At 65.2% G+C, this 57,671-nt stretch carries 49 protein-coding genes and 2 tRNA genes (1 of these 51 running past the window's edge); 38 read left to right on the top strand and 13 right to left on the bottom strand.

All coding sequences use genetic code 11. The features are described from left to right. Positions 1-103, top strand: partial view of a hypothetical protein gene (locus HTA01S_RS00255; RefSeq protein WP_068167081.1) — the end only. 260 nt of this gene lie to the left of the window's left edge; 103 of the gene's 363 nt are visible here — the last part of the coding sequence; the start codon falls outside the window, past its left edge; the stop codon is at positions 101-103. Position 104: 1 nt separating this feature from the next. Here the strand turns inward: HTA01S_RS00255 and serB are convergent, their stop codons facing one another. The 3 genes from serB to mfd all read right to left on the bottom strand — a co-directional run bounded on the left by serB (position 105) and on the right by mfd (position 5,006). After that, positions 105-830 (bottom strand): phosphoserine phosphatase SerB, encoded by a 726-nt coding sequence (gene serB, locus HTA01S_RS00250; RefSeq protein WP_068166134.1) that lies wholly within the window; start codon positions 828-830, stop codon positions 105-107. Between the two features lie 37 nt (positions 831-867). Continuing rightward, a complete protein-coding gene (locus tag HTA01S_RS00245; RefSeq protein ID WP_068166132.1) occupies positions 868-1,374 on the bottom strand; it encodes a DUF4405 domain-containing protein in 507 nt (168 codons plus the stop codon). Positions 1,375-1,514: 140 nt separating this feature from the next. After that, on the bottom strand, positions 1,515-5,006 hold the full coding sequence (mfd, locus tag HTA01S_RS00240; RefSeq protein ID WP_068166131.1) for a transcription-repair coupling factor: 3,492 nt from the start codon (positions 5,004-5,006) through the stop codon (positions 1,515-1,517). 119 nt (positions 5,007-5,125) lie between these two features. On the opposite strand from mfd, the gene ispD reads away from it, so the two are divergent. Next, complete coding sequence (ispD, locus tag HTA01S_RS00235; RefSeq protein ID WP_068166129.1) at positions 5,126-5,848, top strand: 2-C-methyl-D-erythritol 4-phosphate cytidylyltransferase; 723 nt, start codon at positions 5,126-5,128, stop codon at positions 5,846-5,848. A gap of 13 nt (positions 5,849-5,861) precedes the next feature. Continuing rightward, positions 5,862-6,359, top strand: a complete 498-nt coding sequence (ispF, locus tag HTA01S_RS00230; RefSeq protein WP_068166125.1) for a 2-C-methyl-D-erythritol 2,4-cyclodiphosphate synthase — start codon at positions 5,862-5,864, stop codon at positions 6,357-6,359. A 78-nt stretch (positions 6,360-6,437) separates the two neighbouring features. Here ispF and HTA01S_RS00225 read toward each other — a convergent pair whose 3' ends face one another. Then, a complete protein-coding gene (locus HTA01S_RS00225; RefSeq protein WP_068166123.1) occupies positions 6,438-7,853 on the bottom strand; it encodes a sensor histidine kinase in 1,416 nt (471 codons plus the stop codon). Between the two features lie 61 nt (positions 7,854-7,914). Further along, complete coding sequence (gene ompR / locus HTA01S_RS00220; protein WP_068166120.1) at positions 7,915-8,646, bottom strand: osmolarity response regulator transcription factor OmpR; 732 nt, start codon at positions 8,644-8,646, stop codon at positions 7,915-7,917. Positions 8,647-8,814: 168 nt separating this feature from the next. Here ompR and HTA01S_RS00215 point away from each other — a divergent pair, with 168 nt between their 5' ends. Further along, a complete protein-coding gene (locus tag HTA01S_RS00215; protein ID WP_157571915.1) occupies positions 8,815-9,105 on the top strand; it encodes a hypothetical protein in 291 nt (96 codons plus the stop codon). Positions 9,106-9,108: 3 nt separating this feature from the next. Next, complete coding sequence (locus tag HTA01S_RS00210; RefSeq protein WP_084235738.1) at positions 9,109-9,858, top strand: SIMPL domain-containing protein; 750 nt, start codon at positions 9,109-9,111, stop codon at positions 9,856-9,858. 72 nt (positions 9,859-9,930) lie between these two features. Here the strand turns inward: HTA01S_RS00210 and HTA01S_RS00205 are convergent, their stop codons facing one another. Next, positions 9,931-10,701, bottom strand: a complete 771-nt coding sequence (locus HTA01S_RS00205; RefSeq protein WP_068166113.1) for a 3-hydroxybutyrate dehydrogenase — start codon at positions 10,699-10,701, stop codon at positions 9,931-9,933. 79 nt (positions 10,702-10,780) lie between these two features. Between HTA01S_RS00205 and HTA01S_RS00200 the strand changes: the two genes are divergently transcribed. From HTA01S_RS00200 to rimO, 5 genes are all read left to right on the top strand, one after another. Next, positions 10,781-11,698 (top strand): alpha/beta fold hydrolase, encoded by a 918-nt coding sequence (locus HTA01S_RS00200; protein ID WP_068166111.1) that lies wholly within the window; start codon positions 10,781-10,783, stop codon positions 11,696-11,698. A gap of 18 nt (positions 11,699-11,716) precedes the next feature. Next, entirely contained in the window at positions 11,717-14,050 is a 2,334-nt protein-coding gene (locus HTA01S_RS00195; protein WP_084235737.1) for a RelA/SpoT family protein, read from the top strand. Between the two features lie 63 nt (positions 14,051-14,113). Then, positions 14,114-14,190 (top strand) — tRNA-Val (locus tag HTA01S_RS00190). 198 nt (positions 14,191-14,388) lie between these two features. After that, positions 14,389-14,931 (top strand): polyhydroxyalkanoate synthesis repressor PhaR, encoded by a 543-nt coding sequence (gene phaR / locus HTA01S_RS00185; protein ID WP_068166105.1) that lies wholly within the window; start codon positions 14,389-14,391, stop codon positions 14,929-14,931. 62 nt (positions 14,932-14,993) lie between these two features. Beyond that, a complete protein-coding gene (gene rimO / locus HTA01S_RS00180; RefSeq protein ID WP_068166103.1) occupies positions 14,994-16,379 on the top strand; it encodes a 30S ribosomal protein S12 methylthiotransferase RimO in 1,386 nt (461 codons plus the stop codon). Between the two features lie 172 nt (positions 16,380-16,551). Here the strand turns inward: rimO and HTA01S_RS00175 are convergent. Beyond that, positions 16,552-16,636 (bottom strand) — tRNA-Leu (locus HTA01S_RS00175). Positions 16,637-16,682: 46 nt separating this feature from the next. On the opposite strand from HTA01S_RS00175, the gene rnr reads away from it, so the two are divergent. Together rnr and HTA01S_RS00165 are read left to right on the top strand one after the other, a co-directional pair. Next, positions 16,683-18,974, top strand: a complete 2,292-nt coding sequence (rnr, locus tag HTA01S_RS00170) for a ribonuclease R (RefSeq protein ID WP_068166100.1) — start codon at positions 16,683-16,685, stop codon at positions 18,972-18,974. Positions 18,975-19,133: 159 nt separating this feature from the next. Continuing rightward, on the top strand, positions 19,134-19,685 hold the full coding sequence (locus HTA01S_RS00165) for a YggT family protein (protein WP_068166099.1): 552 nt from the start codon (positions 19,134-19,136) through the stop codon (positions 19,683-19,685). On the opposite strand, the gene HTA01S_RS00160 is transcribed toward HTA01S_RS00165, so the two are convergent. Together HTA01S_RS00160 and HTA01S_RS00155 are read right to left on the bottom strand one after the other, a co-directional pair. Then, complete coding sequence (locus HTA01S_RS00160) at positions 19,686-21,296, bottom strand: bifunctional ADP-dependent NAD(P)H-hydrate dehydratase/NAD(P)H-hydrate epimerase (RefSeq protein ID WP_068166096.1); 1,611 nt, start codon at positions 21,294-21,296, stop codon at positions 19,686-19,688. Positions 21,297-21,541: 245 nt separating this feature from the next. After that, a complete protein-coding gene (locus tag HTA01S_RS00155; RefSeq protein WP_068166094.1) occupies positions 21,542-22,828 on the bottom strand; it encodes an FAD-dependent oxidoreductase in 1,287 nt (428 codons plus the stop codon). Between the two features lie 341 nt (positions 22,829-23,169). On the opposite strand from HTA01S_RS00155, the gene rpsB reads away from it, so the two are divergent. The 21 genes from rpsB to HTA01S_RS00050 all read left to right on the top strand — a co-directional run bounded on the left by rpsB (position 23,170) and on the right by HTA01S_RS00050 (position 45,410). Next, positions 23,170-23,925, top strand: coding sequence for a 30S ribosomal protein S2 (rpsB, locus tag HTA01S_RS00150; RefSeq protein WP_068166092.1), 756 nt, complete (start codon positions 23,170-23,172; stop codon positions 23,923-23,925). 115 nt (positions 23,926-24,040) lie between these two features. Beyond that, positions 24,041-24,958 carry a translation elongation factor Ts gene (gene tsf, locus HTA01S_RS00145; protein WP_068166090.1) on the top strand — a complete coding sequence of 306 codons (918 nt, stop codon included), beginning with the start codon at positions 24,041-24,043 and terminating at the stop codon, positions 24,956-24,958. Positions 24,959-25,142: 184 nt separating this feature from the next. Further along, positions 25,143-25,853: a UMP kinase gene (pyrH, locus tag HTA01S_RS00140; protein WP_068166087.1), complete on the top strand. Its 711-nt coding sequence runs from the start codon at positions 25,143-25,145 to the stop codon at positions 25,851-25,853. 42 nt (positions 25,854-25,895) lie between these two features. Further along, positions 25,896-26,456, top strand: coding sequence for a ribosome recycling factor (frr, locus tag HTA01S_RS00135; protein ID WP_068166085.1), 561 nt, complete (start codon positions 25,896-25,898; stop codon positions 26,454-26,456). 55 nt (positions 26,457-26,511) lie between these two features. Continuing rightward, positions 26,512-27,285, top strand: a complete 774-nt coding sequence (gene uppS / locus HTA01S_RS00130) for a polyprenyl diphosphate synthase (protein ID WP_068166080.1) — start codon at positions 26,512-26,514, stop codon at positions 27,283-27,285. After that, on the top strand, positions 27,278-28,111 hold the full coding sequence (locus tag HTA01S_RS00125) for a phosphatidate cytidylyltransferase (RefSeq protein WP_068166078.1): 834 nt from the start codon (positions 27,278-27,280) through the stop codon (positions 28,109-28,111). The genes uppS and HTA01S_RS00125 overlap by 8 nt, the downstream gene beginning before the upstream one ends. 4 nt (positions 28,112-28,115) lie before the next feature. Beyond that, positions 28,116-29,303 carry a 1-deoxy-D-xylulose-5-phosphate reductoisomerase gene (ispC, locus tag HTA01S_RS00120; protein ID WP_068166075.1) on the top strand — a complete coding sequence of 396 codons (1,188 nt, stop codon included), beginning with the start codon at positions 28,116-28,118 and terminating at the stop codon, positions 29,301-29,303. Between the two features lie 75 nt (positions 29,304-29,378). Next, a complete protein-coding gene (gene rseP, locus HTA01S_RS00115; RefSeq protein ID WP_068166073.1) occupies positions 29,379-30,743 on the top strand; it encodes an RIP metalloprotease RseP in 1,365 nt (454 codons plus the stop codon). A gap of 13 nt (positions 30,744-30,756) precedes the next feature. After that, positions 30,757-33,057: an outer membrane protein assembly factor BamA gene (bamA, locus tag HTA01S_RS00110; protein ID WP_068166071.1), complete on the top strand. Its 2,301-nt coding sequence runs from the start codon at positions 30,757-30,759 to the stop codon at positions 33,055-33,057. Next, on the top strand, positions 33,057-33,575 hold the full coding sequence (locus HTA01S_RS00105) for an OmpH family outer membrane protein (RefSeq protein WP_084235736.1): 519 nt from the start codon (positions 33,057-33,059) through the stop codon (positions 33,573-33,575). Before bamA ends, HTA01S_RS00105 begins: the two co-directional genes overlap by 1 nt. Positions 33,576-33,590: 15 nt before the next feature. Further along, positions 33,591-34,643 carry a UDP-3-O-(3-hydroxymyristoyl)glucosamine N-acyltransferase gene (lpxD, locus tag HTA01S_RS00100; RefSeq protein ID WP_068166069.1) on the top strand — a complete coding sequence of 351 codons (1,053 nt, stop codon included), beginning with the start codon at positions 33,591-33,593 and terminating at the stop codon, positions 34,641-34,643. After that, positions 34,640-35,080: a 3-hydroxyacyl-ACP dehydratase FabZ gene (fabZ, locus tag HTA01S_RS00095; RefSeq protein WP_068166067.1), complete on the top strand. Its 441-nt coding sequence runs from the start codon at positions 34,640-34,642 to the stop codon at positions 35,078-35,080. The genes lpxD and fabZ overlap by 4 nt, the downstream gene beginning before the upstream one ends. An 18-nt stretch (positions 35,081-35,098) precedes the next feature. Next, positions 35,099-35,893, top strand: coding sequence for an acyl-ACP--UDP-N-acetylglucosamine O-acyltransferase (gene lpxA, locus HTA01S_RS00090; RefSeq protein ID WP_068166065.1), 795 nt, complete (start codon positions 35,099-35,101; stop codon positions 35,891-35,893). After that, positions 35,894-37,039 (top strand): lipid-A-disaccharide synthase, encoded by a 1,146-nt coding sequence (gene lpxB, locus HTA01S_RS00085; RefSeq protein ID WP_174545169.1) that lies wholly within the window; start codon positions 35,894-35,896, stop codon positions 37,037-37,039. Continuing rightward, the gene (gene rnhB, locus HTA01S_RS00080) at positions 37,011-37,670 is read left to right on the top strand and encodes a ribonuclease HII (RefSeq protein WP_068166063.1); all 660 of its coding nucleotides are present in this window, start codon (positions 37,011-37,013) and stop codon (positions 37,668-37,670) included. The genes lpxB and rnhB overlap by 29 nt, the downstream gene beginning before the upstream one ends. Then, positions 37,667-38,434: a TrmH family RNA methyltransferase gene (locus tag HTA01S_RS00075; RefSeq protein WP_068166061.1), complete on the top strand. Its 768-nt coding sequence runs from the start codon at positions 37,667-37,669 to the stop codon at positions 38,432-38,434. The genes rnhB and HTA01S_RS00075 overlap by 4 nt, the downstream gene beginning before the upstream one ends. A gap of 250 nt (positions 38,435-38,684) precedes the next feature. Then, entirely contained in the window at positions 38,685-39,845 is a 1,161-nt protein-coding gene (carA, locus tag HTA01S_RS00070) for a glutamine-hydrolyzing carbamoyl-phosphate synthase small subunit (protein WP_068166058.1), read from the top strand. A 30-nt stretch (positions 39,846-39,875) separates the two neighbouring features. Beyond that, complete coding sequence (locus HTA01S_RS00065; protein ID WP_068166056.1) at positions 39,876-40,238, top strand: hypothetical protein; 363 nt, start codon at positions 39,876-39,878, stop codon at positions 40,236-40,238. Between the two features lie 25 nt (positions 40,239-40,263). Further along, positions 40,264-43,515: a carbamoyl-phosphate synthase large subunit gene (gene carB / locus HTA01S_RS00060; RefSeq protein WP_068166051.1), complete on the top strand. Its 3,252-nt coding sequence runs from the start codon at positions 40,264-40,266 to the stop codon at positions 43,513-43,515. A gap of 65 nt (positions 43,516-43,580) precedes the next feature. Then, a complete protein-coding gene (locus tag HTA01S_RS00055) occupies positions 43,581-44,555 on the top strand; it encodes a helix-turn-helix domain-containing protein (protein WP_068166049.1) in 975 nt (324 codons plus the stop codon). A gap of 126 nt (positions 44,556-44,681) precedes the next feature. Further along, the gene (locus tag HTA01S_RS00050) at positions 44,682-45,410 is read left to right on the top strand and encodes an alpha/beta fold hydrolase (protein WP_068166045.1); all 729 of its coding nucleotides are present in this window, start codon (positions 44,682-44,684) and stop codon (positions 45,408-45,410) included. A 2-nt stretch (positions 45,411-45,412) separates the two neighbouring features. Here the strand turns inward: HTA01S_RS00050 and HTA01S_RS00045 are convergent, their stop codons facing one another. Next, positions 45,413-46,120 (bottom strand): carbonic anhydrase, encoded by a 708-nt coding sequence (locus HTA01S_RS00045; protein ID WP_068166044.1) that lies wholly within the window; start codon positions 46,118-46,120, stop codon positions 45,413-45,415. Between the two features lie 191 nt (positions 46,121-46,311). Here HTA01S_RS00045 and greA point away from each other — a divergent pair, with 191 nt between their 5' ends. Next, positions 46,312-46,788 carry a transcription elongation factor GreA gene (gene greA, locus HTA01S_RS00040; RefSeq protein WP_068166041.1) on the top strand — a complete coding sequence of 159 codons (477 nt, stop codon included), beginning with the start codon at positions 46,312-46,314 and terminating at the stop codon, positions 46,786-46,788. A 10-nt stretch (positions 46,789-46,798) separates the two neighbouring features. Further along, positions 46,799-47,257, top strand: coding sequence for a DUF4149 domain-containing protein (locus HTA01S_RS00035; RefSeq protein ID WP_068166039.1), 459 nt, complete (start codon positions 46,799-46,801; stop codon positions 47,255-47,257). A 108-nt stretch (positions 47,258-47,365) separates the two neighbouring features. Here the strand turns inward: HTA01S_RS00035 and folD are convergent, their stop codons facing one another. The 3 genes from folD to HTA01S_RS00020 form a co-directional block, all read right to left on the bottom strand. Further along, positions 47,366-48,214: a bifunctional methylenetetrahydrofolate dehydrogenase/methenyltetrahydrofolate cyclohydrolase FolD gene (folD, locus tag HTA01S_RS00030; protein WP_068166037.1), complete on the bottom strand. Its 849-nt coding sequence runs from the start codon at positions 48,212-48,214 to the stop codon at positions 47,366-47,368. Positions 48,215-48,288: 74 nt separating this feature from the next. Continuing rightward, positions 48,289-48,915 (bottom strand): response regulator transcription factor, encoded by a 627-nt coding sequence (locus tag HTA01S_RS00025; protein WP_068166034.1) that lies wholly within the window; start codon positions 48,913-48,915, stop codon positions 48,289-48,291. Then, entirely contained in the window at positions 48,912-51,470 is a 2,559-nt protein-coding gene (locus tag HTA01S_RS00020; protein ID WP_068166000.1) for a PAS domain-containing sensor histidine kinase, read from the bottom strand. The genes HTA01S_RS00025 and HTA01S_RS00020 overlap by 4 nt, the downstream gene beginning before the upstream one ends. Before the next feature lie 217 nt (positions 51,471-51,687). On the opposite strand from HTA01S_RS00020, the gene aceE reads away from it, so the two are divergent. From aceE to HTA01S_RS00005, 3 genes are all read left to right on the top strand, one after another. Next, on the top strand, positions 51,688-54,402 hold the full coding sequence (gene aceE, locus HTA01S_RS00015; RefSeq protein WP_068165998.1) for a pyruvate dehydrogenase (acetyl-transferring), homodimeric type: 2,715 nt from the start codon (positions 51,688-51,690) through the stop codon (positions 54,400-54,402). 137 nt (positions 54,403-54,539) lie between these two features. After that, entirely contained in the window at positions 54,540-56,198 is a 1,659-nt protein-coding gene (gene aceF / locus HTA01S_RS00010) for a dihydrolipoyllysine-residue acetyltransferase (protein ID WP_068165994.1), read from the top strand. Positions 56,199-56,207: 9 nt separating this feature from the next. Next, a partial coding sequence (locus tag HTA01S_RS00005; protein ID WP_068165991.1) for a dihydrolipoyl dehydrogenase family protein occupies positions 56,208-57,671 on the top strand: 1,464 nt, incomplete at its 3' end.

Here is a 57,671-nt window from a genome sequence, read left to right as displayed (position 1 = left end):
AAAAGTGACGGCCCGGGAGGCCGTGCGCATTGAAAAGGCCCAGGACCGCTCCAGCCGCAAGATCCGCCACGCCAGGCACGACCGCCAGCGGCGCGGCCAGTGAATCAGCGCAGCACTTCGAGCAGGCGGTCCAGTCCGCCTTCGTTGATGGCGACCATGGCCTGCTCGCGCACCTTCGGCTTCGCGTGGTAGGCCACTGAGAGGCCCGCCTCGCCCATCATGGGCAGGTCGTTGGCGCCGTCGCCCATGGCAATCGCCTGCTGGGGGCTGATGCCCAGCAGCGCGCAGGTCTCCAGCAGCATCTTGCGTTTCTCGGCGCCGTCGCAGATGTCGCCCCAGGGCTGGTCCACCATACGGCCTGTCAGCTGGCCGCAGTTGGGGCCGCTCTCAATCTCCAGCACGTTCGAGCGCGTGAAGTCGATGCCCAGCCGGTCGCGGACGCGGTCGGTGAAATAGGTGAAACCGCCCGAGACCAGCAGCACTTTCATGCCCACGGCCTTGCAGGCTTGCACCAGCGCCTCGGCCCCGGGATTCAGCTGCAGGCGCTCGGCCAGCACCTGTTCCATGTGGGCCACGGTCACACCGCGCAGCAACCGCACGCGCTGGCGCAGGCTCTCCTTGAAGTCGGCGATCTCGCCGCGCATGGTGGCTTCGGTGATGGCTGCCACCTCGGCCTTGAGCCCAGCCGCGTCGGCGATCTCGTCCACGCACTCGATGTTGATGAGCGTGGAATCCATATCGAATGCGATGAGCTTGAAGTCCTTCAGGTTCAGCGGCGGCGTGAAGCCCTGGACGGCGAGGCCGGGGGCGAATTCGGTGGGGGAAGTCATCCCGGAATTATCGCGGGAGCCGGGAACACCGTTCCGCTCAGGACTTGGGTTGCGCCAGCACCTTGCTCATCGTGCCGATCTGCGCCCTCAGATCGCCGCCCACCAGATCGGCCACCGATTGCTGGTCGCTGGTGACGGTGAAGCCGGCGGCCTGCAGCCGGGTCTTGACGTCGTCGGTGCTGGTGCCGGCCACCTGGGCCAGCACGGTGATCGGGGCCTTGGCCAGGGCACGCACCGGCGGGGCAAAGCCGGGTTCGCTGCCCCCGCTGCTTCCCAAGGGCAGGAAGCTGAGCCCCAGCACCGCGAACGACGCGATCACCACCCAGCGCCCGGTGGTGTTCTGCAGGTGCCGTTTCACGGCAGGCAGGTTGAGCAGCGCATGCAGCACCACGGCGCCCAGCATCAGCCAGCCCAGCCACTCGTGCGCCGTCTTGTTCAGGCCGGTGTCGAGGTGGAAGAACATCAGGACGCCCGTCACGGCGGACAGGGCAAAGCTGCCCATCACCAGCGGGGTGATCCAGGGGCGTTGATTGGCAAGGTTCATGGTCGTTTACTCCGTCAAATGATCGAGCCGCGATGGTGCGGCCGGCATTTGAAGTTTGATTTCGGGCGCATGAACGCCAGGTGAACGGGGCCCCTGCGGGCACCCCGGCGCACCTCAGAAGGGTGTTCCCTTGATCTGGGTCAAACCGCGCCGGCGGCGGGCGCGGTGCTCATCGGCTGGCCCAAGGCCCTGAGCACGTCGCGTACCAGCTGCACCCGGTCTTTCACTTCCGGCAGCGCGCGCTCGATGCGCAGTTTTTCGTTGCCCGCGAGCTTGATGTGCCGGTTTTTCTGGATCAGTTCGATGATGCGCATCGGCTCCACCGGCGGGTTGGCCTTGAAGGTGATGTTGGTGACGCCGGGCGCCGCATCGACCTTCACCACGCCATAGGGCGCGCTGATGCAGCGCAGGCGGTGCACGTCGATCAGCGTCTGCGCCTGGGCGGGCAGCTTGCCGAAGCGGTCCACGATCTCTTCGAGCAGACCGTCCACCTGATCGGTGGTCTTGGCGGTGGCGAGCTTCTTGTAGAACGACAGCCGCAGGTGCACGTCGCCGCAGTAGTCGTTGGGCAGCAGGGCCGGGGCGTGCAGGTTGATGTCGGTGGTCACGCTCAGCGGGCTGAGCAGGTCGGGTTCACGCCCGGCCTTCAGGGAACGCACCGCTTCGTTGAGCATCTCGTTGTAAAGCTGGAAGCCCACCTCCAGCATGTTGCCGCTCTGGTTCTCGCCCAGCACCTCGCCGGCGCCGCGGATCTCCAGGTCGTGCATGGCGAGGTAGAAGCCGCTGCCCAGCTCTTCCATCTGCTGGATTGCGTCGAGCCGCTGCGAGGCCTGTTTGGTCAGGCCTTCGATCTCGGGCACCAGCAGGTAGGCGTAGGCCTGGTGGTGGCTGCGGCCCACGCGGCCGCGCAGCTGGTGCAGCTGGGCCAGGCCGAACTTGTCGGCACGGCTGATGACGATGGTGTTGGCCGTGGGCACGTCGATGCCGGTCTCGATGATGGTCGAGCACAGCAGCAGGTTGTAGCGCTGTGCCACGAAGTCGCGCATGACGCGCTCCAGGTCGCGTTCCGGCATCTGGCCGTGGGCGATGGCGATGCGCGCCTCGGGCAAGATCTCTTCGAGCTTCTGCTTGCGGTTTTCGATCGTCTCGACCTCGTTGTGCAGGAAGTAGACCTGGCCGCCGCGCTTCAATTCGCGCAGCACGGCCTCGCGGATCACGCCGTTGCCTTCGTTGCGCACGAAGGTCTTGATGGCCAGGCGGCGCTGCGGCGCGGTTGCGATGACCGACAGGTCGCGCAGGCCTTCGAGCGCCATGCCCAGCGTGCGCGGGATCGGTGTGGCGGTGAGCGTGAGCACGTCCACCTCGGCCCGCATCGCCTTCATGGCTTCCTTGTGGCGCACGCCGAAGCGGTGTTCCTCGTCGATGATGAGCAGGCCCAGGTCGTGGAACTTGGTCGATTCGCTCAACAGCTTGTGCGTGCCCACCACGATGTCCACCGTGCCGTCGGCGATGCCCTTGATGGCGGCCGTGATTTCCTTGCCGGAGCGAAAGCGCGACACCTCGGCCACCTTCACCGGCCACTTGGCGAAGCGGTCCACCAGGGTCTGGTAGTGCTGCTCGGCCAGCAGCGTGGTCGGCGCGAGAAAGGCCACCTGGCGCCCGCCGGTCACGGCCACGAAGGCGGCGCGCAGGGCCACCTCGGTTTTGCCGAAGCCCACGTCGCCGCAGACCAGCCGGTCCATGGGGCGCGGGCTGATCATGTCCTGGATCACGGCGTGGATCGCGCCGCGCTGGTCAGCGGTTTCTTCAAAGCCGAAGTCGTTGGCGAAGATTTCGTAGTCCTGCGCCGAGAAACGGAAGGCATGGCCCTGGCGCGCGGCACGGCGGGCGTAGATGTTGAGCAGCTCGGCCGCGGCGTCGCGCACCTGCTCGGCGGCCTTGCGTTTGGCCTTTTCCCACTGGCCGCTGCCCAGGCGGTGCAGCGGTGCCTCGTCGGCGCTCACGCCGGTATAGCGGCCGATCAGCTGCAACTGGCTCACCGGCACGTAGAGCACCGCCTTGTCGGCGTATTCGAGGTGCAGGAACTCCATCAGCGCGGGCGTGCCGTCGGGATTCTTTTCGCCCATGTCCATGTGGATCAGGCCGCGGTAGCGACCGATGCCGTGGGCGTTGTGCACCACCGGGTCGCCCACGTTGAGCTCGGACAGGTCCTTGATCAGCGCATCGACGTCGCTGACCTGTTCCTGCTTCTTGCGCCGGCGCGTGGTGGGGCCGGTGGCGAAGAGTTCGGTTTCGGTGACGAAGTCGATGCCGCCTTCGAGCCAGGAGAAACCGACCGTCAAGGCTGCGGTGGCAATGCCGGTGGGTTCGTCGCTGCCCTGGAATTCGGCCAGCGAATCGAAGGCCGGTGGGTTCAGGCCGCTGGCGCGCAAAAAGTCCAGCAGGCTCTCGCGCCGGCCATCGCTTTCGGCCAGCAGCAGCACGCGGTGCGCGGTGTTGCGCATGTGGCCCTGCAGGCGGGCGAGCGGGTCTTCGGCGCCACGCAGCACCGACAGATCGCCCAGCTTCTGTGCGAAGGCGTTGTCGGCCACGTCTTCCACCGCCGGCCGGATCGCGAGCTGGGCGTGGGCGTTGGCCCCGGTGTAGAACTGCTCGGCCGAGAGGAACAGGCTCTCGGGTGGCAGGGTGGGGCGCTCGGGATCGCCCTTGACGAGGCGGTAGCGGTCCTGCGTGTCCTGCCAGAAGCGCTGGAAGGCGGGCTCAAGGTCGCCGTGCAGCACAACCGTCGCCTTCTCCCCGAGGTAGTCAAAGACGGTGGCGGTCTGCTCGAAGAACAGCGGCAGGTAGTACTCGATGCCGGCGGTGGCAACCCCATTGCCCATGTCTTTGTAGATGCGGCTCTTGGTCGGGTCGCCGTCGAGCAGTTCGCGCCAGCGGCTGCGGAATTTGGCGCGCGCCGCGTCGTCCATCGGAAATTCGCGCCCGGGCAGCAGCCGCACTTCGGGCACCGGGTACAGGCTGCGCTGGCTGTCGGGGTCGAAGGTGCGGATGCTGTCGATCTCGTCGTCGAACAGGTCCACGCGGTAGGGCACGGGTGAGCCCATGGGGAAGAGGTCGATCAGGCCGCCGCGCACCGCGTATTCGCCCGGGCTCACGACCTGGGTCACGTGCTGGTAGCCGGCCAGCGTGAGCTGGCTCTTGAGCTTGGCCTCGTCGAGCTTCTGCTTGACCTTGAAGTGAAAGGTGTAGCCCGCCAGAAAGGCGGGCGGCGCCAGCCGGTACAGCGCGGTGGTGGCGGGCACCAGCACCACGTCGGCGCCGGTGTCCTTGTCGTGCTGCTGGATGCGCCAGAGCGTGGCCAGGCGCTCGGAGATCAGGTCCTGATGCGGCGAAAACGTGTCGTAGGGCAGGGTTTCCCAGTCCGGGAACAGTGCACAGCGCAGGCCGGGCGCGAAGAACGCCATCTCGTCGATCAGGCGCTGCGCGTCGGTGGCATCGGCGGTGACGACGGCGGTGACCCGACCGGCGGCCTTCTCACGTTCACCCAGCCGGGCCAGCAGCAGAGCGTCGGCCGCGCCGCTGGGGCGCGGCAGCGTGAAGCGTTTGCCGGGAGTGAGTTTGGGCAGGTCCATGCGGGGGTGTGAATGAGGGCGATGGGCGCAGCGGGCCATACCGGACCCGCCATGACGAACACCCCCCGTCCAACTGGGCGGGGGGTGTGAAAGCGCTGATTTTAGAATGCGCACAAGCCATGACCGATACCGCCCGCCCCATTCCCCCCGCGTTTCCTCCCCGTTGCCACGTGCTGCTGCCCTGTGCGGGAACCGGGTCGCGCGCGGGCACCGCGGGCCCCAAGCAGTACGAGCGCGTGGCTGGCTTGCCCATGGTGTTGCACACCCTGGCCGCGTTTCAGGCCGTGCCACGCATCACCCAGTGCCTGATCGTCATCGCGCCGGGGGACCGGTTTCTCAGCGTGGACCACCCGAGCGTGGTGCTGGCGCGCTGCGGTGGCCGGTCCCGTGCGGAAAGCGTGTTCAACGGCCTGCACGAGCTGCTGGCCCAGGGGGCGGCGCCGGACGACTGGGTACTGGTGCACGATGCGGCGCGCTGCCTGGTCACCCCGGCCCAGATCAACGCCTTGCTCGACGCCTGCGAGAACGACCCCGTGGGTGGACTGCTGGCGCTCAAACTGCCCGATACCCTCAAGACCGAGGCCGGCGGCCGCGTGGCGGCCACGGTGGATCGCTCCGACAAATGGCTGGCCCAGACGCCACAGATGTTCCGCCTTGGCGCGCTGCGCGACGCGCTCTCTGCGCAGGCGGACAGCGGTTTCGCCGGGGTGACCGACGAGGCCAGCGCCATGGAGCTGGCGGGCCACCGCCCGCTGCTGGTGCCCGGCAGCGCGCAGAATTTCAAGGTCACCTACCCGGAAGACTTTGCCCTGGCCGAGGCCATTCTGAACAACCGAACCTGACCAGGAACCCCACATGAACCCCACTGCATTCGGTCTGCGCATCGGTGAAGGCTGGGATGTGCACGCGCTGGTGCCCGGGCGCCCGCTCATCATCGGCGGGGTGCGCATCCCGCACACGCTGGGCCTGCTCGGACACTCGGACGCCGACGTGCTGCTGCACGCGATCACCGACGCCTTGTTGGGAGCGGCCGCACTGGGCGACATCGGCCGCCACTTCCCCGACACCGACGAGCACTTCAAAGGGGCCGATTCCAGTGTGCTGCTGGCCGAAGCGGCGCGGCGGGTGCGCGATGCGGGCTTTGAGATCGTCAACATCGACAGCACCGTGATCGCCCAGGCGCCCAAGCTGGCGCCGCACATCGGCGCCATGTGCGAGAGCATTGCGCGCGCCTTGGGGGTGGCGGTTGGCCAGGTGAACGTGAAAGCCAAGACGGCCGAGAAGCTCGGCCCGGTGGGGCAGGGCCTGTCGATGGAGGCGCGTGCCGTGGTCCTGCTGAACGCGCAGGCTTAGCGCCGGGCCGCTCCAAGACGGATCAGCTCCCTCAGGGGGCAGCGACCCGCGCAGCGGCGGAGCGTGGGGGCAGGAGAGTCAGTCCGGCGCCTTGGGCAGCTTGATGTGGGCGGACAGGCCACCCGTGCTGCTGTTGGACACCGCAAAACGGCCACCCATGCGGGCAATGGCCCGCTCAACGATCGCCAGCCCCAGCCCGGTACCGGTGGCCGAGGTGCGCGAGGCGTTGCCCCGGTAAAACGGTTGCGTGAGATGCTCCAGCTGGTCGGGGCTGACCCCGGGGCCGTGGTCGCGCAGCTTGATCAGCACCGAGTCGTCCCGCACCTTGGCGGCGATTCCCACCTCGGCCATGCCCGTCTCCGGGGTGCGACCGTAACGCTGGGTGTTTTCCAGCAGGTTGGCAAACACCCGCTGCAGCTCCACCGCGTCGCCCAGCACGATGGTGTCGGGGGGGATCTGGGTCTCGATACGCATCGTGGGGTCGTTGCCCAGCGAAAAGATCGCTGCATCGACCACCTGGTTGAGGTTGACCCGATCGGGTTTCAGTTGGTCGGGTCGGGCGTAGTCCAGGAACTTGTCGATGATGGCGTTGACCTGTTCGATGTCGGCCGTCATGTGTTCGCGGGCCTGCGGGTCGGCCACGCTCATCTCGGTTTCGAGCCGCAGTCGTGCCAGTGGCGTGCGCAGGTCGTGCGAGATGCCGGCCAGCATGAGCGCGCGGTCCTGTTCGACCTTGGACAGGCGCTGGGCCATGCGGTTGAAGCCGATGTTGACTTCACGGATCTCGCTGGTGGCCACCATTTCATTGAGTTGGCTGGCGTTGAAGTCCCCTTCGCGCACCCGGCTGGCGGCAAACGAGAGCTTCTTCAAGGGGTGGTTGATCAGGCGCGCGATCAGCGCCGCTCCGGCCAGGGACAATGCGGCCGCTGTGGCCAGCCAGATCAGCCAGGTGGCACCGGTCACCGGTCCGACGCGCGAGGGGTCGGTCAGCAGCCAATAGGGGTCGTCATCGATATTGAACCCCACCCACAACCCGGGAGAGCCATTGACTTCCCGGGCCACCACGGTGCCCGGGCCCAGCCGCGCGCTCAGGCGCTCGCTGATGTTCTGGCTGAGGGAGTCGGTGTTGTAGAGCTTGTAGGTGTCGTTGGGCTCGCGCGGCGCGATGCGTACGCCTTCTTCGTCGGCCAGTGTCTTGACCAGCGACACCCGGGCAATGGAATCCGAGTGCACCAGCGCGGCGCGGCTGAGGTTGACCAGCGAGGCCAGTTGCTGCGCGCTTTGCAGCGCGCGTGGCTCAAACTCCAGCGCACGAAAGGTTTGCAGCCAGGCAACGATGCAGCCCACGAGTAGCAGGGAGAGGAAGAAAAAAGTGCGCCAGAAAAGGCTCACGCCCCGCTGTGGGCGCATCTCCAGCGGGGCCGGCGCGGTCTCCAGCACTGCCGGCTGCGTTTCAAACGGGACGCGCGAGTCGCGCGCCGGTACTGCGCTCATTGGAAAACCTCCGCCCTGCAGGCCACGGTGCGGCTCGTTTGGGAACGGCCCGGCGCTGCGTTCACGAGTTGCCGTCTGGAACGAAGACATAGCCCACGCCCCACACGGTCTGCAGGTAGCGCGGCGAAGCGGCGTCTTCTTCGATCAGTTTGCGCAGGCGCGAGACCTGCACGTCCAGGCTGCGGTCGAACGGCTCAAATTCGCGGCCACGCGCCAACTGCGCGAGCTTTTCGCGTGAAAGCGGCTGGCGGGGATGACGCACCAGGGCCTTGAGCATGGCGAACTCGCCGGTGGTCAGCGGCAGGTCTTCGCCCTGCTTGCGCAGCGTGCGCAGGCTCAGGTCGAATTCGAACGGGCCGAAGTTGACCACCTCGGCTTCCTGCGACGGAGCACCGGGCACCTCGGTGGGCGGGCGGCGGCGCAGCACGGCATGGATGCGGGCCAGCAGTTCACGCGGGTTGAACGGCTTGCCCAGGTAGTCGTCGGCACCGACCTCCAGGCCGACAATGCGGTCCACGTCCTCGCTCTTGGCGGTCAGCATGATGATGGGGGTCCGGTCGCCGTTGGCGCGCAGGCGCCTGCAGATGGACAGGCCATCTTCGCCGGGCATCATCAGGTCCAGCACGATCAGGTCCACCGACTCGCGCTGGAGCACCCGGTTCAATGCCTTGCCATCTTCGGCCAGCATGACTTCAAAGCCTTCCTGCATCAGGTAGCGGCGCAGCAGATCGCGGATGCGGACATCGTCGTCCACGACCAGGATCTTGTTGGGGCGGGCGTTGGTTTGCGACATGACAGTAGCCTCCGGAAAATGTAACAAACGCGATTGTGGCAGCGGTAAACCCCTGTCAGCACTGGTTTTTTGTTTTCCTGACCGGCTGTTACAAATGTTGCCTCAGATGGCATCAGCTTCACAGGGCGCACATCCGACAATCGGCAGAACGTGGATACTTGGTAGATCATGAAGACGTATTTGTCATCCCTGACGTTGTTGTCCCTGCTCGGTTCGGCGTTTGCCCAGACCTCGGATGGTCGTGGCGACGCCTTGATGAGCGCGGCTGTGGTGGTCGTGCCCGCCGAGACCGGCGAAGAGCCCGATGCGCGCAACCATGCCCGGCTGCGAGACAGCCTGCGCCTGCTGCAGGACGAACAGGCCGACGCCAGCGGCAAGCCGTACCGGTTGACGCTGGAAGAGCGCCACCTCCTGCGAGAGCAGCTTCGCAGCCAGACCAACAACCTCCATAAAAAGTAATCCATGTCGCATTTTTCCGGACGTTCAGCCCTTTTTGACCGATTCCATCGCTACCTTGTCATTCCCATCCTGCTGATCGCCGGCAGTGCCGGTGCATGGGCCCAGACGCCCCAGGAAGGCAAGGAGCCGGCCAACATCGTGAACATTGCAGCCAGCGGGTTTCTGGAAGTACAGCAGGACTGGCTCAGCATGAGCCTGAACACCACCCGCGACGGACCCGACGCCGCCACCGTGCAGAACCAGCTCAAGGTGGCGCTGGATGCCGCGCTCGCAGTGGCCAAATCGGCGGCCCAGCCCCAACAAATGGAGGTGCGCACGGGGCAGTTTTCCCTATATCCGCGCTACGGCAGCAACGGCAAGATCAACGGTTGGCAGGGCAGTACCGAACTGGTGATCGAAGGGCGCGATTTCGCGCGCATCAGCACCACGGCCGGAAAGATCCAGACCCTGACCATGGGCCATGTGGGCTTTTCGCTCTCGCGCGAGGCCCGGCAAAAGCTGGAGGCCGATGTGCAGGCGCTGGCCATTGATCGTTTCAAGGCCCGGGCCAGTGACGTGGCCAAGGGGTTTGGCTTCACCGGCTACAGCCTGCGCGAGGTCTCGATCAGCTCTGCCGATCAGGAGAACGCTCCCATACCCATGCGCATGCTGGCCCAGTCGGCCAAGTCGGTGGCGGACACCTCTCCGGTCGCTGCGGAAGCGGGCAAGAGCATGGTCAATGTGACCGTGTCGGGTTCCATCCAGTTGCGCTGAAACCGGCTGGTGCTTCGCACAGAAAAAAGGCCCGCTCTGCGGGCCTTTCCATCGATGACGGGATCCGCCGCGTTATTGCGCCACCCAGCCACCGTCCATGTTCCAGGCCACGCCGCGCACATTGTTGCCCGCCGGCGAGCAGAAGAACACCGCCAGTTCGCCCAGTTCTTCGGGCGTGGTGAACTGCATGGACGGCTCCTTTTCGCCGAGCAGCACCTTCTTGGCGTCTTCGTTGGAGATGCCCAGGGCGCCCGCCTTGGCGTCCACCTGCTTTTGCACCAGCGGGGTAAGCACCCAGCCCGGGCAGATCGCGTTGCAGGTCACGCCAGAGGTGGCGTTTTCCAGTGCGGTGACCTTGGTCAGACCGATCACACCGTGCTTGGCTGCGACGTAGGCCGATTTTTCGGCCGATCCCACCAGACCGTGGACCGATGCCACGTTGATGATGCGGCCCCAGTTGGCCGCTCGCATCGCTGGCAGCGCCAGGCGCGTGGCATGGAAGGCACTGGTGAGGTTGATGGCGATGATGGCGTCCCAGCGTTCCACCGGGAAGTCTTCCACCCGAGCCACGTGCTGGATGCCCGCGTTGTTGACGAGGATGTCCACCTGGCCAAACTGGGCTGCGGCAAATGCCATCATGTCCTCGATCTCGGCGGGTTTGCTCATGTCGGCGCCGTGGTAGGCCACCTTCGCACCCAGCGCCGTGATCTCGGCCTTGGGGCCTTCGGCGTCACCAAAGCCATTGAGCACGATGTTGGCGCCCTGGCGCGCCAGAGCCTTGGCAATACCCAGTCCGATGCCGCTGGTGGAGCCGGTGACAAGGGCGGTTTTGTTTGCAAGCATGGATAAGCTCCAGTTCCATTACGATTCGTTGAGAGACGCTGAAAACATTATCACGGACGCCCCAGGGAACAAGACCCGCATGCAGGAACCCACGCTCAACTTTCTGCCCGTCAACGGTCCCACGGCCCTGGGTGGTGAACCCAGGCGCATGGCCTATTGGGACTGGCCCGCGGCGAACGCCGGCACGGCGCATGTGGTGGTCTGTGTGCACGGCCTGTCACGGCAGGGGCGTGACTTCGATGCACTGGCGCGCAGCCTGACCAGTCGCTGCCGTGTGATTGCGGTGGATGTGGCGGGCCGGGGCCACAGCGACTGGCTGCAGGACCCCATGACCTATCAACTTGGCACCTATGCCGCCGACCTCGCCACGTTGTTGATGCAATTGCGCGCGCAGACACCCGGCGTGCGGATCGACTGGGTCGGCACCAGCATGGGGGGGCTGATCGGCATGGCGCTGGCGTCGCAACCCGCTCTGGCGCCCCACAGGCTGGTGCTCAACGATGTGGGGCCCGTGATCCAGTGGGAGGCCTTGCAGCGCATCGGCAACTATCTGGGGTTGAACCCTTCGTTTGTAAGTGAACAGGCGGCGATGGACTATCTGGCGTCGATTTCGCCGGGGTTCGGTCCCCACAGCCCGGACCAGTGGCGGGCGCTGTCCTTGCCCATGCTGCGTGAGCGCGATGGTCGATGGTGGCTGCACTACGACCCGGCGATTGCGTTGCCCTTCAAGGCCTTGATGGCCGGTGACGAATCCGTTTCGCGACAGGCCGTGCGGGACGGCGAAACAGCCCTGTGGGGCCTGTACGACGCCATCACCGCCCAGACCTTGCTGCTGCGTGGTGCCGAGTCGGATCTGCTCACATCGGAGACGGCGGAGTTGATGACCCGGCGTGGTCCTGGCGCGCGTTGCGTGTCGTTCGAGGGTGTGGGCCACGCGCCCACGCTGGTGACCGCCGATCAGCAGACCGCGGTTCGGGATTTTTTATGGGCGACGTGAGTGCGTCCCGGGATTGACATGAAGCGTTCGACGTCACTTGCATCAAACGGCGCACCGCAGGTGGCCTCCACGGTGGAGGCCAACCCGTTGGGTGCGGTGGTGCCCTCGGCCATTGTCGCGGCGACCTCCGACAGTCTGCCCCATCAGGCTCAGGCGCTGGCCCGCGCCCGCGCGTTTGCCGAGCCGCTGCTCGCCTGTGAACAACTGGACACGGGCGAAAACATCCTGGCGCATGCCGACGCGGTCGCGGCCATCCTGAGCGACATTGGCGGTTCCGAGGCCATGCAGGCTGCCGCCTATCTGGTGTACGCCTGCCAGTACCTCAACCGTCCGCACGACGTGATTGCCAAGGCCTTTGGCGACAACTTCGCGGACCTCGCGGTCGAGACCACCAAGCTGGTCCAGTTGCAGCGCCAGGCGCGCTACAAGGCGGCCGAGGTGCAGGCCAAAAAGGACGAAGAGCGCGCGGCGGCCCAGGAGCTGTCCTTGCCTCTGGTGTCGCCCAACAAGGCGCCGGTTTCGGAGCTGGCGGCGAGCCAGACCGAAAACGTGCGCAAGATGCTGCTGGCGTTCTCGCGCGACCTGCGCGTGGTGATGCTGCGCCTGACGTCTCGGCTGCAGACGCTGCGCTATTTCGCCGCCTGCCGGGGCGAGCCCGGCGAGGCCCTGGCCAGCGAGTCGCTGCATGTGTTCGCACCGCTGGCCAACCGGCTGGGTATCTGGCAGATCAAGTGGGAAATGGAAGACCTGGCGTTCCGTTTCCTGGAACCGCAGACCTACAAGCAGGTCGCCCGTCTGCTCGACGAGAAGCGGGGCGAGCGCGAGGACCACGTGGAGCAGGTGCGCCAGTCGCTGGAAAACCATTTGCAGCAGATGGGCGTGCAGGCCTCGGTGCAGGGGCGTCCCAAGCACATCTACAGCATCGTCAAGAAGATGCGCGGCAAATCGCTGGACTTTGATCAGGTCTTCGACATCCGGGCCCTGCGGGTGATCGTGCCCGAGGTAAACGACTGCTACGCCGCACTGGCCTACGTGAACTCGCACTTCACGCCAGTTTCCGAAGAGTTTGACGATTACATCGCCAAGCCAAAACCCAACGGTTACCAGTCGCTGCACACCGTGGTGCGTGACGAGCAGGGCCGTGCGTTTGAGATCCAGATCCGCACCCAGGCCATGCACGACCATGCCGAGCACGGGGTGGCGGCCCACTGGGCCTACAAGGAGGCGGGCGCCAAGGGCTACGCCGGCGTGTCGGCCAGCTCCGGCTACGACGCCAAGATCGCCGTGCTGCGCCAGCTGCTGGCCTGGGAGCGCGACCTGAGTGGCGCGGCCGAGGGGCTGTTTGACGACCGCATCTATGTGCTTACACCCGATGCCGCCATCGTGGAGCTGCCCCAGGGGGCCACGGCGGTGGACTTCGCCTACAGCGTGCACACCAGCCTGGGGCACCGTTGCCGGGGGGCGCGTGTTGACGGCGCCATGGTCACCCTCAACACGCCCCTGCAGAACGGGCAGACGGTGGAGATCACCGCCGCGAAGGAGGGTGGTCCGTCGCGCGACTGGCTCAATGCCGACCTGGGCTATCTGGTCAGCCACCGCGCCAAGAGCAAGGTGCGCGCCTGGTTCAACGCCCAGGCCATGGAAGAGACCGTGGCGCGAGGGCGCGAGGCCGTGGAAAAGCTGTTGCAGCGAGAAGGAAAAACAGCACTCAAATTTGACGATCTGGCTGTTGCTCTGGGGCTGTCGTCGGCACAGGAATTGTTTGAACAGGTGGGCAAGGACGAGCTCTCGCTGCGCGCCATTGAGACCCATCTGCGCCCACCCGAACCCGAAGCCCCATCGGAGATGCCGGCCTGGCTCAAAAAGCCGCGCAAGGCGTCCGGCCGGCCCAGTGGTGGCGTGCTGGTGGTCGGGGTGGATTCGCTGATGACGCAGTTGGCCAAGTGCTGCAAGCCCGCGCCACCCGACGAGATCGGCGGCTTCGTCACCCGTGGCAAAGGCGTGAGCATCCATCGGGCCGACTGCAGCGACTTTGCCCATCTGCAGCGCAAAAGCCCGGACCGTGTGATCGAGGTGCAGTGGGGTGGTCAGAGCGGCCCCGGCCGCGACGGCAGTGCTGCGGTGTATCCGGTGGACGTGGCGGTGGAGGCGCTGGACCGCCAGGGCCTGCTGCGCGATATCTCCGATGTGTTCGCGCGCGAAAAGATGAACGTCATCGGTGTGCAGACCCAGTCGGTGCGTGGCATTGCCTGGATGACCTTCACGATCGAGGTGCTGGACGCGCGCCAGGTGGCTCGCGCCATGGCCGTTGTGGGCGACGTGCCCGGTGTTCGTGTGGTGCGTCGCAAATGAAGTGCAGCAATTTTCAGAAACCACCGAAAAAACAGCTATACTGCGAGGCTTCGAACAGTTTGTAGGCGCGTAGCTCAGCTGGTTAGAGCACCACCTTGACATGGTGGGGGTCGTTGGTTCGAGTCCAATCGCGCCTACCAAACCTATTCGATGCACCCAAGGGCCGGACGTTTCGTCGGGCCCTTTTGCTTTGTGCGATGGCTTGCGCCGGCCACCGCTGCCGGATACCGCACAGGGTAAACCCATGCAGACAGTCGTCAGCCGGGCTTTCTAGAATGTGCCGTATGCTCTGAGCAGTTCAGGGCGCCCGTGCCCAGTCCCATTCTGAAAGTCCCGTCGTGCAAAAAAGCAAGGCCGAAGCCAGCAGCGCCAGTCAGGGCGCCGTGCGGGTGATCAAAAAATACCCCAACCGACGTCTGTACGACACCGACACCTCGTCCTACATCACGCTGGCGGAGGTGAAGGCGCTGGTGATGGACAACGAACGGTTTGTGGTGCGCGACGCCAAGACCAACGACGATCTCACCCGCAGCATCCTGCTGCAGATCATCCTGGAAGAAGAAACGGCGGGCGTACCCATCTTCACCGAGCAGGTGCTGGCCAACATCATCCGTTTCTATGGCAACGCCATGCAGGACTTCATGGGCGCTTACCTGGAGAAGAACGTCCAGATTTTCATGGACCTGCAGCACAAGATGACCGAACAGTCCAGCGGCCTCAATCCCGAGGCATGGAAACAGTTCGCGAATATGCAGTCGCCCTTGATGCAGGGCATGATGGGTGCCTACATGGAGCAGTCGCGCAGCGCCTTTACCCAGATGCAGGAGCAGATGCAGAAGAACAGCGAGCAGATGCTTGCGGCGATGGGGCTCAAGCGCTGAGCCCTGGTGGGTCGGCACCGCAGCCGCTCACGCGACAGGCCATGGTCTGAGACAATCGGACCATGATTGAAACTGTTGCTACCCCGGGCGCTGCGGCGCCCAAGGTCGGTTTTGTCAGCCTGGGCTGCCCCAAGGCGCTGACCGATTCCGAACTCATCCTCACGCAGCTGAGCGCCGAGGGTTACCAGACCTCCAAAACCTTTGCCGGTGCCGACTTGGTGATCGTCAACACCTGCGGCTTCATCGACGACGCCGTGAAGGAAAGCCTGGACACGATTGGCGAAGCGCTGGCGGAGAACGGCAAGGTGATCGTGACCGGTTGCCTGGGCGCGCGTGCGGGCGAGGACGGCGGCAACATGGTGCGGCAGATGCATCCCAGCGTGCTGGCTGTGACGGGGCCGCACGCCACGCACGAAGTGATGGAAGCGGTGCACCAGCACCTGCCCAAGCCGCACGATCCGTTCGTGGACCTGGTGCCTGCACAAGGGATCAAGCTCACCCCGCGTCACTACGCCTACCTGAAGATCAGCGAGGGCTGCAACCACCGTTGCACGTTCTGCATCATCCCGTCCATGCGTGGCGACCTGGTGAGCCGCCCCATCGGCGACGTGCTCACCGAGGCGCGCAAGCTCTTTGAGGCCGGGGTGAAGGAGTTGCTGGTGGTCAGTCAGGACACGTCGGCGTATGGCGTGGACGTCCAGTACCGCACCGGTTTCTGGGACGGTAAGCCGGTGAAAACACGCATGTTCGACCTGGTGCGCTCGCTCGGTGAGCTGGCCAAAGGCTATGGAGCCTGGGTGCGGTTGCACTATGTCTATCCGTACCCACATGTGGATGACGTGGTTCCGCTGATGGCCGAAGGCCTGTGCCTGCCCTACCTTGATGTGCCGCTGCAGCACAGCCACCCCGATGTGCTCAAGCGCATGAAGCGCCCGGCCAGTGGCGAGAAGAATCTGGAGCGCATCGCGCGCTGGCGTGAACTGTGTCCGCAGATCGTGGTGCGCAGCACCTTCATCGCCGGCTTTCCTGGCGAGACCGAAGCCGAGTTCCAGCACCTGCTGGACTTTGTTCAGGAAGCGAAGATTGACCGGGCCGGTTGTTTTGCCTATTCCCCTGTGAATGGTGCGGCAGCCAATGCGCTGCCGGATGCCGTACAGGATGCGGTGCGCGAAGAACGCCGGGCGCGTTTCATGGCAGTGGCCGAGGCCGTGTCCGCGGACAAGCTGCGCCAGCGCGTGGGTGCGACCATGCAGGTGCTGGTGGACTCGGCGCCGGGTCTGGGCAAGAAGGGTGGCGTGGGGCGCAGCTACGCGGATGCTCCCGAGATCGATGGTGTGGTGCGTTTGTTGCCGCCGGAAAAAATCAGCAAGACGCTCAAGGTGGGTGAATTCACTAAGGCGCGCATCGTGGCGGCGGAAGGCCACGATTTGCTGGCGGTTCCGTTTTGATCGAGACCACCGGATCCGCGCGCTGCGATAGCCGCCGGCCGGCGGGGGTCAAGAACCGTCCTTGTTTTCAAGAGAAAAGCCGCGACGCTGTGAGCGTGGCGGCTTTTGTGGTTTCCCGCAAGGGAACAATAAAAAAGGGCTTGCAAACATCATGTTTGCAAGCCCTTATGATTGGTGCCCAAGAGAGGACTCGAACCTCCACGCCTCTCGGCGCTAGTACCTGAAACTAGTGCGTCTACCAATTCCGCCACCTGGGCATCTCAGGAAAAACGCTAGTATAGCACGGAAAATTGAATTTAAAAAGTGAACGAAAAAAACAGCCTGTTGGCCGAATTTGAAGGTGTCGTGTCGGGTCATCGTGACGGACATGGCTTTGTGATCCGCGACGACGGACAGGCAGATATCTATCTGCCGTCCAACGAAATGCGGGCCGTGTTGCACAAGGACCGGGTCAAGGCGCGCATCGTGCGGCTTGACCGCAAGGGCCGCCCTGAGGGGCGCGTCACGGAAATTGTCGAACGCGCGAACTCGCCCATCATCGGGCGGCTGCTCCAGGAGAGCGGTGTCTGGCTGGTCGCGCCGGAAGACAAGCGGTATGGGCAGGATGTGCTGATCCCCAAGGGCGCAACCGGATCGGCCAAGCCCGGGCAGGTGGTGGTGGTCGAGCTGACCGAGCCGCCCGCGCTGTATGGGCAGCCCGTGGGGCGGGTCAAGGAAGTGCTGGGTGAGATCGACGACCCTGGCATGGAGATCGAAATCGCGGTGCGCAAGTACGGCGTGCCCCACGAGTTTTCCGAAGCCGCGCTGGCGCAGGCCCGCGCGCTGCCGGATCACGTGCGTGCTTCGGACCACAAGCACCGTGTCGATCTGCGCGATGTGCCGCTGGTCACGATCGATGGCGAAGATGCGCGCGATTTTGACGACGCGGTCTATTGCGAGCCGGCCAAGGTCGGGCGGGGCAAGGGCTGGCGTCTGCTGGTGGCCATTGCCGACGTGAGCCATTATGTGGAGACCGGCTCCGCCATCGACGTGGATGCCTACGACCGGGCGACCTCGGTGTACTTCCCGCGCCGCGTGATCCCCATGTTGCCGGAGAAGCTCTCGAACGGCCTGTGTTCGCTCAACCCGGGGGTGGAGCGGTTGTGCATGGTCTGCGACATGCTGGTCAACGCCAAGGGTGAGGTGCACGCCTATCAGTTCTACCCGGCGGTGATGTTCAGCCATGCGCGTTTCACCTACACCGAGGTGGCGGCCATCCTGCAGAACACCCGCGGCCCCGAAGCAGCGCAGCGCAAGGCGCTGGTGCCCTACCTCTTGAACCTTCACGACGTGTACCGTGCGCTGCTGGCGGCGCGCAATGTGCGTGGCGCGGTGGACTTCGAAACGGTGGAAACCCAGATCGTCTGCGACGAGTCGGGCCGGATCGAGAAGATCATTCCACGCACCCGCAACGATGCGCACAAGCTGATCGAGGAGGCCATGCTGGCGGCCAACGTCTGCTCGGCCGACTTCATTGGTGAAGGCAAACACACGGGTCTGTTCCGGGTGCACGAAGGCCCCACGCCCGAGAAGCAGGACATCCTGCGCAACTACCTCAAGGCCATGGGGGTGATGCAGACCATCAGCGACAACCCGCATCCTTCAGAGTTCCAGCTGATCGCCAACGCGACCAAGGACCGGCCCGAGTCGCAGCAGATCCACACGATGCTGCTGCGTTCCATGCAGCAGGCCATCTACACGCCGCTCAACGCCGGTCACTTTGGCCTGGCGTTTGACGCCTACACCCACTTCACCAGTCCGATCCGCCGGTATCCGGATTTGCTGGTGCACCGTGTCATCAAGGCGATCCTGGCCGGCAAGCGCTACCAGTTGCCCGCCTTGCCCACGCCGGGCGAGGCCCACGCCAAGTTGAGCAAGCGCCTGGCCAGCCGGGCCAAGCCGATCACCGGGGAGCCGGTGAAGAAGCCGTCGGCCGACACGCTGGCCTGGCAGGCGGCGGGCCTGCACTGCAGCGCCAACGAGCGCCGTGCGGACGAGGCCAGCCGCGATGTCGAAGCCTGGCTCAAGTGCAAATACATGCGCGAGCACCTGGGTGAGGAATTCAGCGGCGTGGTCAGTTCGGTGACCAGCTTCGGCCTGTTCGTGACGCTCGACGCCATGTACGTCGAAGGGCTGGTCCACATCACCGAACTGGGGGGGGAGTACTTCCGCTTCGACGAGGCGCGCCAGGAACTGCGTGGAGAGCGCACCGGCATCCGGTACGCGCTGGGTTCGCGTGTGCAGGTGCAGGTCAGCCGGGTGGACCTGGATGGACGCCGCATCGACTTTCGCCTGGTCACGGGCGAAGACGATCTGCTGCTGCGGGCCATGCGCGACAAGACCGGCCAGACCGAAGGTGGTTCGCCCAGTGGTCGCGGCGGGAAGGCTCGCCGGGGCCGCAACGAGGCCCAGGGGCAGGGGGGGCGACAGGCCGGGGGAGCGTTGCCACCGGTCATGGAGGTCAAGGCGTCCGTGCGCAAGGCCGCCACCAAGAAGGGCGAGCGAGGCGGTGGTGCTCGTGGCACCGCCGGCAAGGCCCGCAAAAGCCGTCGCTAGGGGCGAACGGACGGCATGGCCGGCGCCTCAGCATTGGGGTTTCGGCCCGCTTGCGATCGCAGGGGGCCGGTACACAGCCTCTAAACTCGGTGCATCGCATCTGACTCGATGGCATGCTTGCCGCGATCCTCTTCCACGCCAGCACACAGGACCACTTGCATGCGCATCGTCTACTTCCTGCTCGATACCCTGTTTTTCTTTCTGGTGGCGGCTGCGCTGCTGCGCGCATGGATGAACCACCTGCGCGTGCACATGTCGGCCCAGCCGGGGCGGCTGGCGATCGCGGTGACCAACTGGCTGGTGGCGCCGGTGCGGCGCGTCCTGCCACGCAGCCTGGCGCAAAGCCGGGTGGACTGGGGCAGCCTCATGGCGGCACTGCTGCTGGCCCTGGCATACGGCGGCATCTGGATGATGCTGGCGATGGCGCAGTCTCCCGTGTCGGCCTCGCCCGCTGCTCTGGTTCTGGCCATTCCGGTGATGGCTGTCAAGTTCCTGTTGCGCACCCTGCTGCAGGGCCTGATGGTGCTGCTGCTGGCCTACGCCGTGCTGTCGTGGGTGCAGCCGCATTCGCCTGTTCTCGTCACCCTGGACCGGCTCTGCGCGCCCATCCTGCGCCCGGTGCGCCGGGTCGTGCCCATGGTGGGCGGTGTCGACCTGTCGGTGCTGGTGTTGGTGATCCTGCTGCAAGTCGGGTTGATGCTGCTGGGTTAACTACACACCACCCATGGGCCGCACCCGTGCCGCCAGCCGGCTCGCGCTCAGTGTTTCGGCCGGGTTGCCGGGCGGTGCCTCTTCCATGGCCCAGTGATCGGCCAGCCAGCCGTGCTGGAAGACCGAGCGGGCCACCAGATCCAGCCGGCGGTCCACCGTGCGGCCCGGCAATGCCAGGGCGCAGCCGATCATGCCGGCGAGCACGTCGCCGGTGCCAGCCGTGGCCAGCGCCGCATTGCCTGTGGGATTGATTCGTGGAGTCTGGCCGGGTGCCGCGATCACCGTGCCCGAGCCTTTGAGAACGCAGACCACGCCGAAGCGTTCGCTCAGAGTGCGTGCGGCCTGCAGGCGATCGGCCATGACGGCGGCGGTGTCGCTGCCGAGCAGGCGGGCGGCTTCGAGCGGGTGGGGTGTGATCACCGTGAACCAGCCGCGTGCACTGCGTTGGCGCAGCAGGGTTTGCAGGGCGCTGTCCGCTGCCACGGCGTTCAGGGCATCGGCATCCAGCACCAGGCTCGGCGCACGGGACAGCACCCGCGGCAGCACCCGGGCCACTGAAGAGCCACCGCCGCAACCACAGACCACGCCTGCGGTTTTCAGCAGGTTCGACTCCAGCAGGGGGTCGATCTGCCGGAACATCAGCTCCGGACACACCGGGTCCCAGCGGATGCCATTGGCCGTGGAGGCCGCTTCGAGCAGGCCGACGAAAACCCGTCCCGCGCCGGCGTGCAGCGCCGAGCGTGCGGCCAGCAGGGCGGCGCCGGTCATGCCCGCGCCGTCCACCGCCATGTCCTGCCCGCCGAGGATCAGCACGTCGCCAAAGCTGCCTTTGTGGCTGGCGTGCGGTGGCTGCGATGCGGCGATGCCGCAGCCGCTGTGGCCCGACAGCCAGGCGGTCACCGATGCGTCGGGCCCCGGTTCGACGCCCAGATCGTCGAACCAGACCGTGCCGGCTGCGTCTCGCCCCTGGGCGGTGAATAGGCCGGGTTTGACGGACAGCAGCGTCAGCGTGTGGCGCGGGCCATGGGGTACGGTGCTGTGGGTTTGTTGGGCGGGGGTGGGCGTGCCTGCCCATTGCCCCGTGTCGGCGTTGAGTCCGCTGGGGACGTCGACGCAGAGGACCGGCGCTGCCGAGGCCAGCAGCCGCTCCATCCATTGGGCCATCGTCCCTTGCGGCGCTCGGGTCGCACCGATGCCGAGCAGGGCATCGATGGCAAGGTTCCACGACTCCGGTGGGTTGGCGCAGAAGCGCAGGCCAGCGGCGCGCGCCTGGTTCAGTGCGTTGCGGGCATCGGCTGGCAGGCGGCTTTCATCGACAGGATCTCCGAGAAAGTGGGTAACACAGACCTCGGCACCACCACCGTTGGCCTGGGTCCAGAGGTGCAGATTGGTTGCCGCGATCAGACCGTCACCACCGTTGTTGCCGGGACCGCAGGCGACCCAGATGCGGCGCGCGTGCGGTTGCAGCGCTTGCGCCAGGCGCGCGACCGCAAGGCCGGCGCGGGCCATCAGCGTGTGAGGGGGCAGGGTGCTGGCCGCCGCCCGATCCATACGGCGGGTGGTCTCGACGCTGTACAACGCCTGCGGTTGGGTGTGATCGATCCGACGCATCGTCTCGCAGCCATCGTTCAGGCCGCGGCCCGCGCCTTGCCGATGCCCAACAGCTTTTCGCCGGCTTCCTTGACGAAACTGAAGATGTCCATGGCGGTGCTCCTGGAGAGGTTGGGGAAATGCCAGCAGGCATCCTGCGGGTCGGTACGTCAGCCGTCAAGTCCACCGCATGGCGACCGCCGATGGCATTTCATCATGGTCGCACGACAGCCCGGTGACCCGACTCCGGGCGATCACATCGGTGGTCAGAGGTCAAAGCGCTGCGGCGAATATGCACTCAAGTCTATGTCGGGCGAGCTGCCCCGGATCGCGTCGGCCAGCGCACGCGCGCTGCCGCAGGCCGTGGTCCACCCGCTGTCGCCATGACCCAGATTCAGCCACAGGCCCGGCAACCGGCTCGCGCCCAGCACCGGCGGGCCGTCCGGCAGCATGGCGTGGGCGCCTTGCCACTCCAGCACGCTGTCTTGTTGGCCTCCGATCCGGGCGGCACCGGGGAACCAGTCGGCGAGCACCTGGTACAGGCGGCGCAGTTCCGCCGCCGATTTCAGCCCGGGTTGGCCGCCCAGGCGGGCGCCGCCGGCCACACGCACCCGCTGCCCCAGTCGCGTGATCGAAACGCCGTGCCGCGCATCCAGCACCCCGGACAGCGGCGCATCCATGGGTTCCCGAACGGCCGCACTGATGGAGTGTCCATACACCGGCTGCAGGGGGACGCGCAGCCCCAGCGGGCGCAGCAGTTCGGCGCTGGCGGCGCCGGCACAGAGGATCGTTGCTTCAAACCGTTCGCTGGAGGGCGGCTCCGTTGGGTCGGAACCGTCGCCGAGTACGTAGGTCAGGGTGACGCCGCCGTCTGCATCGATGCGTTCGACGCGGGTGCCAAACGCAAAGCGGCAGTTGAGTGACTGCGCTTGTGCCTTGATCAGCAAGGTGAACTGGCGGCAGTTCGCCACCGCATCGCCAAACAATTCGATGGCGGCGTGCAGCGGCGTGTCGGGGTTCAGCGCCGGTTCGAGCAAACGGGTGTCCTGGCCGGACAGCTCCCGCATCTCCAGGCCCAGTGCCCGCATGCGCTGCAACGCCCCCTGCATCTGTTCAAACTCTTGCGGGTTGCGCCACAACACGAGCAGCCCCTGGCTGCGGTCGTAGTCCAGCTGCATCGCGGTGCTGAGGGCTTGCAGCCGCTGGTGGCTGTAGTTGGCAAGCCGGTGCATGTGTTCCTGGCTGCTGGCCTGTGGGCCAGGGTGGCCCGCGCGCAGCCATTGCCACAGCCACGGCCATTCGCCTGCGCGCGGAAGACGCTCCAGTTTCAGGCCCGTTCGCACGGCGGTCCAGGGCGTCAAAGACCGCCATCCACGTCGACCACCTGCCAACGATGGGACCCAGCCAGGGTGGATCAGCGCGCCGTTGGCGAAGCTGGCCTCTTCGGCCACGGTGTGCCGGCGTTCAAACACCGTGACTTCGTGGCCATCGAGTGCCAGCTCGTAGGCGGTGGTGACGCCGACGACGCCGGCCCCGATGACCGCCAGCTTCAAGGCAGCCTCCGACGTGGGTCTGCCCGCCGGACAGACGGATGGTTCAGGGATGGCACGGTGAAACGCGGGGGAGGCATGGGATTGGGCACAAAAAACTCCCGGCTGTGCGGGAATGGGCACAGCTAGGCGGGCTTGGGAGAAGGGGGCAGCGTCGGTCCGGCTGCTATAATCGACAGGCTTTGCCACCCCATGGGGCTGAATATCCATTCAGGCCTGTGCAGCAAAGCCAATCGCAAACCAGCCCAACCGGGTGTTGCCGAGGGATGTGGCAGCGCATGATGCGCCACACAACCCAGGTGATCGGGGCTGGATTTTAGTCTCAACCTCTGGAAAGAATCCTCATGTCTATCTCCATGCGCGAAATGCTGGAAGCGGGTGTCCATTTCGGTCACCAAACCCGTTTCTGGAACCCCAAGATGGCTCCGTACATCTTCGGTCACCGCAACAAAATCCACATCGTCAACCTCGAAAAGACGCTGCCCCTCTTCGAAGAGGCCGCCAAATTCGTGCGCCAGCTCTCCGCCAACCGAGGCACCATCCTGATGGTGGGTACCAAGCGCCAATCGCGTGACATCGTGGCCCAGGAAGCGCGTCGCGCCGGCGTGCCTTTCGTGGACCAGCGCTGGCTCGGTGGCATGCTGACCAACTTCAAGACCGTCAAGACCTCCATCAAGCGCCTCAAGGATATGCAGGCCCAGAAGGAAGCCGGTCTGGACAGCATGTCCAAGAAAGAGCAACTGACCTTCTCCCGCGAAATGGAAAAGCTGGAGAAGGACATTGGCGGCATCCAGGACATGGCCGCTCTGCCCGACGCCATCTTCGTGATCGACGTGGGCTTCCATAAGATCGCCGTGCTCGAAGCCCAGAAGCTGGGCATTCCGCTGGTGGGCGTGGTCGATACCAACCACTCGCCTGTGGGCATTGACTACGTCATCCCCGGCAACGACGACTCCGCTCGCGCCGTGGCCCTGTATGCCCGTGGCATCGCGGATGCGATCCTCGAAGGCCGCAACAACGCCGTGAACGACGTCGTCAAGGCCGTGGCCGCCGAAGGCAGCGACGAATTCGTCGAAGTCAAGGACAGCGCAGCCGCCTGATTGCTGCCCTTGTGTGAAAGAGGGGCTCGCGTGGCCCCTTTTTCGCACGCGAAAACCGATCAATTGACAAGTCCGCTCAAGTCCTGCGGGGTGAAGCGGTCAACGGAGAACTGAAATGGCAATTACTGCAAGCATGGTGGCCGAACTGCGCGCCAAGACCGATGCACCCATGATGGAATGCAAAAAGGCGCTGACCGAAGCCGATGGCGACATGGCCAAGGCCGAAGAGCTGCTGCGCGTCAAGCTGGGCACCAAAGCCGGCAAGGCCGCCTCGCGCGTCACCGCCGAAGGCGTGGTCGCGAGCTTCATCGATGGCACCACCGGTGGCCTGATCGAAGTCAACTGCGAAACCGACTTCGTGACCAAGAACGACAGCTTCCTGGCCATGGCGAATGCCGCAGCCAAACTCGTGGCTCAGCACAACCCGGCCGACGTGGTTGCCCTGGGCGCGCTGCCCTACAGCCAGGACAGCTTTGGTCCCACGCTCGAAGACGTGCGCAAGGGGCTGATCGGCAAGATCGGTGAGAACATGAGCTTCCGCCGTTTCAAGCACTACAGCGGCTCGGCCAAGCTGGTGAGCTATCTGCACGGCACCCGCATCGGCGTGGTGGTGGAGTTTGACGGCGAGGAATCCGCCGCCAAGGACACCGCTATGCACATTGCCGCCATGAAGCCTGTCGCGCTGACCAGCGCCGATGTGCCCGCCGAGCTGATCGAGCGAGAGCGCTCGGTGGCGACCGCCAAGGCCGATGAAGACCGCAAGGTCGCTGAGGCTGCGGGCAAGCCGGTGCAGTCCGCCGAAATCGTTACCAAACGCATCGAAGGTGGCGTGCAGAAGTACCTCAAGGAGGTGTCGCTGTTCAACCAACCCTTCGTGAAGAACGACAAGCAGACCGTCGAGCAGATGCTCAAAGCCGCTGGAACCACCGTCAAGGGCTTCACGCTTTACGTGGTGGGCGAAGGCATCGAGAAGAAGGTCGATGACTTTGCGGCCGAAGTGGCGGCCCAGGTCGCTGCAGCCAAGGGCGCCTGATCCGTCGCTGGATGGTTGGCCAGCCCCTTTGCTGAATGAGACAACGGGCCGTGAGGCCCGTTGTCCTTGTGGGGTGCCGTTTTTTTCGATTGCCTGCGGGGCCGCTGCTCCGCATGGGCCGGTCGCTGCTCGCTACACTTGCGGGTTGAGTTTTTCGCTGTTTCATTTCCAGAAAGTTGCCCCCATGCCAGCCTACAAACGGATCCTGCTGAAATTGTCGGGTGAAGCCCTGATGGGCGACGATGCTTTTGGCATCAACCGGGCGACCATCGTGCGCATGGTGGAAGAAATTGCCGAGGTGACCCGCCTGGGCGTGGAGGTGGCCATCGTCATCGGTGGCGGCAACATCTTCCGCGGCGTGGCGGGTGGCTCGGTCGGCATGGACCGCGCCACCGCCGATTACATGGGCATGCTGGCCACGGTCATGAACTCGCTGGCCCTGGCAGACACGATGGAAAAGGCGGGCCTGGTGGCCCGGGTGATGTCTGCCATCGCGATCGAGCAGGTGGTCGAGCCCTATGTGCGTCCCAAGGCCCTGCAGTACCTCGAGGAAGGCAAGGTCGTGGTGTTCGCTGCCGGTACGGGTAACCCGTTCTTCACCACCGACACCGCAGCCGCCCTGCGTGGCGCGGAAATCGGTGCCGAGATCGTGCTCAAGGCCACCAAGGTCGATGGCGTCTACAGTGCCGACCCCAACAAGGATCCGTCGGCCACCCGCTACACGACCATTTCGTTTGACGAAGCCATGGCGAAAAACCTGCAGGTGATGGACGCCACGGCGTTCGCCCTGTGCCGCGATCAGAAGCTGCCCGTCAAGGTGTTCTCTATCTTCAAGCCGGGCGCCCTGCGCAATGTGGTGTTGGGCGGGGACGAGGGCACGCTGGTTCACGTCTGACCCAAGCCGAAACACCGAACACTGTCGATTGGAGGAGTATTCATGAGCATCGCTGAAGTCCGTCAAACCGCTGAGCACAAGATGCAGCAGTCGGTGGAATCGTTCAAGAGCAACCTGGCCAAAGTGCGCACCGGGCGGCCCAATCCGCAACTGCTCGATACGGTACATGTGGACTACTACGGTTCCATGTTGCCGTTGTCGCAGGTGGCCAATCTGACGCTGCTTGATGCACGCACCATTGGCGTGGCGCCGTGGGAAAAGGGCATGGGTGCCAAGATCGAGAAGGCGATTCGCGAATCCGATCTCGGCCTCAACCCAGCGAGCCAGGGCGACCTGATTCGTGTGCCCATGCCCCCCATGACCGAGGAGCGCCGCCGGGAGCTCACCAAGGTGGTGCGTGGCGAAGGCGAGGCGGCCAAGATCGCCATCCGCAATTTGCGCCGCGATGCCAACGACGCCGTGAAAAAGCTGCTCAAGGACAAGCTGGTCTCCGAAGACGATGACCGCCGTTCGCAGGAGGACATCCAGAAGTTGACCGATCGCATGATCACGGAAGTGGACCGTCTGGTCGCGTCCAAAGAACAGGACATCATGGCGGTTTGAGGCGCGCAGCCTTGCACCCTCAACCTTGTCCAACGGCCTACTTTCCCGCACCCTGATGGCAGACGCTCCCGTCCCCGAGTTCGCAACGCCCGCCGGTGTGCCGCACCACGTGGCCATCGTGATGGATGGCAATGGCCGTTGGGCCCAGAAACGCCATCTGCCGCGCGTGGCCGGGCACAAACAGGGTGTGGACGCCCTGCGCGGCACGGTGCGGGCCTGTCTGGACAGGGGTATCCCCGTGCTTACGGTGTTTGCCTTTTCCTCGGAAAACTGGAACCGGCCGGTGGAAGAGGTGTCCGGCCTCATGGAGCTGTTGGCCCTGGCCTTGTCTCGCGAGGTGCCCAAGCTCAGCGAAAGCGGTGTGCGCTTGTTTTTTCCGGGCGATCGCGCCGGTCTTTCCAAGCGGGTGGTGCAAGGTCTGCAGGCCGCCGAAGACAAGACGGCGCAGAACCAGCGGCTGGTGCTCAACGTCTGCTTCAACTACGGTGGGCGCTGGGACATTGCGCAAGCCGCGCGCCGGCTGGCGGCCGCTGGTCAGGAAATCACCGAGCAAAGCCTGGCCGAAAACACCGCGCTGGCCCATGTGGGTGACCCGGACCTGATGATTCGCACCGGTGGGGAGATGCGCATCAGCAACTTCCTGCTGTGGCAGGCGGCGTACACCGAGCTGTTTTTCACCCCTTGCCTCTGGCCCGACTTCGATGCCGCCGAGCTCGACCGGGCGCTGGCCGATTTCGCCAGCCGAGAGCGGCGTTTTGGCAAAACTTCTGGACAGCTGGAAAAGCCCGCGCCCGGTGCCGCTTCGGTGGGCGGGTTGCAACATGCTTAAGCAGCGGGTGATCACCGCGCTGATCTTGCTGGCTTTCTTGTTGCCGGCGCTTTTTTACCCGACGATTGAACCTTTTGCCGTGCTGGCCCTGCTGGTGATCGTTGCGGCGGGCTGGGAATGGGCTCGCCTCAACGGATGCACCGATCTTGCGGCGAAGGCCGTGGGGCTGGGGTTCGGACTGGCGCTCGGATGCGTCTGGTTCGCGGGCGGTCTGGCGCTTTCGTGGCGACCCCTCTGGTTGGCCGTGGCGGCTTGCTGGGTGTTGCTGGCGGTGGTCATGCTGCGGCGCGGCGTACCCGGATGGAGCGCCTGGTCCGCGCCGTGGCGTCTGGGGTTGGGCCTGGTGTTGATCGCCTGCGCTTGGCTGGCGCTGGTGCAGGCCCGTTTGCTGGGGCTGGGCTTCCTGTTGTCGGTGTTGACCCTGGTCTGGATGGCCGACATTTGTGCGTATTTTGGAGGCAAGGCCTTTGGCCGCCACAAGCTGGCACCCACCGTGAGTCCTGGCAAGAGCTGGGAAGGGGTGTTCGGTGGCATGGCGGGCGTGTTGCTGCTGGCGCCTGGCTGGCTCTGGATCGATGCCCAAGGCGTCTTCGCACAGCCCAGCCTGTTCTCCCGTCTTTGGGCCTGGGGGCCTGTGCTGGCGGTGCTGGGGGGCGTGTTTCTCGTCGCCATGAGCGTGGTCGGTGATCTGGTGGAGTCGCTTGTGAAGCGCAGCGCGGGCATGAAGGATTCGAGCCAGCTGTTGCCCGGGCACGGCGGGGTGCTGGACCGGGTCGACGCGCTCCTGCCTGTGTTGCCGCTGGCCATGATGCTGGCCACTTTCTGAAACCATGACTTCACCCAGACAAACCGTCACCATTCTTGGCTCCACCGGGTCGATCGGCGTGAACACGCTCGATGTGATCTCCCGCCATCCTGACCGCTACGAGGTGTTTGCCTTGACGGCGGCGACCCAGGTCGAGGCCCTGCTGGCACAGTGCCAGGCTTTTTCGCCGCGTTACGCTGTCATGGCCAGCGCCGACCATGCCGGGCAGCTGTCCGCACGGGTGAAAGAGATGGGCCTGCCAGTCCAGGTTCTGGCGGGGGCACAGGCCTTGTGCGATGTCAGCGCGGACCCTTCCGTGCAGGTGGTGATGGCCGCCATCGTGGGGGCCGCCGGGCTGGCGCCGACACTCGCGGCGGCCCGTGCTGGGAAAAAGCTGTTGCTGGCCAACAAGGAAGCGCTGGTGGTCGGTGGCGGGCTGTTCATGGACGCGGTGCGGGACGGGGGGGGAACCCTGCTGCCCATCGACAGTGAACACTCGGCCATCTTTCAGTGCTTGCCGGAAGACGCACGGCATTGGCCGTCCCGGCTCGACCATATCCTGCTGACCTCGTCGGGTGGTCCGTTTCGGGAAACCCCCTTGTCGGCGTTGCCCGGCATCACCCCCAATCAGGCCTGCGCCCATCCCAACTTCGTCATGGGGCGCAAGATATCGGTGGATTCGGCCACCATGATGAACAAGGCGCTGGAAGTCATCGAGGCGCGCTGGCTGTTCGATCTGCCTCCGGAGAAGATCAAGGTGTTGATCCATCCGCAGCAGATCATCCACTCGATGGTGCAGTTCAAGGACACCTCGGTGCTGGCCCAGCTGGGGACCCCGGACATGCGCGTGCCCATCGCCTACGGCCTGTCGTGGCCGGAGCGCATGGAAAGCGGCGCGCAACCGCTGGATTTTTCCTCGCTGGTTTCGATGACGTTCATGGATCCGCAGCGCGAACGTTATCCAGGCTTGTACCTTTCCTGGGATGCCCTGTTGGCGCCCGAAGGCACCACCACCGTGCTCAATGCCGCCAACGAGGTGGCCGTCGCCGCCTTCCTGGAGCAACGCCTGCGGTTTGACCAGATTCATGCGGTCAACCATGCAACTTTGACGGCTGTGCTGCCCTCCAAGCCGCACAGCCTGGACGAGCTGATGGCCATCGACGCGGAAGCCCGCGCCATGGCCGAAGCGCAGGTTCATCGGCTCCGGGCCTGAACCCAGCCCGGGCCATCGCCCTGGATCGATGGACCCCGGTCATACCGATCCAGGCGGCACAACGGATATACAGACATGCTCACACTCGTTGCCTTTGTGGTGGCTCTTGGACTTCTGATCGCCGTGCACGAATACGGCCACTACCGCGTTGCGGTGGCCTGCGGGGTGAAGGTGCTGCGTTATTCGGTTGGCTTTGGCAAGCCCCTGCTGCGCTGGCACCGCAAAGGCAGTCCCACCGAATTTGTGCTCTGCGCGCTGCCCCTGGGGGGCTATGTGCGCATGCTCGATGAGCGCGAGGCGCCGGTGGATCCCGCCGAACGCCATCTGGCCTTCAACACCCAACCGCTGCGATCGCGGGCCGCCATCGTGGCGGCCGGCCCCTTGGCCAATCTGTTGCTCGCGGTGGCGCTGTACACCGTGGTGAACTGGACGGGTGTCGAAGAACCCAAGCCCGTGCTGGGCAGCCCCGTCGCGGGTTCGCTGGCCGCTCGCGCTGGCCTGTCTGGCGGAGAGTGGGTGGCGCGGTCCAACACGGCCGACGCGGAACCGGCCGATGTGGGTTCGTTTGAGGACCTGCGCTGGCGCCTGACCCAGGCGGCACTTTCGGGTGAGGACATGACGCTCTGGGTGGGCCGCGAAGAGGGCGGCAGCACACGCGCCGTGACCCTGGCGCTGAGCGAGCTGAATGTGCGCGAGGCCGATGCCAGCTTGTTTCAGCGCATCGGCATCACGGCACCCTGGACAGCGCCACTGGTGGGTGAGGTGATGCCGGATGGGGCCGCAGCGGCGGCCGGTCTGCAAGCGGGGGATCGGGTGCAACGGGTGGATGGTCGGCTGGTGGCCGATGGGCAGGCCCTGCGCAGCTTGATCCGGGCCGCGGTCGGCCCCGGGGGGCAAGAAGTGGAGCAGCGGTGGGAGGTCGAGCGTGCAGGGCGTATGGTGGACCTGAGCGTCAAGCCCGCACCCGAGCGGCAAGGCGAACAGTGGATCGGTCGCATCGGGGCCTACATTGGCGCCGCCCCTCAGATGATGACCGTGCGCCATGGTTTCCTTGACGGCCTGACCCAGGGGGTGGTGCGTACCTGGGAAGTGTCCTGGCTCACGCTCAAGATGATGGGCCGCATGTTGATCGGCGAGGCCTCGGTCAAGAACCTCAGCGGGCCGCTCACGATCGCCGACTATGCGGGCAAGTCGGCCAGCATGGGTTTGACCTCCTATTTGCTGTTTCTCGCGTTGATCAGTGTCAGTCTGGGGGTGCTCAACCTGCTGCCGCTGCCCGTCTTGGACGGGGGGCACCTGATGTATTATCTTTGGGAGGGTGTGACCGGGCGCAGTGTTTCCGACGTCTGGATGGAGCGCCTGCAGCGCGGAGGTATCGTGGTACTTCTGGCCCTCATGTCCGTCGCCTTGTTCAATGATGTGGCCCGCTTGGCTGGCTGAACGTACTTCTCCCATGAAAAAAATCAAAACCGGTCTGCGTGGCCTGACTCTTTCGGCCGTGGCAACGGCGCTGCTCGCGGCCTTGCCGGCATGGGCAGCCGACCCCTTCACAGTGCGGGATATCCGGGTGGAAGGGCTCCAGCGCGTGGAGCCTGGCACGGTGTTCGCCTCGCTGCCGTTTCGCATCGGCGACCTCTACAACGACGAAAAAGGCTCGACGGCCATTCGTTCGTTGTTTGGCCTGGGCCTGTTCACAGATGTGCGTCTGCAGATCAATGGTGATGTGCTGGTGGTGATCGTTGAGGAGCGGCCCACCGTGGCCGATGTGAGCTTCTCTGGCATCAAGGAGTTCGATGCCGACGTGTTGAAGAAGTCCTTGCGGGACGTGGGGCTGACCGAGGGGCGGCCATTTGACAAGGCGCTGGCGGACCGCGCTGAGCAGGAGCTCAAGCGCCAGTACATCAACCGCAGCATGTATGCCGCGCAGGTGGTGACGACGGTCACACCCATCGAGCGCAACCGTGTCAATCTGAATTTCAGCGTGGTTGAAGGCGATGTGGCCAAGATTCGCGAAATCCACATTGTGGGCAACCAGGCATTTTCCGAGTCGACCTTGCGCAACCTGTTCGACTTGGACACCGGCGGCTGGTTGAGCTGGTACACCAAGTCCGACCGCTATTCCCGTGCCAAGCTCAACGCCGACCTCGAGAGCCTGCGCTCGTACTACCTCACACGCGGCTACCTCGAATTCCGCATCGATTCGACCCAGGTGGCGATCACCCCTGAAAAAGAGGCGATGTCGGTCACGATCAACATCACCGAAGGCAAGCGCTACGTGGTGTCCTCGGTGGCGCTGGAAGGCGAGTACCTGGGCAAGGAAGAAGAGTTCAAGACGCTGGTGGCCATGCGCGCCGGTGAGGCCTACAACGCCGAGGACGTGACCCGCACGGTCAAGGCCTTCACCGACTACTTTGGCGCCTTCGGGTACGCCTTTGCCCAGGTCGAAGCCACCCCGGAAATCGATCGCGTCAACAACCGGGTGGCGTTTGTGCTGCGTGCCCAGCCAGCCCGGCGGGTCTATGTTCGCCGGATCAACGTCGAGGGCAACAACCGCACGCGCGACGAAGTCATCCGCCGCGAGTTCCGCCAACTGGAGTCGGCCTGGTACGACAGCGACCGCATCCGCCTGTCGCGCGACCGGGTGGACCGGCTGGGGTTTTTCACCGAAGTGGGTATTGATACCGAGCAGGTGCCGGGTTCTCCGGACCAGGTCGATCTGACCGTGTCCGTGGTCGAGAAGCCCACCGGCAACCTGTCCATTGGCGCAGGTTATTCCCAGGCGGACAAGCTGTCGTTCATCGGCAGCATCAAACAGGAAAACGTGTTTGGTAGCGGTAACTACCTGGGGTTGGACCTCAACACCAGCGAGTTCAACCGTCAGTTCGTGCTGAGCACGACCAACCCGTATTTCACGGCCGACGGCATCTCGCGCAGCTTCGACCTGTATTACAAGACCACCCGCCCGTACGACGCGCAAGGTGGTGACTATGAGATTTCCACCCCGGGTGTCGGGGTGCGCTTTGGTGTTCCTTTTACCGAAACCGACACCGTGTTTTTCGGTGTCGGCGCAGAACGTGTGACCGTGAATGAGGGGGCCGAGCTGCCCGAGGCTTACCGGGACCAGGGGGGTACCTACCTGCCCGCCACGATCGGCTGGGCGAGGGATGGCCGCGACAGCGCGTTGGTGCCCAGCACCGGGCGACTCCAGCGTTTCAACACCGAGATGGGGCTGGGTGGGGATCGGCGCTACGTCAAGCTGAGCTACCAGTTCCAGCAGTACGTTCCGCTCACCAAACAATACACCCTGGCGTTCAACACCGAACTTGGCGTTGGCAAGGGCTTGGGGGGCAAACCCTACCCGGTGCTGCGCAACTTCTATGGTGGTGGTCTGGGTTCGGTGCGCGGTTTCGAGCAGGGCACACTGGGCCCCACTTCCGCCGTCATCGGTTCGACCACGGGCGAGACGGTCAACATCGGTGGTGCGAAGAACTTCGTGCTCAACGCCGAGTTCATCGCGCCCTTCCCGGGGGCGGGCAACGACCGCACCCTGCGGTGGTTCGGATTCTTCGATCTGGGCAACGTGTACGGTGAAGATCAGAAGGTCACCTTCTCCGATATGCGGGCTTCCGTTGGCGTCGGCGTGAGCTGGATCTCGCCCATCGGCCCCCTGCGCTTCGCCTATTCCAACCCGGTTCGCAAGTTCTCAGGCGATAGAATCCAAAGATTCCAGTTTCAGATCGGAACCTCTTTTTGATGACGTCTTCTTTCTTTCGTTTCTTCAGCCGGGCGCTGGTGGCTGCGGTTGCGGGTCTGGTGGTTTCGACCGCCATGGCGCAGGACTTCCGCATCGGGTTCGTGAACACCGAGCGCATCTTCCGCGAGGCAAATCAGGCCAAGGCCGCGCAGACCAAGCTTGAGCAGGAGTTTTCGCGTCGCGAGAAAGAACTGCAGAGCCAGGCCAGCCAGCTCAAGGCGGCTTCCGAGAAGTTCGAACGTGAAGCGCCCACGCTGCCCGAAGCCCAGCGTGTGACGCGCCAGCGCCAGCTCGTCAACCAGGATCAGGAGTTCCAGCGCAAGCAGCGCGAATTCCAGGAAGACCTCAACCTGCGCAAGAACGAAGAACTGCAGCAGGTGCTGGAGCGCGCGAACCGCGTCATCAAGCAGGTCGCCGAGGCGGAGAAATACGACCTGGTCATTCAGGAAGCGGTCTACATCAATCCCAAGCACGACATCACCGACAAGGTGCTCAGCGGCTTGAACAGCGCCAAGTAAGCGCAGGGCCCGGGTGTGTCGCGGCCACTGGGCTCCATTGTTGCCGCCTTGGGCGGCACGCTTCAGGGCTCACCCGACGCCGTGATCACCCGCTTGGCCCCGCTGGCCAGCGCGGGGCCGGACGAACTGGCTTTTGTGGCGCAGGCCCGCTACGCCCATCAGATCCAGACCACCCAGGCGGGGGCACTGATCGTCTCTCCCGTCTTGCAGGAAGCCGCCGCTCTGCGCGGCGCCTGCATCGTCACCGACGACCCTTACCTGTACTTCGCGCGGCTCACCCAGTGGTGGCGCTCCGAGCATGAGCCGCTGCCCGAGCCCACCATCGATCCCTTGTCGAGCATCCACCCCTTGGCCGTGATCGAACCGGATGTGGACATCGCCGCCTTCGCTGTCATTGGTGCGGGCGCCCGGGTCGCGCGTGGGGCACGCATCGGCGCGCATGTGGTGCTGGGACGTGATGCGGTGGTGGGGCCTGACACCACGTTGCATGCGCGTGTGACCGTGGGTGAGCGCTGCGTGATCGGCGCACGCTGTACCTTGCACCCGGGGGTGGTGATCGGTGCAGACGGTTTCGGCTTTGCCCCGCACCAGGGGCAGTGGATCAAGATCGAGCAATTGGGCGCGGTGCGCATTGGCAACGACGTCGAGATCGGGGCCAACACCTGCATCGACCGGGGCGCACTGGACGACACCGTGATCGAAGACGGGGTCAAGCTCGACAACCTGGTCCAGATCGGCCACAACGTACGTATCGGCGCCCACACCGCCATGGCCGGGTGTGTGGGAGTGGCCGGCAGCGCGACCATTGGCGCCCGCTGCACCGTGGGTGGTGGTGCGGTGGTGTTGGGACATCTGAGTCTGGCCGACGGGGTGAACATCTCGGCCGCGACGGTGGTGACGCGTTCCATTCGCGAGCCAGGCCACTACACCGGCGTGTTTCCCATCGACGACAATGCGAGCTGGGAAAAGAATGCCGCTTCCCTCAAACAGCTCAACCGCCTGCGTGAACGGCTCAAAGCCGCCGAGCAGGCCATCGCACAAGCATCGAACAACACACCAAAACCATGATGGACATTCACCAGATTCTCAAGCAGTTGCCCCACCGTTATCCGTTCCTGCTGGTGGATCGCGTGCTTGAGCTCGACAAGGGAAAGAGCATCAAGGCGCTGAAGAACGTCACCATCAACGAACCCTTTTTCGTCGGCCATTTTCCGCACCGCCCCGTCATGCCGGGCGTGTTGATGCTGGAGGCCATGGCGCAAGCGGCGGCCCTGCTGGCTTTCGACACCGTGGGTGTGACGCCCGATGACAAGACCGTGTACTACTTCGCCGGCATCGATGGCGCCCGCTTCAAACGCCCGGTTGAACCCGGTGACCAGTTGGTGATGGACGTGACGCTGGAGCGCATGAAGGCCGGCATCTTCAAATTCAAGGCCGTCACACGGGTCGGCACCGAGATCGCCTGCGAGGCCGAACTGATGTGCACCATGCGCACCATTGCCTGATTCGGCAGGAGGCGTCCCGTGTCCCATATCCATCCCACCGCCCTGGTGGACCCCGCCGCCGAGCTGGATGCGTCGGTCACCGTCGGCCCGTACACGGTGATTGGCCCGCACGTGAAAGTGGGCGCGGGCACCACGATCGGCGCGCACTGCGTGATCGAGGGCCACACCACCATCGGGCGCGACAACCGCATCTTCCAATTCAACTCGCTGGGCGCGATCCCGCAGGACAAGAAATACGCGGGCGAACCCTGTGAACTGGTCATCGGGGACCGCAACACGATTCGTGAGTTCTGCACGTTCAACATCGGCTCGCCCACGGGCGGGGCTGTGACCCGCATCGGCAACGACAACTGGATCATGGCCTACGTGCACCTGGCGCACGATTGTCTGGTGGGCAACCACACCATTTTCGCCAACAACTCGCAGCTCGCGGGCCATGTGGTGGTGGACGACTGGGTCATTCTCGGCGGATTCACCGTGGTGCACCAGTTCGTGCGCATCGGCGCCCATGCCATGACGGCCATGTGCTCGCTGCTGTTCGCCGATCTGCCGCCGTTCGTGATGTGCCAGGGTCAACCCGCTGCGGCACGCTCGATGAATTTCGAAGGCCTGCGCCGCCGGGGGTTTTCGCCCGAGCGCATCGCCGCCGTGAAGGCCATGCACAAGGCACTGTATCGGGACGACCTAAGGCTTGAGCAGTCCATGGACCGCATCCGTGGTCTGGCCGACAAAACCCCCGATGCCGCGCCCGACGTGGCGATGATGCTGGATTTCCTGCGGCAGGTATCGCCGCAGCGCGGCATCGTTCGCTGAATGGACTCACCTTCCAAGCGCTTTGCCCTGGTCGCAGGGGAGACGTCTGGCGATCTTCTGGCCGGCCTGCTTCTGGGTGGTGTCCGGCAGCGCTGGCCCGATCTGAAGTCCTTTGGCATCGGCGGCCCCCGGATGGCCGCGCAGGGCTTCGAGTCCTGGTGGCCGAGTGAGAAGCTGGCGGTGCGTGGCTACATCGAGGTGCTGCCGAAGATCCGGGAAATCCTGTCCATCCGCAAGCAGTTGCGGGACCGGCTGCTGTCCGGCGATCGCCCGGACCTGTTCATCGGCGTCGATGCGCCCGATTTCAACTTCGACCTCGAGGCGGCGCTGAAGGCTGGCGGGATCAAGACCGTGCATTTCGTCTGTCCGTCGTTCTGGGCCTGGCGACCGAAGAAGGTCCTGAAGCTGCGCCGGAGCGCCGACCACGTACTGTGCCTGTTCCCGTTCGAACCCGCCTTGCTCGCGCAGCACGGCATCGCGTCCACCTACGTCGGCCATCCCCTGGCCCAGGTCATTCCGCTGCAGCCGGACCGCCAAGTGGCTCGCCAACGGCTGGGCCTGGGTGACGACGACACGGTGGTGGCCATCCTGCCGGGCAGCCGGCAGTCGGAGGTGCAGTACATTGCCCGGCGCTTCTTTGACGCGGCCCTGCTCATGCAGCGCCAGCGGCCCGGGCTGCGTTTCGTGGTGCCGGCCCTGCCGGCGCTGCGGCCGCGCATCGACGAACTGGTGCGCGCCAGCGGGCTGCTGGGTGTGACGGTGCAGGACGGTCGGTCGCACGATGCGCTGGCAGCCTGCGACGCGACCTTGATCGCCAGCGGCACGGCCACGCTGGAGGCCGCTTTGTTCAAGCGACCGATGGTGATCGCGTACAACATGAACTGGCTGTCGTGGCAGATCATGCGTCGCAAACAACTGCAGCCTTGGGTGGGGCTGCCCAACATCCTGTGTGGCGAGTTTGTCGTGCCCGAACTGCTGCAGGACGCAGCCACGCCCCAGGCCCTGGCGCGGGGTATGCTGGACTGGCTCGATGCGCCTGAGAGAATCAACGCCTTGCAGCAGCGCTTCACCGAGCTGCACCACACCCTGAAGTGCGACACCGCCCAACTCGCGACCGATGCGATCGAAAAAGTTCTTCAAAGCTGAACAGGCCTCGCTGGTCTGGGACGTGCCCGGTCTGATCGCAGGGGTGGACGAGGCCGGTCGCGGGCCATTGGCCGGGCCGGTGGTGGCCGCGGCCGTGATTCTGGACGACCTCAAACCCATCAAGGGCTTGGCCGATTCCAAACAGCTCACGGCCAAACGGCGCGAAAAGCTGTACGACGAAATTCGCGCCAAGGCCTTGTGCTGCAGCATCGCGCAGGCGACCGTGGAGGAAATTGATCGCCTCAACATCCTGCAGGCCACGATGCTGGCCATGCAGCGCGCGGTGCAGGGGCTGCGGCTCAAACCGGCCAAGGTGCTGGTGGACGGCAACCGCCTGCCGGCGCTGGACGTACTGGCCGAGGCCATCGTCTCGGGCGATGCGCTCGTGCCTGCGATCTCGGCCGCCTCCATCCTGGCCAAGGTCTCGCGCGACCGCATGCTGCTGGAGTTGCATGCCCTGCACCCAGAGTTCGGCTTTGACCGGCACAAGGGCTATGGCACCGCGCAACACCTGCGGGCACTGCAGACGCATGGGGCACTGGCAGTGCATCGCCGCTCGTTCGCCCCGGTGGCGCGGGCGCTGGCCACCACCGTCGTCGAAGTGTCGGCCGCCGCGGTGAGAACCCCATGAACCTACCGCTCTCCATCACCTCGCGCGACAACCCGCTGCTCAAGCGCCTGCGGCTGTTGGCGCAGGACAGCACGGCCTATCGAAAGCAGGGCCAGGTCTGGCTCGAAGGCGATCACCTGTGCCGGGCGTTGCTGGCGCGCGGACACCGACCGGCCACGGCGGTGTTCACCGAGAGCTTCTGGCCTCAGGCACCGCACGACCTGCGGGATGCCGCCGACCACATCGTCACCGTGCCCGATGCACTGATGGCGGGCATCAGCGGCCTCGAATCGCCAGCGGGCGTCGGCTTTGTATGGGATTTGCCGGCGGCCACCGGCTTGCTGGCAGGGCGGGCCGCCGTGGTGCTTGACCGCCTGCAAGACGCCGGCAACGTCGGATCCATCCTGCGCAGCGCGGCGGCCATGGGTTTCGCCCAGGTGCTGGCGCTCAAGGGGACGGCGGCCCTGTGGTCGCCCAAGGTACTGCGCGCAGGCATGGGAGCGCATTTCGCCCTGCATCTGGTCGAAGGGCTGTCGGTGGACGATCTGGGTGCTCTGGCTGTGCCGTTGCTCGTCACCAGTTCCCACGAGGGCGATTTTCTGCACCAGGCCCGTCTGCCCTGGCCTTGCGCCTGGGTGTTGGGCCACGAAGGGCAGGGCGTGAATGCCGCCTTGCAGGCCATGGCCTCGCAATCGGTGCGCATCGCCCAGCCAGGCGGCGAAGAGTCGCTCAACGTGGCCGCCGCCGCCGCCATCTGCCTGCACACCAGCGCGACCGGCCGTTGAGGAATTTCAGTACCCATTTCCCGGGCCTGGGCGGCTGAAACCGGCCGGCGGGAACTGGCCCTCAGGCTATAATTCCGGGGTTTACCCGCAATCGGCGCAACCACTGCGTCCGCCCCGGCTTCCTGCCCAGGTTTACCGCCTCCACTCACCACGTTTTGGTCGCCCGAGACGCTGTGAAAAGCTGCGGATCCTCCCTGGTTGTGCCCCATGGCGGGCGCGGATGCACCCACAAAATCATCTGGAGAAAACCGTGCTTCCCGTCCATCCGAAAGCCCTTCTCGCGCTCGCCGACGGCACGGTCTTTACAGGCATTTCCATCGGCGCGACCGGCCAGACCACGGGCGAGGTGGTGTTCAACACCGCGCTCACCGGTTACCAGGAAATCCTCACCGATCCGAGCTATTGCCAGCAGATCGTCACGCTCACGTACCCGCACATCGGCAACACCGGCGTCAACCGTGAAGACGTGGAGGCCACGCGCGTCCACGCCGCTGGCCTGATCATCAAAGACCTGCCTCTCCTGGCGTCCAACTTCCGCAGCGAAGAGACGCTGTCGCACTACCTGCAGCGCGAAGGCACTGTGGCCATCGCCGACCTCGACACCCGCGCGCTCACGCGCCGCCTGCGCACCCATGGCGCGCAGAACGGCTGCATCCTCGCGCTGGCCCCGGGCGAGTCCATCACCGACGAGCACCGCGCCCGTGCCCTGGCCGCAGCCCAGGCCGCGCCCAACATGGCCGGCCAGGATCTGGCCAAGGTGGTGTCGGCCCGCGAACCCTACGCCTGGACCCAGACCGAATGGCAACTGGGTTTTGGCTACGGTGAGCAGATCGCGCCGAAATTCCACGTCGTCGCCTACGACTTCGGCGTCAAGCACAACATCCTGCGCATGCTGAGCGCGCGCGGTTGCAAGATCACCGTGGTGCCGGCGCAGACGCCGGCGTCCGACGTGTTCAAACTCAAACCCAGTGGCGTGTTCCTGTCCAACGGCCCGGGCGACCCGGAACCTTGCGACTACGCGATCGCCGCCACGCGCGAGATCATCGACAGCGGTGTGCCCACCTTCGGCATCTGCCTCGGCCACCAGATCATGGCGCTGGCCAGTGGCGCCAAGACCTTCAAGATGAAGTTCGGCCACCATGGTGCCAACCACCCGGTGAAGGATCTGGACAGCGGCCGCGTGAGCATCACCAGCCAGAACCACGGTTTTGCCGTGGACGAGAAAGACCTGCCCGCCACCCTGCGCGCCACCCACGTGAGCCTGTTCGACGGCACGTTGCAGGGCCTGGCCCGCACCGACCGGCCCGCGTTCTGCTTCCAGGGCCACCCGGAAGCCTCGCCCGGGCCGCACGACATCGGCTACCTGTTCGATCGCTTCATCGAGCTCATGCAGAAGCATGCCGCCGTCTGACAGCGGCCGAGCACCACCTGGAACGTCTCCATGAAACTCTTCAGTTTTCCGGTCTTCGCGATTGAAAAGGCGATTGCCAAGCGCATGCTCTCGCTGGAGCCGCCGCACCGCGACTGGTTCGCGCAGCGCTGGTCGCAAAAGCCTTACCGCAAGGCCTTTGTGGAAAACAAGGCCATGCCCCTGGTGACTTTGCTCGCCAAGGGCAAGACCTGGGACGACGAGACTTTCAACACCGAGATGGCCGCCTGGGACGCGCTGTTCTACCCGGCGGAGGTGGAGGTGCTGCGCCCGATGATCGAAGGCGACGGCCTGCTGCAGCTGATGCAGAAAAACGTGCCTGCCGAACGCGTGCAGGCGCTGCTGAACAAACTGGAAACCCAGCGCCAGGCCTGAGCCGGCGCACACCCACCGCGAACCCATGCCCAAAAGAACAGACATCCAGACCGTCCTCATCATCGGCGCCGGCCCGATCATCATCGGCCAGGCCTGTGAGTTCGACTACTCCGGCGTGCAGGCCTGCAAGGCCCTGCGCGAAGAGGGCTACAAGGTCATCCTGATCAACAGCAACCCGGCCACGATCATGACCGACCCGGCCACGGCCGACGTCACCTACATCGAACCCATCACCTGGCAGACGGTGGAGAAGATCATCGCCAAGGAGCGCCCGCTCAACGGCGGCGGCTTCGCGATCCTGCCCACCATGGGCGGCCAGACCGCGCTGAACTGCGCGCTCGACCTCTGGCACCACGGCGTGCTCGCCAAATACGACGTCGAGCTGATCGGCGCCACGCCCGAAGCCATCGACAAGGCCGAAGACCGTCTGAAGTTCAAGGACGCCATGACCAAGATCGGTCTGGGCTCCGCGCGTTCGGGCATCGCCCACAGCATGGAAGAGGCCTGGGGCGTGCAGAAGACGGTGGGCTTCCCGGTCGTGATCCGCCCGAGCTTCACGCTGGGCGGCACGGGCGGCGGCATCGCCTACAACCCGGAAGAGTTCGAGACCATCTGCAAGCGCGGCCTGGAAGCCTCGCCGACCAACGAGCTGCTGATCGAAGAGTCGCTGCTCGGCTGGAAAGAGTACGAGATGGAAGTGGTGCGCGACAAGGCGGACAACTGCATCATCATCTGCTCGATCGAGAACCTGGACCCGATGGGCGTGCACACCGGTGACTCGATCACCGTGGCCCCGGCCCAGACCCTCACCGACAAGGAATACCAGATCCTGCGCAACGCCTCGTTGGCCGTGCTGCGCGAGATCGGCGTGGACACCGGCGGCTCCAACGTGCAGTTCTCCATCAACCCGGCCGACGGCCGCATGGTGGTGATCGAGATGAACCCGCGCGTGTCGCGTTCCTCCGCACTGGCGTCCAAGGCCACGGGTTTCCCGATCGCCAAGGTGGCGGCCAAGCTGGCCGTGGGCTACACGCTGGACGAGCTGCGCAACGAGATCACCGGCGGCGCCACGCCGGCCAGCTTCGAGCCCAGCATCGACTACGTGGTGACCAAGATCCCGCGTTTTGCCTTCGAGAAGTTTCCGGCCGCCGACAGCCGCCTGACCACGCAGATGAAGAGCGTGGGCGAGGTCATGGCCATGGGCCGCACCTTCCAGGAGTCGTTCCAGAAAGCCCTGCGCGGCCTGGAAGTGGGCGTGGACGGCATGAACGAAAAAACCCAGGACCGCGAGATCCTGGAGCGCGAACTGGGCGAACCCGGCCCCGAGCGCATCTGGTACGTGGGCGACGCTTTTGCCGCCGGCTGGACCATCGACGAAGTGCACCACTTCACCAAGATCGACAAGTGGTTCCTGGTGCAGATCGAAGAGATCGTGAAGATTGAACTTGCGCTGGAAAAGACCAGCCTGGATGCGATCGACGCCGACACCCTGCGTGGGCTGAAGAAGAAGGGCTTTTCGGACCGCCGCCTGGCCAAACTGCTCAAGACCACCGATGCCGCCGTGCGCGCGCGCCGTATCGCACAGAACATCCGCCCGGTCTACAAGCGCGTGGACACCTGCGCGGCCGAGTTCGCCACCGACACCGCCTACCTGTACTCCACGTACGAGGGCAACGGCGATGGTGAGTGCGAAGCCGAGCCGACCAGCAACAAGAAGATCATGGTGCTCGGCGGCGGCCCCAACCGCATCGGCCAGGGCATCGAGTTCGACTATTGCTGCGTGCACGCCGCGCTGGCCATGCGCGAAGACGGGTACGAGACCATCATGGTCAACTGCAACCCCGAAACCGTGTCCACCGACTACGACACCTCCGACCGCCTGTACTTCGAGCCGCTGACGCTGGAAGACGTGCTGGAAATCGTGGACAAGGAAAAGCCCACCGGCGTGATCGTGCAGTACGGCGGCCAGACGCCTTTGAAGCTCGCGCTCGGCCTCGAAGCCGCGGGCGTGCCCATCATCGGCACCAGCCCCGACATGATCGACGCGGCCGAAGACCGTGAGCGTTTCCAGAAGCTGCTGCACGAACTGAAGCTGCGCCAGCCGCCCAACGCCACGGCACGCGCCGAACCCGAAGCACTGGAGAAAGCCGCTGCTCTGGGCTACCCGCTGGTGGTGCGCCCCAGCTACGTGCTGGGCGGCCGCGCGATGGAGATCGTGCACGAGCAGCGTGATCTGGAGCGCTACATGCGCGAAGCGGTCAAGGTGAGCAACGATTCGCCGGTGCTGCTGGACCGTTTCCTGAACGACGCCATTGAGTGCGACGTGGACGCGATCCGCGACCACACCGGCCGCGTCTTCATCGGCGGTGTGATGGAGCACATCGAACAGGCCGGCGTGCACAGCGGTGACTCGGCCTGTTCGCTGCCGCCGTACTACCTGAAGCAGGCCACGGTGGACGAACTCAAGCGCCAGACCGCGGCCATGGCGCAGGGCCTGAATGTGGTCGGACTGATGAACGTGCAGTTCGCCATCCAGGAGGTGGACGGCCAGGACGTGATCTACGTGCTGGAAGTGAACCCGCGCGCTTCGCGCACGGTGCCCTTCGTCTCCAAGGCCACGGGCATCCAGCTGGCCAAGGTGGCGGCGCGCTGCATGGCCGGCCAGTCGCTCGATGCCCAAGGCATCGGCGCCGAAGTGACACCACCGTACTTCAGCGTGAAAGAGGCCGTGTTCCCGTTCGTGAAGTTCCCCGGCGTGGACACCATCCTCGGTCCCGAGATGAAGTCCACCGGCGAAGTCATGGGCGTGGGCAAGACCTTCGGCGAAGCCTTCGTCAAGAGCCAGCTCGGCGCCGGCACAAAACTGCCCACTTCGGGCACGGTGTTCCTGACGGTGAAGAACAGCGACAAGCCCCGCGCCGTGGAGATTGCCCGCGAGCTGGTCGCCATGGGTTTTGAACTCGTGGCCACGCGCGGCACGGCAGCGGCCATCGCCGCGGCCGGTGTGCCGGTACAGACGGTGAACAAGGTGACCGAGGGCCGCCCGCACATCGTCGACTCGATCAAGAACCATCAGATCGCACTGGTCATCAACACGGTGGAAGAGCGCCGCAACGCCATCACCGACTCGCGCGCCATCCGCACCTCGGCGCTGCTGGCCCGTGTGACCACCTTCACGACCATCGCCGGTGCGGAAGCCGCCGTCGAGGGCATGAAGTACCTGGACAACCTGGGTGTGATTTCGGTGCAGGAAATGCACGCGCAGCTGGCGGCCTGAGCGCCATTGATCGGGGAGGGTCTTCCCCTCTTGAATGCCACGGGCATGGGCGCTAGATTGCGGCCATGCCCGTTGTTCTTTCCGCCGCCGAACCCTGTGTACGGGAATGGACCACCGTGCAGGCCAGACCGTCCGAACGGTTGGACTATTGGGTCGGTGCGATCTGCGAGGCCTTTCTGGAGATGGACTGCAGCTCGCGCCAGGCGCCCGCTTTTGAGGGCCGCCTGACCAGCGTTGGCGTGGGGCCGGTGTCATTCAACCAGGTGCAGGCGTCCACCCAGGACGTTTTCCGCACCCGCGCCGGCATCGCTCGCGGCGCACAGCATCCGTTCTATCTGATCACCCAGCGCCTCACGCCCTGGCATGTGCGCCAGGGTGGGCACGGGGTGCAGCTGCGCCCGGGCGACGGCGTGCTGGTGGACTCGGCGCAGCTCTACGAATTGCATTTTCCCGAGGCGGTGAACGGCCTGTCGATCCAGTTGCCGCGGGCCTGGGTGGGGCAGTGGTTGGCCCGGTTGGACGACCCGGCGCCGCGTGTGGTCCACCGGGACCAGGGCTGGGGCCAGGCGTTGTCGGCCTTGTCGCTGCAGTTCGCCGCCGATCCGCTGTTGTCCGCGCGGTACCCGGCAGGCCTGCTGTGCGACCAGCTGGGTGCGATGCTGGCGGCCGCGCTGGAGCCGGAACCGTCGAGGCCCACGGCGCCAGCACACGACCTGCGGCAGCGGGCGCTACGCGTGTTGCAGGATGTGCTGGACCAGCCGGGCCTCACCTCGGAGCGCGTGGCCGCGTTGCTGGGTGTTTCGGTGCGGAGCCTGCACCGCGCCTTTGCCGCCGGCGCCACCAGCTTTGCGCTCAGCCTTCGCCAACTGCGTCTGGAGCGTGCGGCGCAGTTGCTCGCTCAGCCGCGCCTGGCCCACGTCACGGTGGCCGAACTGGGGCGGCGCTGCGGCTACACCGACGCGTCCCATTTCGTGCGCGAGTTCCAGCGCCACCACCGGATCACGCCCGCGCGCTGGCGGCGCGAACGGCTGCCGCGCTGAGATCCTTCTGGCACGCATGGGCCATGTCGGTGGCACGGCTGCGCCATTGCCGTTGGTCTTCTCTGTTTACGCTCTTCGTCGGTGCTCCGGGCCTTTCCGGAGCCAACAACCCGATGGAGACACAAGATGGCAGATACCTACGTTCTGGTGCACGGCGCCTGGCACACCGGTGAACAATTGGAACCCGTTGCGAGCCACCTGCGCGCGCGTGGGCATGTGGTGCATTGCCCGACGCTGGCGGGCAACCAGCCGGGCGACGATCGGTCCGTGCTGGGCTTGAGCGAAGCGGCGCAGTCGCTGGTGGACTTCCTTGTGCAGCACGATCTGCGCGACGTGCGGCTGATGGGGCACAGCTATGGGGGCATGGTCATCAGCAAGGCCGTCGACGTGGTCCCCGAGCGCATCACGCGGCTGGTCTACTGGAACGCGTTCGTGCCGCTCAGCGGTGAGTGCCTCAACGACATGGCGCCGCCGCCATACAAGGCGCTGTTCGACGCCGTCGCTGCGGACAACGGCAACGCCGTGATGCTGCCGTACCCGATCTGGCGCGAGGTCTTCATCAACGACGCCGACGCCGCGCTGGCCCGAAGTGCCTACGAGCAGCTCAACCCGCAGCCCTACCGCACCTTTACCGAACCTGTGCGGCTGCAGACCGAACTTGCTGCCAAGCCCCTGGGCAAAAGTTACCTGCTCTGCACCGAGGACACGGCGATGCCGCACAGCATGCCCTGGCATCCCCGGTTGTCCGAACGGCTGGGCCTGTTCCGCCTGGTGGCCTGCCCGGGCAGCCACGAGTTGTGTTTCACCAACCCGCAGTTGCTGGCGCAGAAAATCGAGGAGGCCGGGCGCGACTGAACTCAGGCGAACCAGGAGATCTGGCCGGTGGCCACGTCGTGCATGGCCGAGACGATTTTCACCTTGCCATCCCTGACCTGCTGGGCGATCACATCGCTGCGGGTCAGGATCGCGGCCGCGGCGTCGCGCGCGTTCTGGTCGGCCACCTTCTGCACCAGGGCCTTGTCCTTGGAGCTGGGGACGCCCTGGTAGTTGAGCTTGTCCAGCGAAGGTCGGATGTTCGCGAGCGTGGCCGTGAGGTTGCCCAGCTTCACGTTGTCTACCGTGCCCTTGATCGCACCACAGTCCGAATGCCCGAGGATGACGATGAGCTTGGATCCCACGGCAGCGGTGGCGTATTCCAGGCTGCCGATGATGTCCGTGTTGACGAAGTTGCCCGCGATGCGAGCGGAAAAAATGTCACCGATGCGTTGATCGAACACCAGCTCGGGTGGCACGCGGCTGTCCATGCAGCCGACGACGGCTGCGAACGGGGCCTGACCCGTTGCTGTGTCCCTCACCTGTTTCAACAGGTCGCAATTGACGGTCTTTCCCGCCACGAAACGCGCATTGCCATCCTTCAGGCGTTGCAGGGCGTCATCGGGGGACAGCCCGGCCAGCGTTTCCTTGGTGAAGACAGCGCAGCTCTGCTGGGCTTGCACGGTTCCGGCGGTGGCAATGCCGGCCAGAGTGACGAGTTGTCCAATGGACTGGCGACGGTTCAGCAACATGGGTTCCTCCCGAAATGTGAAAAAGGACGCCACGATACTGGAAAAGCTGCAAACACGAAATCCCCTCAATGGGCTTGACCGTGAAGGCATAATGGGGCCCTCCACACCGCCGACCGGCAACGCTCGGCGGTTTCCTTTTGTACCCCTGCAGACCCCGTTGTTTGCGTGCTGAGACCTCCCGGAGCACTGTCATGGCCACCATTCCCATCACCAAGCGCGGCGCTGAAAAACTCAAAGACGAGTTGCAGCGTCTCAAAACCGTGGATCGCCCGTCGGTGATCGGCGCGATTGCCGAAGCCCGCGCACAAGGGGATCTGAGCGAAAACGCCGAATACGACGCGGCCAAGGATCGCCAGGGCTTCATCGAAGGCCGCATCGCCGAGATCGAAGGCAAGCTCTCTGCCGCTCAGATCATTGACCCGGCCACCGTTGACGCGGGTGGCCGCGTGGTGTTTGGCGCAACAGTGGAACTGGAAGATGAGGACAGCGGTGCCGCCATGACCTACCAGATCGTGGGTGAGGACGAAGCCGACCTGAAGCTTGGACTGGTCAACATCAGCAGCCCGATCGCGCGTGCGCTGATCGGCAAGGAAGAGGGCGACGTGGCTGAGGTGCAGGCGCCGGGTGGCACGCGGCGCTACGAAATCGTGGCCGTGCGCTACGAGTGAAGGCCGCGTGATGCAGCGGCTGGCGGTGTTTCTGGCGGCGCTCTGGTGGGGCGGCATCTCGGGCCTGAGCTTTGTGGCCGTGCCCACACTGTTCGCCAGCCTGGGCAGCCCGGCGGTGGCTGGCCCGGTGGCCGCGAAACTGTTTTCCCTGCAATGCTGGGCCGGGCTCGTGCTGGGTCTGGCCTTGCTGCTGGTGTTGCGCCGCCAGCGTTCAATGGCGCAGTTTCCGTTGGCAGGTGAAGCCATGGACCCGCAGCGTCTGGAGGCCATGCAGCGCGTGTTGACCACCATGGGGTTCGTGCTGCTGGGGATGTTGCTGGCGCTGTTGCAGGAATTCGGCGTCGCGCAGAAGATCGTCTCTGCCCGCGCCACCGGCGGCAACCTGCGCCTGTGGCACAGCGTGGGCAGCGTGATGGTGCTGGGTCAGTGGCTGTGCGCCGGGGCCGTGCTTTTACGCACGGCTAAGTAGCTCCCCCGCGCCGCCTACGGCGTCACCCCCAAGGGGGCGGCACTGGCGGCCCGGCAAAGCCGGTTCCGCGGTGCCCTGGGCCTAATGCCCCTCGCGCCGTCAAGGGGATCATTTCATGCGTTCAGCGGATTCCAGCGTGTTGACCATCAGCATGGTGATGGTCATGGGGCCCACGCCGCCGGGCACCGGGGTGATGTAGCCCGCCACTTCCTTGACACCCTCGAAGTCCACGTCGCCGCAGAGCTTGCCTTCGTCGTTGCGGTTCATGCCCACGTCGATCACCACTGCGCCGGGCTTGACCATGTCGGCCGTCAGCACGTTGCGCTTGCCGACGGCGGCGACGATGACGTCGGCCTGCAGCGTCATGGCCTTCAGGTCTTTCGTCGCGCTGTGGCAGATGGTGACGGTGGCATTTTTCTGCAGCAGCATCAGCGCCATGGGCTTGCCCACGATGTTGCTGCGCCCGATCACCACCGCGTGTTTGCCTTTCAGGTCGTAGCCGATGCTCTCCAGCATCTTCATGCAGCCATAGGGCGTGCAGGGCCAGAAGCCAGGCATGCCGGTCATGAGCGCGCCGGCGCTGGCGATGTGAAAACCGTCCACATCCTTGGCGGGAGAGATCGCCTCGATCACCTTTTGCGCATCGATGTGCGCGGGCAACGGCAGCTGCACCAGGATGCCGTGGATGGTGGCGTCGGCATTGAGCGCCTCCACGCGCGCCAGCAGTTCGGCCTCGGTCATGGTCGCGGGCCAGCGCTCCAGCACCGAGTGCATGCCGGTGTCTTCGCAGGCCTTGACCTTGTTGCGCACATAGACCTGCGAGGCCGGGTTCTCGCCCACCAGGATCACGGCCAGGCCCGGTGTGATGCCTTGGGTCTTGAGGGCGGTCACACGGGCGCTGACATCGGCGCGCAGTTGGCGGGAGAGGGCGTTGCCGTCGATCAGTTGGGCGGTCATGGTGCTGTGGGAATGGGGTTGAAACGGAAACGCCCGCCATGTGGGGGCGGGCGTTGGGGTGATGGTGTGCCGGTTCAGGCTTTTGCGGGGGTCTGTCCCAGAGCGATCTTGAGCAGGTCGGCCACGGTGTTGGCGCCCAGCTTTTCCATGATGTTGGCGCGGTGCGCCTCCACCGTCTTGATGCTGATGCCCAGATCGTCGGCGATCTGCTTATTCAGGCGCCCGGCGACGATGCGTTCGAGCACCTGGGCTTCGCGGCTGGTCAGCTTGGAGAGCAGTGCATCGCGGCTGGCGGCCTGCTGGTAGGTGGCGAAGGCGTCCTTGGCATGCTCCAGCATGCGTTCGACGAGCGCCACCAGCTGGTCTTCCTTGAACGGCTTCTGGATGAAGTCCAGCGCACCGCGCTTCATGGACTCCACCGCCATGGGCACGTCGCCGTGCCCGGTGATGAACACGATGGGCAGCGGCGACTGGCGTTCGATCAGGCGTTCCTGCAACTCCATGCCGGTCATGCCGCCCATGCGGATGTCGGCGATCAGGCAGGCCACTTCGCGAGCGTCGTAGCGGCTGAGAAAGGCTTCGGCCGATTCAAAGCAGCGAACCCGGTAGTCCTTGCCTTCGAGCAGCCATTGCAGGGAGTCTCGGACGGCTTCGTCGTCATCGACCACGTAGACGATACCTTTTTTGGGGATCAAACTCATCTGGCTCTTTCAGTGTCCGTCAACGACTGCGTGGCGGGGCTGTCCGCGCTGCCGTCTGTGCGCAGTCGCGAGACCACGGGAATCCAGAAGCTGAAGCAGCAGCCCACCACCTCTTCGCCATTGTAGATGTTCTGAACTTGCATCCTTCCGTGGTGCGACTCCACGATGCTGCGGCACAGCTTGAGGCCGATGCCCATGCCCTCGCTCTTGGTGCTGTAGAAGGCTTCGTAGATGCGCTCGATCATCTCGTCGGGCACGCCGTTGCCGGAGTCGCGCACCGAGAACTCGACCACCTCCTGGTCGTCCTGCCGGCGCGGACCCACGCGCAGTTCCACGTAGCGCTCTCCGGCCGGACGGCCGGCCTGGGCGATGGCTTCGCCGGCGTTCTTCAACAGGTTGATGAGCACTTGCTCGATCAGGATCGGGTCCACCATCAGGCTGGGTAGGCGCGCGGCCACGTAGGGCGAGAGCCGCACCTGCTGGCGGCGCAGCTCGATGTCGGCGAGTTCGATGGCGTTGCTCACCATCAGCGCGACGTCCGACGGCGTCGGGTTGGGTTCGCTGCGCTTCACGAAGGCGCGGATGCGCTGGATGATCTGGCCGGCGCGCTGGGCCTGGCGCGCGGTCTTCTCCAGCGCGCCGAGCAGTTCCTCCGGGCTGATGCGTTGTTCCTGCACGCGCGAGATCATGCCGTTGCAGTAGTTGCTGATGGCGGTCAGCGGCTGGTTGAGCTCGTGGGCCACGCTCGACGCCATTTCGCCCATGGTGATCAGGCGGCTCGCGGTCTGCGCGCGTTCGGCCTGGCGTGAGGCCTGTTCCTCCGCGTTGCGCCGCGGCGTGATGTCGCTGGCAATCACCATTTGCGCGAGCCGGCCGTCCACCCAGGTGAGGTAACGCGTGCGCACCTCCAGCCAGCGGTCGAGCTCTTCCACGAACACCTCGGCGTTCTCGGAGCCGGCGTCGGTCAGCGTGTCGGTGGGCATGCCGGCAAAGGCGTCCACCGCGTCGCCATCGTCCGGGTTGGGGGTGGGCTGCGTGCCGGCCAGATCCACCAGATGGCGGTGGCCCTGGCCGCGCGTGCCGAACCACAGGCGGTACATCTTGTTGGCGAACAGCATTTCGTCACTGCCCAGCGGCGCCACGGACACAGCCGAGTCCAGGCTCTCCAGCACGGTGGTGAAGCGCTCATACGACGCCGAGAGCTCCTCGCGGATGCGCTTGGGCTCGGTGATGTCGGTCATGGACGTCATCCAGCCGGTCTGGTGCCCCTTTGGGTCGATCAGCGGCGAGACGTACATGCGGGCATCGAAGATGCTGCCGTCGCGCCGCTGCACGCGCACCTCGAAGCCCCCCGGCGTGGAGCGGCCGTTGAGCTCGTCTTCCAGGCGCGCGGCCAGTTGGTCGTGGTCCTCGTCGGGCCAGTACGGGAAAGGCGCGGTGCGGCCCACCAGCTCGCTTTCGGTCCACCCGGTCATGGAGCAGAAGGCCGGGTTCACATAGGTGATGCGGCCTTGTATGTCGAGCGCACGCATGCCGGTGAGCATGGAGTTTTCCATCGCGCGCCGGAAGTTGGTTTCGGCCACCAGTGCCTGCTGCGCCTGCACGCGTCGGCGCGTATGGCGCCAAGTTCCCAGCAGCATCCACACGGTGAGCGCGCTCAGGGCGCCAATGACCCAGAAGAAGCCGCTGCCCACGATGTCCTGCGAGGTCCGGTAGCCCTGCGCCTTGAGGATCAACCCGTTGCCCACGGGCGAGACGGGTACCTCGTGTTCCAGCGCCTGGTTGGACCAGGGCAGCAGGCGCAGCACGGTGTTGGGGGTCTGCAGGCTGCCGGCGAGAACCCGCCCGCGGTCGTCCAGCAGCGCCACCGCGTAGCGCGCCATGATCTCGGGCGGCATGCCAAAACGCATCAGGCCGTCGATCGAGTATTCGCCCATGACCGTGCCCGCAAAACGCCCCTGCTCGCTCAGGGGCACCTGCAGCATCAGGGTGGCCGTGCGCGGGTCCTCGCCCAGTGGGCGCGAATAGATGGGTTGTCGCAGGTCGCGCGCCAGATCGAAGGAACCATCGGTTTCGTTGGGGGCGAGCGTGCTGCCGGTCGGGCGGATCAGCGACGGCGGCGCACTGGGCGACGCGTAGCCGGCCACCACGTTGCGGCGGGCATCGACCCAGCTGATCGCCAGCAGTTCGGGGAACTGGCTGATCAAGGACTCGACCTGGAACGCGAACTCTTCGGTGGAGATTTCCTTGTTGTCCACCTCGCGCGCCAGACGCATCAGCTGTTCCTGGCGCTCCAGCAGGCGCAGGCGCAGGCGCTGCTGCGCGTACTCCACATCGCGGGTGACCGCCTCCTGCTCACGCTCCAACTCTTCGTAGCGCAGGTAGGTGATGGCCACCGCAATGGCCGAGAGGAATAACAACACCGCCAGCAGGGGCGCCAGCGTGGCGAAGCGGTCTTGTCGAGAAGGGGGCAGGCGGCGCCACCAGCGCTTCCACCAGGCGGTGCTGGGTGGCCGGGGCGGGGGGCTGGGTGGATGGCTGGGCAAGGGAATCATGGGGCTTTGAGTCTACGTGAGAGCATGCCGTTGCCGGCGCGAACCGGAGGCCAGGCGTCCATCCGGGACGGCGGAAAACTGTTGGCATGGAAACCACTAATATTTCACATTGCAATAAACGAAAGCACATATTGAAATTGAAAAGGTTCTGTGGAAAAATCCGTGACACTGCGGAAGGCCCGCCTTAAGCTCAATTTCAAACCAACAGGAGACATACATGTCAGCGTCCGACGCTCCCAATGCCCGTGTTGCCGCCGATGCGGACAGCCAGGAAACCCGTGAATGGATGGAGGCGCTGGCCGCCGTGATCGAGCGGGAGGGCCCGGAGCGTGCGCACTTCCTGCTGGAGCAACTGCTGGAGGAAGCCCGCCAGCACAGCATCGACCTGCCGTTCTCGGCCAACACCGGCTACGTGAACACCATCGAGGCCGACGAAGAAGCGCGTTGCCCCGGCAATATCGAGATCGAAGAGCGCCTGCGCGCCTACATGCGCTGGAACGCCATGGCGATGGTGGTCAAGGCCAACCGCCACAACCCCGAAGACGGTGGCGATCTGGGGGGCCACATCGGTTCCTTCGCTTCGCTGGCCCACATGTTTGGCGCCGGCTTCAACCACTTCTGGCACGCCGAGAGCGAAAACCACGGTGGCGACTGCCTTTATATACAGGGCCACGTGTCGCCCGGCGTCTACGCCCGCGCCTACCTGGAAGGCCGCCTGACCGAGGAACAACTGCTGCACTTCCGCCAGGAAGTGGACGGCAAGGGACTCTCCAGCTACCCGCACCCCAAGCTGATGCCCGAGTTCTGGCAGTTCCCCACGGTGTCCATGGGCCTGGGCCCGCTGATGGCGATCTACCAGGCGCGTTTCCTGAAATACCTGCACGCCCGGGGCATTGCCAACACCGAGAACCGCAAGGTCTGGGTGTTCTGCGGTGACGGCGAGATGGACGAGGTCGAGTCGCTGGGCGCCATCAGCCTGGCCGCGCGCGAGAACCTCGACAACCTGATCTTCGTGGTGAACTGCAACCTGCAGCGCCTGGACGGCCCGGTGCGTGGCAACGGCAAGATCATCCAGGAACTCGAAGGCGAGTTCCGCGGCTCCGGCTGGAACGTGATCAAGCTGCTGTGGGGCTCCAACTGGGACCCGCTGCTGGCGCGCGACAAAGAAGGCGCCTTGCGCAAGATCATGATGGACACGGTCGATGGCGACTACCAGTCGTTCAAGGCCAACGACGGCGCCTACGTGCGCAAGCACTTCTTCGGCCGCGATCCGCGCACGCTGGAGATGGTGGCGCACCTGAGCGACGACGACATCTGGAACCTGAAGCGCGGCGGTCACGATCCGCAGAAGGTCTATGCCGCGTACCACAAGGCCGTCAACCACAAGGGCCAGCCCACCGTGCTGCTGATCAAGACCGTCAAGGGTTTTGGCATGGGCAAGTCGGGCGAAGGCAAGAACACGGTGCACCAGACCAAGAAGCTCACCGACGAAGACATCAAGATCTTCCGCGACCGCTTCAACCTGCCGATTCCCGACAGCGAACTCTCCAAGATCCCGTTCTACAAGCCGGCCGACGACACGCCGGAAATGAAGTACCTGCACGAGCGCCGCAAGGCCCTGGGCGGCTATCTGCCCAAGCGCCGCACCAAGGCCGACGAGAGCTTCACCGTGCCTTCCATCGAGACCTTCAAGGCCGTGATGGAACCCACCGCGGAAGGCCGTGAGATCAGCACCACGCAGGCCTACGTGCGCTTCCTCACGCAGCTGTTGCGCGATCAGGCCCTGGGTCCGCGCGTGGTGCCCATCCTGGTGGACGAGGCCCGCACCTTCGGCATGGAAGGCCTGTTCCGCCAGATCGGCATCTACAACCCCGCAGGCCAGCAATACACCCCGGTCGACAAGGACCAGGTCATGTACTACAAGGAAGACAAGGCCGGCCAGATCCTGCAGGAAGGCATCAACGAAGCCGGCGGCATGAGCAGCTGGATCGCCGCGGCCACGTCGTACAGCACGTCCAACCGCATCATGGTGCCGTTCTACGTGTACTACTCCATGTTCGGCTTCCAGCGCATCGGCGACCTGGCCTGGGCCGCAGGCGACATGCAGGCCCGCGGTTTCCTGCTCGGCGGCACCTCGGGGCGCACCACGCTCAACGGCGAAGGCCTGCAGCACGAAGACGGCCACAGCCACATCCTGGCCGGCACCATTCCGAACTGCGTCAGCTACGACCCGACCTTCGCGCACGAAGTCGGCGTGATCCTGCACCACGGCTTGAAGCGCATGGTGGAGAAGCAGGACAACGTTTTCTACTACCTGACCCTGCTGAACGAAAACTACGCCATGCCGGGCCTGACCGCCGGCACCGAAGACCAGATCATCAAGGGCATGTACCTGTGCAAGCCGGCCGCCGGCAAGATCACGGCCAAGACGCCGCAGGTGCAGTTGCTGGGCTCGGGAACCATCCTGCGCGAGTCGATCGCTGCCCAGGAGCTGCTGGAGAAAGACTGGGGCGTGGCCGCCAACGTGTGGAGCTGCCCGAGTTTCAACGAGCTGACCCGCGACGGCCAGGACGCCGAACGCTGGAACCTGCTGCACCCGACCGAAGCGCAGCGCGTGCCCTTTGTGACGCAGCAACTGGAGAAGCATGCCGGCCCCGTGGTCGCCTCCACCGACTACATGAAGAACTACGCCGAGCAGATCCGCCCGTTCGTGCCCAAGGGCCGTTCGTACAAGGTGCTGGGTACCGACGGTTTTGGCCGCAGCGACTTCCGCAGCAAGCTGCGTGAGCACTTCGAGATCAACCGCCACTACATCGCCATCGCCGCGCTGCGCTCGCTGGCCGATGAGGGAGCCATCCCGATGGCCAAGGTGGCTGAAGCCATTGCCAAGTACGGTATCAAGACCGACAAGATCAACCCCTTGTACGCATGAAGCTGGCCCACCCCTGCAGCGCCTGCGGCGCTACCCCCTCAAGGGGGCGAAACCAGCCGTCTGGCAAAGCCAGCCCGGCGGTTTCCCCGGTAGAAGGCATCGCAAGCGGCACACTGAACATCTGATTGGAGACAGACATGGCATTGGTAGAAGTGAAGGTCCCGGACATCGGCGACTTCGACGAAGTGGCGGTCATTGAACTGCTGGTCAAACCCGGCGACACGGTCAGGGCCGAGCAGTCGCTGATCACGGTCGAGTCCGACAAGGCCTCGATGGAAATCCCGTCCAGCACCGCTGGCGTGGTGAAAGAACTGCGCGTCGCCCTGGGCGACAAGGTGAAAGAGGGCTCGGTGGTGCTGGTGCTGGAAGCCGCTGGTGAGGCCGCTGCGCCGGCGCCTGCGGCCGCTCCGGCTGCTGCAGCGCCCGCACCGGTGGCGGCAGCCCCTGCCGCCGCACCGGCTGCCCCCGCCGCACCCGCAGCTTCAGGCCCGGTGGAAGTGCGTGTGCCCGACATCGGTGACTTCAAGGACGTCGCCGTCATCGAGGTGTTCGTCAAACCCGGCGACGCCATCAAGGTCGAGCAGAGCCTGATCACGGTCGAGTCCGACAAGGCTTCGATGGAGATTCCGTCGTCCGCCGCGGGCGTGCTCAAGGAACTCAAGGTCAAGGTTGGCGATAAGGTCAACATCGGCGACCTGCTGGCGATCCTGGAAGGTGCCGCAGGCGCTGCAGCGCCTGCACCTGCCGCCGCAGCGGCTCCGGCGGCCGCGCCAGCCGCTGCTGCCGTGGCCGCTCCTGCGGCAGCCACCGTATCGGTTGCAGCTGCACCCGCTCACAACCCCACCGGCACCCCGGCGCTGGGCCTGCCACACGCCTCGCCCTCGGTACGCAAGTTCGCCCGCGAACTCGGCGTGCCGCTGGAAGAAGTGCAAGGCAAAGGTCCCAAGGGCCGCATCACACTGGACGACGTGCAGGGCTTCACCAAGTCTGTCATGGCCGGCGCGGTGCAGACCAAGGCGCAGGCCGCCAAGGCCCCGGCTTCCGGCAGTGGCGGCGGTTCCGAGCTGGGCCTGATCCCCTGGCCCAAGGTGGACTTCGCCAAATTCGGTCCCATCGAGCGCAAGGAGATGGGCCGCATCAAGAAGATCAGCGGCGCCAACCTGCTGCGCAACGCGATCATGATTCCGGCCGTCACCAACCACGACGACGCCGACATCACCGACCTCGAAGCCTTCCGCGTCTCTACCAACAAGGAAAACGAGAAGAGCGGCGTGAAGGTGACGATGCTCGCCTTCCTGATCAAGGCCAGCGTGGCCGCGCTCAAAAAATTCCCCGAGTTCAACAGCTCGATCGATGGTGACTCGCTGGTCTACAAGCAGTACTGGCACATCGGCTTCGCAGCCGACACGCCCAACGGCCTGATGGTCCCGGTGATCAAGGACGCTGACAAGAAGGGTGTGCTGCAGATCAGCCAGGAAATGGGCGAACTCGCCAAGAAGGCGCGCGACGGCAAGTTGAGCCCGGCCGAAATGAGCGGTGCCACCTTCACCATCTCGTCGCTCGGCGGCATCGGTGGCCGTTATTTCACGCCCATCATCAACGCTCCCGAAGTCGCCATCCTCGGCGTCTGCAAGAGCAACATGGAGCCGGTGTGGGACGGCAAGGCCTTCCAGCCGCGCCTGATGCTGCCGCTGTCGCTGACCTGGGACCACCGCGTGATCGACGGTGCCGCTGCAGCGCGCTTCAACGCGTACCTCGGCCAGATCCTCGGCGACTTCCGTCGTGTTCTTCTTTAAGGAATCGCGATGGCACTGATCGATATTCAAGTTCCCGACATTGGCGACTTCGACGAAGTGGCCGTGATCGAGTTGCTGGTGAAACCCGGCAACACCGTCAAGGCCGAACAAAGCCTGATCACCGTGGAGTCCGACAAAGCCTCGATGGAGATTCCTTCGTCGCACGCCGGCGTGGTGAAAGAGCTCAAGGTTGCGCTGGGCGACAAGGTCAAACAAGGCTCAGTGGTGTTGGTGCTGGAAGGTGAGGGCGCAGTCAGCGCTCCTGCTGCGCCAGCCGCAGCCCCCACCGCTACCGCGCCGACAACTGCTGTCGCTCCAGCCGCAGCTCCTGTGGTTGCGCCCACCGCAGCCAGCTTCGGCGGCAACGCCGACATCGAGTGCGACGTGCTCGTGCTCGGCGCCGGCCCCGGCGGTTACTCGGCCGCCTTCCGGGCGGCCGACCTTGGCCTGAAGGTGGTGCTGGTCGAGCGCTACGCCCAGCTCGGTGGCGTGTGCCTGAACGTGGGCTGCATCCCGTCCAAGGCGCTGCTGCACGTGGCGGCGGTGATGGACGAAGTCAGCCACCTGGGCGACCTGGGCGTCGAGTTCGGCAAGCCCACGGTCAGCGTGGACAAGCTGCGTGGCCACAAGGAAAAGGTCATCGGCAAGCTCACCGGTGGGCTGGCCGCGATGGCCAAGATGCGCAAGGTCACCACCGTGCGCGGCTACGGCGCTTTCGTGGGCCCCAACCACGTTGAAGTGGAAGAGACAACCGGCACCGGCCAGGAAAAGACCGGCAGCAAGAAGGTCGTGGCCTTCAAGAAATGCATCATCGCCGCCGGCTCGCAGGCGGTGCGCCTGCCGTTCATGCCCGACGACCCGCGCGTGGTGGACAGCACCGGCGCACTGGCCTTGAAGGACGTGCCCAAGCGCATGCTGATTCTGGGCGGGGGCATCATCGGCCTGGAAATGGGCACGGTCTACAGCACGCTGGGTGCGCGCCTGGACGTGGTGGAAATGCTCGACGGCCTGATGCAGGGCGCCGACCGCGACCTGGTGAAGATCTGGCAGAAGATGAACGCCAAGCGCTTCGACAACATCATGCTCAAGACCAAGACGGTGGGGGCCAAGGCCACACCCGAAGGCATCGAAGTGACGTTCGCTGCAGCGGAAGAGGGCGGCACCGCGCCCGCGCCGCAGGTCTACGACCTGGTGCTACAGGCCGTGGGGCGCACGCCCAACGGCAAGAAGATCGCCGCCGACAAGGCCGGGGTGGCGGTGACCGACCGCGGCTTCATCAACGTCGACATCCAGATGCGCACCAACGTGCCGCACATCTTCGCCATCGGCGACATCGTGGGCCAACCCATGCTGGCGCACAAGGCGGTGCACGAGGCGCACGTGGCGGCCGAAGTGATCGCCGGGGAACTGCAGGGCAACAAGGAGCTGGCCGCGGCCGCCTTCAACGCCCGCGTGATCCCCAGCGTGGCCTAC

It is taken from the genome of Hydrogenophaga taeniospiralis CCUG 15921, from assembly GCF_001592305.1.
Lineage (GTDB): Bacteria > Pseudomonadota > Gammaproteobacteria > Burkholderiales > Burkholderiaceae_C > Hydrogenophaga > Hydrogenophaga taeniospiralis.
Note: the sequence above shows the minus strand (reverse complement) of the source record. Positions and strands in the feature narration are given on the sequence as shown.

Coding starts and splice junctions, on each gene's coding strand:
- serB (WP_068166134.1), bottom strand. CDS start 830: ATGACTTCCCCCACCGAATTCGCCCCCGGCCTCGCCGTCCAGGGCTTC.
- HTA01S_RS00245 (WP_068166132.1), bottom strand. CDS start 1,374: ATGAACCTTGCCAATCAACGCCCCTGGATCACCCCGCTGGTGATGGGC.
- mfd (WP_068166131.1), bottom strand. CDS start 5,006: ATGGACCTGCCCAAACTCACTCCCGGCAAACGCTTCACGCTGCCGCGC.
- ispD (WP_068166129.1), top strand. CDS start 5,126: ATGACCGATACCGCCCGCCCCATTCCCCCCGCGTTTCCTCCCCGTTGC.
- ispF (WP_068166125.1), top strand. CDS start 5,862: ATGAACCCCACTGCATTCGGTCTGCGCATCGGTGAAGGCTGGGATGTG.
- HTA01S_RS00225 (WP_068166123.1), bottom strand. CDS start 7,853: ATGAGCGCAGTACCGGCGCGCGACTCGCGCGTCCCGTTTGAAACGCAG.
- ompR (WP_068166120.1), bottom strand. CDS start 8,646: ATGTCGCAAACCAACGCCCGCCCCAACAAGATCCTGGTCGTGGACGAC.
- HTA01S_RS00215 (WP_157571915.1), top strand. CDS start 8,815: ATGAAGACGTATTTGTCATCCCTGACGTTGTTGTCCCTGCTCGGTTCG.
- HTA01S_RS00210 (WP_084235738.1), top strand. CDS start 9,109: ATGTCGCATTTTTCCGGACGTTCAGCCCTTTTTGACCGATTCCATCGC.
- HTA01S_RS00205 (WP_068166113.1), bottom strand. CDS start 10,701: ATGCTTGCAAACAAAACCGCCCTTGTCACCGGCTCCACCAGCGGCATC.
- HTA01S_RS00200 (WP_068166111.1), top strand. CDS start 10,781: ATGCAGGAACCCACGCTCAACTTTCTGCCCGTCAACGGTCCCACGGCC.
- HTA01S_RS00195 (WP_084235737.1), top strand. CDS start 11,717: ATGAAGCGTTCGACGTCACTTGCATCAAACGGCGCACCGCAGGTGGCC.
- rimO (WP_068166103.1), top strand. CDS start 14,994: ATGATTGAAACTGTTGCTACCCCGGGCGCTGCGGCGCCCAAGGTCGGT.
- HTA01S_RS00165 (WP_068166099.1), top strand. CDS start 19,134: ATGCGCATCGTCTACTTCCTGCTCGATACCCTGTTTTTCTTTCTGGTG.
- HTA01S_RS00160 (WP_068166096.1), bottom strand. CDS start 21,296: ATGCGTCGGATCGATCACACCCAACCGCAGGCGTTGTACAGCGTCGAG.
- rpsB (WP_068166092.1), top strand. CDS start 23,170: ATGTCTATCTCCATGCGCGAAATGCTGGAAGCGGGTGTCCATTTCGGT.
- tsf (WP_068166090.1), top strand. CDS start 24,041: ATGGCAATTACTGCAAGCATGGTGGCCGAACTGCGCGCCAAGACCGAT.
- pyrH (WP_068166087.1), top strand. CDS start 25,143: ATGCCAGCCTACAAACGGATCCTGCTGAAATTGTCGGGTGAAGCCCTG.
- frr (WP_068166085.1), top strand. CDS start 25,896: ATGAGCATCGCTGAAGTCCGTCAAACCGCTGAGCACAAGATGCAGCAG.
- uppS (WP_068166080.1), top strand. CDS start 26,512: ATGGCAGACGCTCCCGTCCCCGAGTTCGCAACGCCCGCCGGTGTGCCG.
- HTA01S_RS00125 (WP_068166078.1), top strand. CDS start 27,278: ATGCTTAAGCAGCGGGTGATCACCGCGCTGATCTTGCTGGCTTTCTTG.
- ispC (WP_068166075.1), top strand. CDS start 28,116: ATGACTTCACCCAGACAAACCGTCACCATTCTTGGCTCCACCGGGTCG.
- rseP (WP_068166073.1), top strand. CDS start 29,379: ATGCTCACACTCGTTGCCTTTGTGGTGGCTCTTGGACTTCTGATCGCC.
- bamA (WP_068166071.1), top strand. CDS start 30,757: ATGAAAAAAATCAAAACCGGTCTGCGTGGCCTGACTCTTTCGGCCGTG.
- HTA01S_RS00105 (WP_084235736.1), top strand. CDS start 33,057: ATGACGTCTTCTTTCTTTCGTTTCTTCAGCCGGGCGCTGGTGGCTGCG.
- fabZ (WP_068166067.1), top strand. CDS start 34,640: ATGATGGACATTCACCAGATTCTCAAGCAGTTGCCCCACCGTTATCCG.
- lpxB (WP_174545169.1), top strand. CDS start 35,894: ATGGACTCACCTTCCAAGCGCTTTGCCCTGGTCGCAGGGGAGACGTCT.
- rnhB (WP_068166063.1), top strand. CDS start 37,011: ATGCGATCGAAAAAGTTCTTCAAAGCTGAACAGGCCTCGCTGGTCTGG.
- HTA01S_RS00075 (WP_068166061.1), top strand. CDS start 37,667: ATGAACCTACCGCTCTCCATCACCTCGCGCGACAACCCGCTGCTCAAG.
- HTA01S_RS00065 (WP_068166056.1), top strand. CDS start 39,876: ATGAAACTCTTCAGTTTTCCGGTCTTCGCGATTGAAAAGGCGATTGCC.
- carB (WP_068166051.1), top strand. CDS start 40,264: ATGCCCAAAAGAACAGACATCCAGACCGTCCTCATCATCGGCGCCGGC.
- HTA01S_RS00055 (WP_068166049.1), top strand. CDS start 43,581: ATGCCCGTTGTTCTTTCCGCCGCCGAACCCTGTGTACGGGAATGGACC.
- HTA01S_RS00050 (WP_068166045.1), top strand. CDS start 44,682: ATGGCAGATACCTACGTTCTGGTGCACGGCGCCTGGCACACCGGTGAA.
- HTA01S_RS00045 (WP_068166044.1), bottom strand. CDS start 46,120: ATGTTGCTGAACCGTCGCCAGTCCATTGGACAACTCGTCACTCTGGCC.
- greA (WP_068166041.1), top strand. CDS start 46,312: ATGGCCACCATTCCCATCACCAAGCGCGGCGCTGAAAAACTCAAAGAC.
- HTA01S_RS00035 (WP_068166039.1), top strand. CDS start 46,799: ATGCAGCGGCTGGCGGTGTTTCTGGCGGCGCTCTGGTGGGGCGGCATC.
- folD (WP_068166037.1), bottom strand. CDS start 48,214: ATGACCGCCCAACTGATCGACGGCAACGCCCTCTCCCGCCAACTGCGC.
- HTA01S_RS00025 (WP_068166034.1), bottom strand. CDS start 48,915: ATGAGTTTGATCCCCAAAAAAGGTATCGTCTACGTGGTCGATGACGAC.
- HTA01S_RS00020 (WP_068166000.1), bottom strand. CDS start 51,470: ATGATTCCCTTGCCCAGCCATCCACCCAGCCCCCCGCCCCGGCCACCC.
- aceE (WP_068165998.1), top strand. CDS start 51,688: ATGTCAGCGTCCGACGCTCCCAATGCCCGTGTTGCCGCCGATGCGGAC.
- aceF (WP_068165994.1), top strand. CDS start 54,540: ATGGCATTGGTAGAAGTGAAGGTCCCGGACATCGGCGACTTCGACGAA.